This is a genomic window from Stenotrophomonas sp. YJH_SMC_54, from assembly GCF_059368435.1.
On sequence record NZ_JCAFRS010000006.1, the window covers coordinates 163,915 to 221,585 of the forward strand.

Consider the following 57,671-nt stretch of genomic DNA (forward strand, 5'->3'; position numbering starts at 1 on the left):
CGTCGTCTGCGGGTGCATACCTCCTCCCGGCGCGTCGTCACCGGACCTTGAACGGCCCCCTTTTGGGGCGCATTTCACGTTCCCCGTTCAATTCGTACTTTTCCTAGTCGAGATCCACCCGATTCCTTTTCGGTGGGAGGCAGATTTGCGGGAGCCGGTTGCAGGTGTATCGCCACGACCTGACCAGCGCCCCTCCTCTCCCCCAAAGGACGCACCAATGCAGCGCAGCATCATCTGCCCACACTGCCATACCGGCTCGAACCACGGCGTAAGCGTATGCGTGGGATGCCAGGCCGAGGTCCATTACGGCGCATCAAAGGAGGCCGTAATGCTTGTCTTTGTCGCCGCCATCATCTGCGGCGCACTTGTCGGCAGCCGATTTCAGGCCACTGCCGGCTGGCTCGCATGCGGCGCCGTACTTGCGGCGGGGATCTGGGCCATTTCCCGATTGTCTTCCGACCGGGTGGTGTTCAAACGCGTCTATCGCACGCGCTGAACCTGCGCCGTTGCACCACCCCGAGGGCAATGCCCGCGCGACCAGCGTCGCCCCAACAAAAACCCCGCCTCGCGGCGGGGTCAAAATACAGCACGGTGTTTCCAGGGAGTTTCAGTGTCCACCACCGGCGGCTGCACCCGCACCTGCGCCGAATGGCGGCTTGGCCAGCCACAGGAACGTAATGATCGCCAGGAAGATCCAGCCCAGCAGGAAGAAGATGTCGTTGAAGCCCATCTGCGATGCCTGGTGGTTGATCATGTTGTTCAGTACCGCTGCGCCGTGCTGCAGGTCGCCCTGCCCCATCGCCGTGACCTGGTCCTGCATGCCCGGCTGATAGGCCGAGATATGCTCGGTCAGGTCGGCATGGTGCACCTGGGTGCGCCGCGCCCACAGCCACGTCGTCAGCGACGCCGCGAAACTGCCACCCAGCGTACGCAGGAACGTGGCCAGGCCGGAGCCCGCCGCGATCTCGCGTCCATCCAGGTCCGACAGCAGGATCTGCAGCACCGGCATGAAGAACAGCGCGACGCCGATGCCCATGATCAGCTGTACGCCGGCCACGTGCATGTAGTCCACCTGCAGGTTGAAGTTCGATCGCAGGAAGCTGGTCATCGACAACACGATGAACGCGACCGTGGCCAGCATGCGCATATCGAAGCGCGACGCATACTTGCCCACGAACGGGGTCATGATCACCGGCAGGATGCCGATCGGCGCCGTCGCCAGGCCCGCCCAGATCGCGGTGTAGCCCATGTCACGCTGCAGCCACTGCGGGATCAGCAGCGCCACGCTGAAGAACGCCGCGTAGGCCACCACCATCGCCAGCGTACCGGCGCGGAAGTTGCGGTGCCGGAACAGCTTCAGGTCAACGATCGGATCCTTGTCGGTCAGCTCCCAGATCAGGAACACCGTCAGCGTCACCACCGCTACGCAGGCCAGCACCACGATCTTCATCGACGAGAACCAGTCCTCGTCGTTGCCCAGGTCGAGGACCAGCTGAAGCGCACCGACGCCGATCACCAGGGTGACCAGGCCGACGTAGTCCATCTTCGGCTTCTCGATCTGCTCCGGGCGCCCCTTCAGCTGGTTGCCCACCACCAGCGCAGCGAAGATGCCCAGCGGCACGTTGATCAGGAAGATCCACTCCCAGCTGTAGTTGTCGGTGATCCAGCCACCGAGGATCGGGCCACAGATCGGCGCAACCACCGTGATCATCGCCAGCAGTGCCAATGCCTGCCCGCGTTTCTCGCGCGGATAGATCGAGACCAGCAGCGACTGCGTGATCGGGTACATCGGGCCGGCAACGAACCCCTGCAGCGCACGCGACAGCACCAGCATGCCCATGCTCTGCGCCAGGCCGCACAGCAGCGAGGTGATGACGAAGGCAAGCGTGGCCCAGACGAACAGCTTGCGTTCGCCGAAACGGCGGCTGAGCCAGCCGGTCAGCGGCAGCGCGATGGCCGTGCTGACCGCGAACGAGGTGATGACCCAGGTCGCCTGCTGCGAACTGGCGCCGAGATTGCCGGCGATGGTCGGCAGCGAGACGTTGGCGATGGTGGTGTCGAGCACCTGCATGAACGAGGCCATCGCCAGGCCCACAGTGCACAGTGCGACGCTGGGCGGCAGGAACCCGGAGGCCGCACCCGGCGCCGCCGGTGCGCCCGGAGCGCCGGGCGCGGCTGGAGCTTGTGCGGACATGGCGACCTCAGCCCACCTTCGCCTGCTGCTGCGGCAGGTTGCCCTGGATGATCGTGTGGATCACCTCGTCGGCATCATGCAGCTGCTTGGCATACACGTCGGTGTCGAACACCGTGCCCTTGGCCGGAGTGCTCGGCAGCACTTCGCCCTTCTGGTCGCGCAGGCTCACTTCAGCCTTCATCGACAGGCCGATGCGCAGCGGGTGTTCGGCCAGCTGCTTGGCATCGATGGCGATGCGCACCGGCACGCGCTGCACGATCTTGATCCAGTTGCCGCTGGCGTTCTGCGCCGGCAGCAGCGAGAACGCGGAGCCGGTGCCCAGGCCAAGGCTCTGGATGCGGCCCTTGTACTTCACGTCACCGGCGTACAGGTCCGACTTCAGCTCCACTTCCTGGCCCAGGCGCATGTGGCGCAGCTGGGTTTCCTTGAAGTTGGCCTCGACCCACATCTGCTCGGTCGGCACCACGGCCATCAGGGCATTGCCCGGCTGCACGCGCTGGCCCACCTGCACCGAACGCCGGGCGACGTAGCCGGTGACCGGCGCGACGATGCCGGCGCGGGCGTTGTTGAGGAAGGCCTGGCGCAGCTGCGCGGCAGCCGCCTGCACGTCCGGCTGGGTGGCGATCACGGTGTCGTCGACCAGCGCGCGGTTGCGCTCGACGGTCTCGCGCGAGCCGGCCACGGCCGCTTCGGCGGCAGCCAGCTCGTCACGGGCATGGGCCAGTTCTTCATTGGAAATGGCGCCGGTGGCGGCCAGGTCCTTGCGGCGGGCGAAGTCTTCGCGCACGCGCTTCAGGGTCACCTGGCGGGCGTTCAAGTCCGCCTGGGCGCCTTCCACGCTGCGGTACAGACCACGGGTCTGGCGCACCGTCTTGGCCAGGTTGGCTTCGGCCTGCTGCAGTGCCACCGCGGTGTCGGACGGGTCCAGCTGGACCAGCAGCTGGCCGCGCTCCACGCGCATGCCGTCATCGGCGTTGATGGCGACCACGGTACCGGCCACCAGCGGGGTGATCTGCACCTGGTTGCCCTGCACGTAGGCATCGTCGGTCTCTTCGAACCAACGGCCGAACATGAAGTACCACAGCGCCAGTGCGGCAAGCAGCAGCACGACGATCACGAACAGGCCGCGCAGCAGGTTGCCGCGGCGGTTGGGGGCGGCCGGGGCCGCGGTGTCTTGGGTCTGGCTCATGGCGGGCGTCTTCAGGAATGCGAGGAATCGGAATGGGAGGCGATCGGTGCGCGGTCGGCGTCAGCGGGCTGGAAACCACCGCCCAGCGCCTTGCTCAGGCGCACCGAGGACTGCACCTGCTGCGACTGCAGGCCGGCCAGCTGCTGCTGCGACTGCAGCAGGGTGGACTGCGCGGTCAGCACGTCCAGGTAGCTGCCGATGCCGGCGCGGTAACGCTGCTGGGCCAGGTCGAAGGCCGAGCGTGCGGTATCGACCGCCTGCTGCTGCGAGTGCGCCTGCTGCGCCAGCGAGCGCACCGCGTTGACCTGGTCGGCGACGTCGCGCAGTGCGTCGAGCACGGCCTGGTTGTAGTTGGCCACCGCCAGGTCGTACTGCGCATCGGTGTTGGCCAGGTTGGCGCGCAGCTTGCCACCTTCGAAGATCGGCAGGCTCAGCGCCGGGCCGATGTAGGCGAAGGTGGAGCTGCTCTTCAGCAGGTCGCCCACGTTCGGGGCGACCACGCCAGCCAGCGCGGTCAGGTTGAAGCTCGGGTAGAACCTGGTCTTGGCAACCTTGATCTGCTTGTCGGCCGCTTCAACGCGCCAGCGTGCGGCCACGATGTCGGGCCGGCGGCCCAGCAGTTCGCTGGGCAGCACGCCCGGCAGCTGCAGCGCCAGCGGGTTCAGCGGCTGCGGGCGCTGGATCGACAGGCCGCGGTCCGGACCCTTGCCGACCAGCGCGGCCAGCGCGGTGCGGGCCGCGTCGATCCGCTGCTGTGCGGCCTGCACCTGCTGCTGCGCGGCCGGTACGCGGGCCTCGGCCTGGCGCACCTGCAGATCGCTGTCGATGCCGGCGCGGCGGCGCTGGCGGGTCAGTTCCAGCGACTTCTGCGAACGGGCCAGCTCTTCCTCGGCCACATCGTTGAGCTGCCACGCATAGGCGAGGTCGGCATAGGCCTGGGTGATGCCGGTGGACAGGTTCAGGCGTGCGGCCTGGGCCTCGACGGTGGCCGCATGCGCGCCATCCACGGCGGCTTCCCAGGCGGCGCGCTTGCCGCCCCACAGGTCCACGCCATAGCTGAAGTCGAAGGCGACCTGGCTGCTGCCGGCGTAATGGCCACCGATCTCGCTGCCTGCCATCGACTCAGGCAGGCGCAGCCCGGTATAGCCACCGGACACCGACAGGCTGGGCAGCTCATCGGCACGTGCGGTGCCGACCTGGGCCTGGGCCTGGCGCAGGCGCGCGTCGGCGGCGTCCAGGCTCGGGTGGCCGGCCAGGCCCTCGGCGACCAGCGCGTCCAGCTGCGCATCGCCCAGCGCCTTCCACCAGTCCTGCGCCGGGAAGCCGGTGGCGCTGAGGTCGGTGTCGGCCAGGGTGCGTTCGCTGTGCAGGCTGTCCACGTCAAGCACGTGGCCCTGCGGGTTGAGACCACGACTGCTGGCGCAGGCGGCCAGGGCCAGGGCCAGCGCTGACACCAGCAGCGCGCGCCCGGACCGGCGGAGAGTGGAATGCGGGATCGGGTTCATGGGGTCGTCAGGGAATCGCGGATTCGGGTAAGGAGGGACAGCAGCAGCGTGCGCTCGTCGGCGGAAAGATCACGCAGGGCGTAATCCATCACCGCGTCGCCACGCAGCTTCAACCGCGCCCACAATGCGCGGCCTTCATCGGTCAGCACGATCTGCAGCGCACGCCGGTCCTGCGCATGCGGTTCGCGGCGGACGCAGCCCAGTGCCTCGAGCTTGTCCAGCAGGCGGGTGACTGCGCTGGGTACCTGGTCGATGGCCTGGGCCAGTTCGTTGGCCGTGCACGGGGCCATGTGCGAGAGCACCTTCAACCCGATGTAGTGGGTGAAGCCGATCCCCAGGTCTTCTTCAGCCATGGACGCGTCGAGTTGCCGGACCAGGCCGTCGCGCACCTGGCGCAGCAGCAGCCCGAAGCTGGGGGGAGTGGTTGCAGGACAGATCATGGGGGAGCATTCTCTTCCAAAAAAAATATTTCTCAATGGAAATATTCGATCTGGCATCGAATGCTGTGTTGCAGCAGTGGGCTGGATCAATGAAGGCGCCTACCTTAATGATCTGGTCAGGTGGCCCGGTAGTACAATTCAGCCAATGGATGACACATTTCAGCCAGCGAACATGATGAACAAGGCAGAAATTCCCGCTCCCAAGCGCCTGCTCAGGGACGACGCACTGGATTGGTTCGAGCGCAACGATGGCCCACCGGTGGTCGCTTTCCGCTTCGACAGCCCGCAGGGGCTGGTCCGGGAAGTGGACTGGCACCACCACCAGCGCGCCCAGCTGATCTGTGTCGAGCGTGGCCTGCTGACCACCCGCACCTCGCACGGGACGTGGTCGCTGGCGCCGGGTTCGGCCGGCTGGATGCCGCCGCTGGAGCCGCATACGGTGACCCTGGACGGTCCGCTGCGCGGCTGGGGCATGGCGCTGGCCGCGCCGGCCTGCGCCACCCTGCCCGCCGATCCCTGCGTACTGGGCCTGTCCAAGCTGGCGCAGGCGCTGGCCGACCGCATCTGCGAATGGCCGCTGGGCTATGACACCACGCCCGAGCGCCAGCACATCATCGAGGTGCTGCTGGACGAGATCCGCACCGCGCCGCGCCAGCGCATGCACCTGCCGATGCCGCACGACCGGCGCCTGCTGAAGATCGCCTCGCAGCTGCTGGCCGACCCGTCCGACGAGCGCAGCCTGGCCGAATGGGCGCATTGGGCCGGCCTGTCGCCGCGCAGCCTGACCCGTCACTTCCGCGACGAGACCACGCTCAGCTTCGCCCAGTGGCGGCAACAGGCCCGCCTGTCCGAAGCCCTGCGCCAGCTGACCGATGGCCGCAGCGTGGCCGACATCGCCCATGCACTGGGCTTCAGCAGTGCCAGTGCCTTCGTCACCGTGTTCCGCCGCCACTTCGGGCTGCCACCGGGGCGCTATCTGGCGCGGGCCGGGCATGGCCTCGAAACCGGGCTGGACCCTGCACGTGGCTTGGCATCCCCCGCCGCATCCGGATAATCACAGGATTGCGAGCGGCGACCGCCGTCGCCGCCTCCCGACATAGGTAACAACGCCGCATGACCGAACTTGCCCGCCCCGTGTTCCACGGATTCGAACAACTGCCGCTGCGCGAGTACGCCGAACGCGCCTACCTCGACTACTCGATGTACGTGGTCCTGGACCGCGCCCTGCCGTTCATCGGCGACGGCCTGAAGCCGGTGCAGCGCCGCATCATCTATTCGATGAGCGAGCTGGGCCTGAATGCCGCGTCCAAGCCGAAGAAGTCCGCGCGCACCGTCGGTGACGTCATCGGTAAGTACCACCCGCACGGCGACAGCGCGTGCTACGAGGCGCTGGTGCTGATGGCGCAGCCGTTCTCGTACCGCTACCCGCTGATCGAGGGCCAGGGCAACTTCGGCTCCAGCGATGACCCGAAGTCGTTCGCGGCGATGCGTTACACCGAATCCAAGCTGACCCCGATCGCCGAAGTACTGCTGGGCGAACTGGGCCAGGGCACCACCGACTGGGCACCGAACTTCGACGGCACCCTGCAGGAACCGACCTGGATGCCAGCGCGGCTGCCGCACCTGCTGCTGAACGGCACCACCGGCATCGCCGTGGGCATGGCCACCGACGTGCCGCCGCACAATCTCAACGAGATCGTCAGCGCACTGCTGCACCTGCTGGACAACCCCGATGCGACCGTGCGCGACCTGTGCGAGCACGTGCAGGGCCCGGACTACCCGTCCAGCGCCGAGATCATCACCGCCGCCAACGATCTGCGGAACATCTACGAGACCGGCAACGGCAGCGTGCGTGCGCGTGCGACCTTCAACAAGGAAGCCAACAACATCGTGGTGACGGCGCTGCCGTTCCAGGTGTCGCCGTCGAAGGTGATCGAGCAGATCGCCGCGCAGATGCGCGCCAAGAAGCTGCCGTGGCTGGAAGACATCCGCGACGAATCCGACCACGCCAACCCGGTGCGCGTGGTGCTGGTGCCACGTTCCAACCGCGTCGACGCCGACCAGCTGATGGGCCACCTGTTCGCGACCACGGACCTGGAGCGCAGCTACCGCGTCAACCTCAACGTGATCGGGCTGGACGGCCGTCCGCAGGTGAAGAACCTGAAGATGCTGCTCAGCGAATGGCTGACCTTCCGCAGCAACACCGTCACCCGCCGCCTGCAGCACCGCCTGCAGAAGGTCGAGCGCCGCCTGCACCTGCTGGAAGGCCTGCTGGTCGCCTTCCTCAACCTGGACGAGGTGATCCACATCATCCGTACCGAGGACGAACCGAAGGCGGCGCTGATCGCGCGCTTCGGCCTGTCCGAGGAACAGGCCGAGTACATCCTGGAAACCAAGCTGAAGCAGCTGGCCCGCCTGGAGGAGATGAAGATCCGCGGCGAGCAGGACGAGCTGGCCAAGGAACGCGAGAAGATCCTCGGCATCCTCGACAGCAAGGCCAAGCTGAAGAAGCTGATCCGCGACGAACTGACGGCCGACGCCAAGAAGTTCGGCGACGCGCGCCGTTCGCCGCTGGTGCAGCGCCAGGCCGCGCAGGCCATCGACGAGACCGAGCTGGTGCCGAGCGAGCCGATGACCGTGGTGCTGTCGGAAAAGGGCTGGATCCGTGCCGCCAAGGGCCATGACGTCGATGCGTCCGCCCTCTCCTACCGCGACGGTGATGCCCTGCAGGGCGCGGTGCGTGCGCGCAGCACCCAGCAGGTCGCGTTCCTCGACAGCGAGGGCCGCGCCTACTCGACGCCGGTGCACACCCTGCCCTCCGCGCGTGGCAACGGTGAGCCGCTGACCGGCCGCTTCTCGCCGGCAGCGGGTACCAGCTTCGTGACCCTGGCCAGTGCCGAGCCGGATGCCCGCTTCGTGCTGGCCTCCAGCCATGGCTACGGCTTCGTCACCCGCTTCGAGAACCTGATCGGTCGCAACAAGGCCGGCAAGGCGATGCTGAACCTGTCGTCCGGCTCGTCGGTGCTCACCCCGTCGATGGTCGCCAACGTGGCCACCGACCGCATCGTGGCGGTGACCAGTTCCGGCAACCTGCTGGCGATCGCCGCCAACGACCTGCCGGAACTGGACAAGGGCAAGGGCAACAAGATCATCGAGATCCCGAAGGCCAAGCTCGCCACTGAACGCGTGGTCGCCATCGTGGCGATCAGCCCGGGGCAGACCCTGCAGGTGCGCAGCGGTCAGCGCACGATGGGGCTGAAGTTCAACGAGCTCGACGCCTACCTCGGCGCCCGCGCCACCCGCGGCCACCTGCTGCCGCGCGGCTGGCAGAAGGTGGAAGGGTTGTCGGTGGAATAAGGGCTGGGGCCCTGCCCCTGGCGGGTGTCAACCTTGGTTGACACGCCTTGCGGGAGATCAGACACGAAAAAGCCGGGGCATTCCCCGGCTTTTTCGTTGTCGGCTGGCGGGCGGTGGAGCGGCTGGCGGGCGGTGGAGCGGCTGGCTGGCGAAGGCTGGCTGGCGGTGCTCCGGTGCTGGCGGGCGACAGAACGCTGTGCTGCCGGTAGAGCCGACCGCTGGTCGGCTGCCTTTTGCTCCTGGTAGAGCCGACTGTCAGTCGGCTGCTCTACCGAAAAGCAGCCGACCAGCGGTCGGCTCTACCGGGTGGTCGCCGGGAATTGCCCGGCGCCACCTCCGGCTCAGTGCGCCGGGGCGCCGTTGCCGTCGATCTTGCTCAGCTGGTACAGCTCCAGGCCGATGCGCTTGATCAGGCCCAGCTGCTGTTCCAGCCACCAGGCGTGGTCTTCCTCCGTGTCCTTCAGCTGGGCCAACAGGATGTCGCGGCTCACGTAGTCACCCTTCTCCTCGCACAGCTTCATGCCGGCGGCGAGATTGTTCCGAACCGCGTATTCAGTGTCGAGATCCTTCTGCAGCATCTCTCCCACGGTCTTGCCCGGCTCGGTGGCATGCGGGCGCATGTCCGGGTCGCCGCCCAGGAACAGGATCCGGCGCAGCAGCGCATCGGCGTGCTGGGTTTCCTCTTCCATCTCGTGGTTCAGGCGTTCGTACAGCGCGAACAGGCCCTGGTCCTCGTAGCGGCGGGAATGGATGAAGTACTGGTCGCGGGCAGCAAGCTCGCCGCGCAGCAGTTCCTTCAGGCAGGCGATGACGTCCGGGTTGCCTTTCATGGGGGGCTCCTGTGAATCGATGCGGCATAGGGTGCCGCATTTCAAAATACGGTGATCTAATCGGAATCAGTCGCAGTTGCGCCTGCGGCTACAATCGGCCCACGAGTTCGGAAAGGACGTGCGATGCGACGTACATGGCGTTGGGTGCTGGGCGTGTTGGTCGCCATCGTGCTGGTCACCGCACTGGTCCTGTGGCTGCTGCTGCGCGGCAGCCTGGCCGACCTGGACGGCGAGCATGCGCTGCCCGGCCTGGCCAGGCCGGTCACCATCGAGCGCGATGCGCTGGGCGTGGTCACCATCACCGCCACCAGCCAGGCCGACGCGATGCGCGCATTGGGCCGCGTGCATGCGCAGGAACGCTATTTCGAGATGGACCTGATGCGCCGCAGCGCGGCCGGCGAACTGTCCGCACTGTTTGGCCCGAAGGCGATCGATGCCGACAAGCGCATGCGCGTGCATCGGCTGCGCGCGCGCACCGAGGCGAACATGCAGGCTGCGCTGGGCGACAACGTCGACGCCGTGAGCGCCTATGTCGGTGGGGTCAATGAGGGCCTGGCCGGCCTCTCCGTGCGGCCATGGGCCTACCTGCTGCTGCGGCAGTCGCCGCAACCGTGGCAGGCCAGCGACAGCGTGCTGACCGGGCTGGCCATGTACGCCGACCTGCAGGACCCCGGCAACCAGACCGAGCTTGCACTGAGCCGCATCCGCGCAGTGGTGCCGCCGGCGCTGTACGCATTGATCGCCCACGACGGCACCGAATGGGATGCACCGCTGTTCGGCGAACCCACCGGCAACGCCGCCCTGCCCGATGCCAGCCAGCTCGACCTGCGCACATTGAAGGGAAAATCCGGCACCGCGCAGGAAGAGGTCGACGCCGTCGGCAGCAACAACTTCGCGGTGGCCGGTGCGCTTACCGCGGACGGTCGCGCGATCGTCGCCGACGACATGCACCTGGGCCTGCGCGCGCCGGGCCTGTGGTTCCGCGTGCGCCTGCGCTACCCCGATCCACAGGCCGCTGGCGGCCAGGTCGACGTCACCGGCTTCTCGCTGCCTGGCCTGCCGGCGGTGATCGTCGGCAGCAATGGCCACGTCGCCTGGGGCTTCACCAACAGTTACATAGACACCGCCGATTACCGCACTGAACCAGCCAACGCCACGGTGACCGTGCATGAAGAACGCATCGCCGTGGCCGGCCAGGGCGATGTGCGGTTCCCGGTACGCGAAACCGCCTGGGGGCCGATCCTGCACACGCATGCCGATGGCAGTGGCGATGCGCTGCGTTGGGTCGCCCACCTGCCCGGCGCGGTGCGGCTGGACTTCGGTGACCTGGCGCGCGCCGGTGACCTGGACGCTGCCCTGCGCTTCGCCGACCACGCCGGCATCCCCGCACAGAACCTGGTGGTCGGCGACCGCAGCGGACGCATCGCCTGGCGCCTGATCGGCGCCCGCCCCGACCGCGGTCCGGGCTGTGCACCGGCCGGCTTCACCGCCGCCAACAACCAGGACTGCGCCCCCTGGCCGATCCGCAGCGACGCCTCGCCGGCATTGATCGACCCACCGAACCATCGCCTGTGGACCGCCAACGGCCGCGTCCTCGACGGCGAGGCACTGGCCAATGTCGGCAACGGTGGTTATGACCTTGGCGCCCGCGCGCGGCAGATCCGTGATCTGCTCGCCATCCAGGACCGTTTCGACGAGCACGACCTGCTGGCGATCCAGCTCGACGATCGCGCGGTGTTCCTGCAGCGCTGGTGGGCCCTGCTGCACGACGTCATCGAGCGCAGTGACGACCCTGCACTGAAGCGTTTGAAGGAAGTCAGTCATCAATGGGGCGGTCGTGCCGCGGCCAGTTCGGTCAGCTACCGGGTAGTACGTGAATTCCGCACCCAGGTGATGGAGACGTTGTCCGATGCACTGCTGGCACCGGCCAATGCGCAGCTGGGTGATGACTACCTCGACCCGCGACTGGCGCAGCTGGAAGGCGTGGCCTGGCCGATGCTGCAACAGCGTCCGGCCCATCTGCTGCCACCGGCCTTCGACAGCTGGGATGCGCTGCTGATCGACGCGGCACGCCGTACCGAGAGCGAGCTGGCCAAGCCGGGACCGCTGTCCAAGCGCAGCTGGGGCGAACGCAACACTGCGGCGATCTGCCACCCCATCGCACGGGCGCTGCCGGGCATCGCCAAGCGCTGGCTGTGCATGCCCGCCGACCAGCTGCCCGGCGACCGTGACATGCCACGCGTGCAGACGCCGAACTTCGGTGCTTCCGAGCGCATGGTGGTCTCGCCCGGCCACGAGGCCGACGGCATCGTGCACATGCCGGGCGGCCAGAGCGGCCATCCACTGTCACCTTACTGGGGCGCCGGCCACGAGGACTGGGTGCATGGACGGCCGACGCCGTTCCTGCCCGGCAAGGCACAGCACGTGATGACACTGGTGCCGGCGCGGTAGTGCCGGCCACTCGCCGGCATCCATGCAGGTGTGTCCAGCATCATGAGGTTGCCGGCCAGCGGCCGGCACTACCGTTCAACGCTCAAGCCCTGCGACGCTCGATCAGGTTCAGCAGCGGCCCGGTCATCGCCGTGGTCACCAGCGCCATGACCACCAGCACCGCGAACAGGCGGTCGCCGAGCAGGCCCAGCTCGTAACCCAGGTTGAGCACGATCAGCTCCATCAGGCCACGGGTGTTCATCAGCGCGCCCAACCGCCATGCCTCGCGCGTGGGCATGCCGGCACTGCGTGCAGCACTGAAGGTGCCCAGCAGCTTGCCGGCCGTGGCCACCACGATCACCACCCCGCACAACACGATGTCGCTGGCCTGCAGCGCATCGGCACGCATGCGCAGGCCGGTCATGGCGAAGAACAACGGCAGCAGCAGGGTCACCGCAAACGGTTCGACGCGGGCCATCAACAGGTCGCGCAGCTGCGCGTTGGACGATACCGCGACGCCCGCCGCGAAGGCACCGAACAGCGCGTGGATGCCCAGCATTTCGGTGATCAGGGCACTACCCAACGACAGCAGCAGGATGCCGAGCAGCCAACGCCCCTCACGGCCCGGCGCGATCTGCTGGCGGGCGAACCACGGCTTCACCAGCCCCAGCATCAGCGCCACGAAGGCGACCACGCACAGCAGGTTGAGGCTGGCCGGCAGCCATCCACTGGCCTGTGCAGCCGCGACGATCAATGCCAGCAGGCACCATGCGGTGGCATCGCCCAATGCCGCGCAGGCGATGGCGGTCTGCCCCAGCGACGTCTGCGCGATGCCGCGGTCGGCAAGGATGCGCAGCAGCACCGGGAACGCGGTGATGCTCATCGAGATGCCGACGAAAAGTGCGAAGGCAGTGAAGCCCACGCCCTGCGGGCCGTGCTGCGGATACAGCCAGATCGCCAACGCGACGCCGAGCACGAACGGCACCGCGATACCGGCATGGCTGACCGTGAAGGCGAAACGCCGGCGGCCGCGCAGTGCCGCCAGGTCCAGCTCGGCACCGGCCACCAGCAGGAACATCAGCACGCCCAGCTGGCTGAGCATGCCCAGCGGCCCCAACGAGCTGGCCGGGAACAACGCACCATGCAACTGCGGCAGCAGGCTGCCGAGCACCAGCGGGCCCATCATCAGGCCGGCCGCCATCTCGCCAATCACCGCCGGCTGGCCGAACCGCTTCAGCAATGCACCGGCGCCCTTGGCTACCAGCAACAGCACCAGCAGCTGCAGCAGGAACAGGCCCAGCGGTGACGCCAGATGCTGCGCCCAGCTGCCTTCGGCAGCAACCGTGGCACGGGCGACCATCTCGGGCGCCGCCGGCGCGGCATACCGCGCCAGCAGCACGCCGGCCAGCAACGGCACCCCGGCCCACGCCAGATAACGCCATCCCCATTTCGTGGGCGGCGCGTGGCCGCCTGCCTGTACGTCCATGAACATTCCCCAATGCGCAGGGGGCGATCATACAAAAAGGGGACGGAGGGGATTAAGTCGTTTGTGCCACTAACGACTTAATCCCCTCCGTCCCCTTTTGGGGGCTTAGGCCAGTGCCTGCTCGTGCACGCCGGCGATCGCGCGTCCGGAAGGGTCGGCAGCTGCGGCGAAGCTGGCGTCCCACGCAATGGCCGCCGGCGACGAGCAGGCGATCGACTTGCCGCCCGGCACGGTCTCCGCGGCCGCACGGCTGGGGAAGAACTGCTCGAACAGGTGGCGGTAGTAATACGCCTCCTTGGTCTGCGGCGGGTTGTGCGGGAAGCGCTTGTCGGCCGCCGCCAGCACGCGGTCACTCACCTGCGCCTCGGCATGCGCCTTCAGGCCGTCGATCCATCCATAGCCGACGCCATCGCTGAACTGCTCCTTCTGACGCCACAGGATGCTGTCCGGCAGGTAGCCGTCGAATGCCCCGCGCAGCACCGCCTTCTCGATGCGACGGCCACCGAAGCCGGCACCGACCATCTTGTGCGCAGCATCGAAGCGCATCGCCACGTCGAGGAATTCACGATCCAGGAACGGCACGCGTGGCTCCACCCCCCAGGCCATCATCGACTTGTTGGCACGCAGGCAGTCGTAGTTGTGCAGCGCGTCGAGCTTGCGCACCAGCTCCTCGTGGAATTCACGCGCATCCGGTGCCTTGTGGAAATACAGGTAGCCACCAAAGATCTCATCGCTGCCCTCGCCGGAGAGCACCATCTTCACCCCCATCGCCTTGATCCGCCGCGCCAGCAGGAACATCGGCGTGGAGGCGCGGATGGTGGTGACGTCGTAGGTTTCGATGTGGCGGATCACTTCCGGCAGCGCATCGAGGCCTTCCTCGAAGGTGTATTCGAAGCCGTGATGCACGGTGCCCAGCGCTTCGGCAGCAATGGCAGCGGCAGCCAGATCGGGCGAGCCCTTCAAGCCGATCGCGAACGAATGCAGGCGCGGCCACCAGGCTTCGGTCTGCCCGCCATCCTCGATGCGGCGACGTGCATAGCGCGCGGCTACCGCCGCCACCAGCGACGAGTCCAGGCCACCGGACAGCAGCACGCCGTACGGCACGTCGCTCATCAACTGGCGTTCCACTGCATGCTCGAAGGCCTGGCGCAGTTCGGCCAGATCGGCCTGGCGACCCTGCACGTCGGCATAGTCACGCCACGGTTGCTGGTAGTAGCGCACCAGTTCACCGCTGGCACTGTCGAAATAGTGGCCCGGCGGGAACTGCGCGACATCGGCACAGGTATCGACCAGCGCCTTCATTTCCGAGGCCACGCGCAAGCGCCCCTGGGCGTCGTGGCCCCAGTACAGCGGCACCACACCGACCGGGTCGCGCGCCACCAGCACGCGTCCACTGTCACGGTCCCACAGGGCGAAGGCGAAGATGCCGTTGAGCTGTTCCAGCCACTGCGCCGGCGCGCCGCCCTGGCGGTACAGCGCGTTGATCACCTCGCAGTCCGAGCCGGTCTGGAAGTCGTAGGTGGTGGTCAGCGCCGCCTTCAACGCCTGGTGGTTGTAGATCTCGCCGTTCACCGCCAGCGCCAGCTGGCCATCGGCCGACAGCAGCGGCTGCGAACCACCGGCCGGATCGACGATGGCCAGCCGTTCATGGACCAGCAGCGCACCTTCGTCGAGGTACACGCCGCTCCAGTCCGGGCCACGGTGGCGCTGGCGTTGCGACAGTTCCAGCGCGTGGCGGCGCAGGGTGGGAAGATCGTCACCGGCCTGCAGGCCGAAGATTCCGAAGATCGAACACATGGGGGAGCTCCTGTTGGGGAATTTCACGGGTGGGAAGGTGTTCGACCGGCCATCCAGGCCCGGGCAGGCTGCGCCCGGGCACAAAAAAACCCGCATCGGCTGATGCGGGTTTTCTGGTGTCCGGGCGTGTGTTGCTGTCTATCTACCCAGGGCGCAGTCCCGCATCGGCCGCGCACGATTATTCGCGCGCAGATTATTGCGGTTGTTGTTGTTGACGGCGGTGGCCAAGCGGATCGACATGGCATCGACCGTACCCCGGTTTCCAGCGCGGCGCAACAGTTGCGTCGGCAACCAAGGCACCGGGGCACTGGTTGCCCTGCCCTGCCTGGGCCTGGCGCCTGCCAGACCCTCACCTGCCTTCGGCCCTGCCAGCGGCGGCCGGCTTGTTCGCCAGGCCCCAGGCGCAGCGCTTCTACATGGCGCGCCAAGCTACTGGGAAAAGGCGATCATGCCGCCGTTACTCACTCGTTTCGGACCAGGGCCCGGCTGCAGTCCTGCGGAAGGTGTGCCGACCGACGATCGGCATCCACCCTCCTCACACCAGCAGCCGTTCCACCAGCCGCTGGTACAGCCCCGGCAACGCTTCCAGATCGTCCACGCGCACGTTCTCGTCCACCTGGTGGATGCTGGCATTGACCGGGCCTACTTCGATGCACTGCGCGCCCAATGGCGCGATGAAGCGTGCATCGGAGGTGCCGCCGCCGGTGCTTTCTTCTGGCGCGCGGCCGATGTGCTCGGCCAGCACCGCACGCGCGGCGGCGCGCAGCGTGCCTTCCGGGGTGTAGAACGGCTCGCCGCTGCGATGCCACTTCAGCGTGTACTGCAGGCCATGCCGTTCCAGCAGTGCGGTGATCTCCGCCTCCAGCTTCGGCGCATCCCAGTGCGGGTTGTAGCGGATGTTGAAATCCACCTCGAGCTCACCGGGAATCACGTTGTTGGCACCGGTGCCGGCGTGGATGTTGGAGATCTGCAGGCTGGTCGGCGGGAAACTCTCGTAGCCTTCGTCCCAGCGCCGCGCGCATAGTTCTGCCAGGGCCGGCGCCGCCTGGTGAATCGGGTTGCGTGCCTTTTCCGGATACGCCACGTGGCCCTGCACGCCTTGGACGCGCAGTTTGGCCGACAGGCTGCCGCGACGTCCCACGCGCAGCAGATCGCCCAGCGTCGCGGTCGACGACGGCTCACCGGTGATGCACCAGTCGATGCGCTGCCCGCGTGCGGCGAACAGGCGTGCAACGTGGCGCACGCCATCGATGGCATCGCCCTCCTCGTCGCTGGTCAGCAGTACCGCCAGCGTGCCGGGATGGTCGGGATGGTCGGCGACGAACTGCTCGGCGGCCACCGCGAACGCCGCCACGCTACCTTTCATGTCGGCGGCACCGCGCCCATACAGCACGCCATCGCGGATCTGCGGCGTGAACGGGTCGCTGGTCCAGGACTCGCGCGGGCCGGTGGGCACCACGTCAGTGTGGCCCAGCAGAACCAGCACCGGCGCGCCCTGGCCATGGGTCGCCCATAGATTGTCAACGTCGCCCAGACGCAGATGATCGCACTGGAATCCGGCCTGCTTCAGCCGCGCCGCCAACAGCGCCTGGCAACCAGCATCGTCCGGCGTTACCGAAGGTCGCGCAATCAGCTCGCAGGTCAGGTCGAGGACCGCGCTCACGCAGCACCCACGCCGAAGCGGGCCTTGAAGCCGTTGTCACTGAAACCCTGGCTGACCGTGCCGTCGGCGGTAACCACCAGCGGGCGCTTGATCAGCTGCGGATACTCGCGCAGCAGCAGCTTCCATTCGGCCTCGGAGTCCGCGGCCTTGCGATTGTCCGGCAGCTGCCGCCAGGTGGTGGAGGACTTGTTGACCATCGCCGCCAGCCCCCCCAGCTGCGCGGCCCATTCCAGCAGCATTTCCGGGCTGGGCTTGTTGTCGCGGTAGTCGACGAAGGTGTACGGCACGCCGAAGCGGTCCAGCCACTTGGTCGCCTTCTTGCAGGTATCGCAGTTCTTCAAACCGTAGACAGTGGTGCTCATGGCCATCTGTGATGCTGGAAAACAGAGGGCCAGAATCTCACAACAGGCGCTCGGACACGACCCGGAACGGCACTCTCGGCAAGCGGAAGGCCAGGCCCGATGCAAGCGCCACGCCCATCGCCTGCAGGCGCGGGCACTGCAGCTCGCGTTCCAGGCGCAGCGGCTGCAGGCTGTCGAGGTCTACCGGCAGCGCGATGCGGGTGCTGGCCCAGCGACAGTCGCAGGTGCGGGCGATGGCCTCGTCCTGGCAGGTGAGGAAACGCAGGGGGGCCTGATGGCCACCGAAGGCGGCGCCGGCATCGGCCAGCGCCGCGACAGTGCGCGGCGCAGCCGGGTCCAGCGCGGGGCGTACAGCAGGCGCGGCAGCATCCGCCCCAACAGGGTGTCGGACGGATGCCGGTAGATCGCGGACTGCGCCAGATCCTCCGGCGCAGCCACCTTCAGTCGGCCAGGCCGCGCAGCAGGTCGTTGACGCTGGTCTTGCTGCGGGTCCTGGCATCAACCTGCTTGACGATCACCGCGCAGTACAGCGAATGCGTACCGTCCTTGCTCGGCAGCGAGCCGGACACCACCACGCTGTACGGCGGGATGTAGCCGTAGGTGATCTCGCCGGTGGCACGGTTGTAGATGCGGGTGCTCTGGCTGAGGAACACGCCCATGCCGATCACGCTGTGGTGTCCGACCACCACGCCTTCCACCACTTCCGAACGCGCACCGATGAAGCAGTGGTCTTCAATGATGGTCGGGCTGGCCTGCAGGGGTTCCAGCACGCCGCCAATGCCGGCACCGCCGGACAGGTGGCAGTGCTGGCCGATCTGCGCGCACGAACCCACGGTGGCCCAGGTATCGACCATGGTGCCTTCACCGACATAGGCACCGATGTTGGTGAAGCTCGGCATCAGCACGACGTCCTTGCCGAAGTACGTACCGCGGCGGGCAATCGCGCCCGGCACCACGCGCACGCCACCACGGCGGAACTTCGCTTCGTCATAACCGGCAAAACGCGATTCGACCTTGTCCCAGAACGGCGCCGGACGTGCGTCGACCACGGCCATGTCGTTGACGCGGAAGTACAACAGCACGGCCTTCTTCAGCCACTCGTTGACCTTCCAGCCACCGTGGCCGTCCGGTTCGGCAACGCGGAATTCGCCGCTTTCCAGGCCATCGATCACACGGTTGACCAGCGGCCTGGTCGAGCCTTCCAGTTCGTGCAGGGTCAGCGTGGCGCGGCGTTCGAAGGCACTTTCGATGCCGAACTTCAGTTCTTCCACGCCCGGCGCGGCCGGCTTGCGCAGCGACTTGCGGGCGATGGTTTCGGCGCGTGCGGCTTCTGCGCTCTTGGCCGGGGCCTTCTTCGGTGCTGCCACCTTCTTCGCCGGCGCCTTCACCGCCGCGGCTTTCTTCGGCGCGGCAGCCTTCTTCGCGGCCGACACGGCGGCAGTTTTCTTGGCCGCTGCGCTCTTGGCGGTGGCAGCAGTCTTCTTAACAGGCTTGGTGGCCATCAGGCGGGGTCTCCGGCGTTTCGATCAGGGTCCAGGCAGGCCAGCATCGCGTCATGCAGCTGCTGCCGGGCAGGTTCAGTCAGGGGGAGGTCGTGTTCGTCACTGATCACGAAGGTGTCTTCGGCGCGTTCGCCGAACGTGGCAATGCGTGCATCATGCACGCGCAGGCCCTGGTTGCGCAGCACGAACGCCACGTCGGCCAGCAGGCCGGGGCGGTCGGGTGCGACCAGGGCAAAACGGGTTGCGCCCGGTTCATCGCGGAACTCGATGCGCGGCGCGAAGCGGAAATGGCGCAGCTGGCGTGGCACCACCCGACGCGACGGGCGCAGGCGCGACAGGTCACCACTGAGTGCCTCGCGCAGCGCGGCCTCCAGGTTGGCGCTGCTGCCATCGGCGAAGCTGTCGGCCGGGTTCACTTCGAAGGTATCGAAAATGGTGTCGGCCGGGCCATCCAGCACGCGCGCGCGATGGATCCCGTAGCCCTTGCGGTCCAGGGTCATCACGATGGCGGCGAACAGGCCGTCGCGGTCCGGCGAATGCACGAACACTTCCAGTGCCGGGTCATCGACACTGATGCGGCGCACCTTCACCAGCGTCTGGCCCTGCTTCACAGGTACCAGCGCGGCGGCCTGCCAGGCCAGCTGCTCCGGGCGCAGGCGAATGAAGCCCTCATCCGGCATCACGGCGAACTGGCGGTCGATGGTGGCGTCGTCGTAACCCTGCTCGCGCACCAGTGCGCGCACGCTGTCGCGCGCCTCTGCCACGCGCTCGGCCGCCGGTACCGGATGCTCGAGCCCTTCGCGCAGCGCGCGCCGGGTGGCGAAATACAGATCGGCCAGCAGGCGGTCCTTCCACGCGTTCCACAGTTTCGGGCTGGTGCCGGCGATATCAGCGCAGGTCAGCAGGTACAGATAGTCGAGGCGGTCGCGGCTGCCCACCAGGGTGGCGAAGCGATGGATTACCACCGGGTCGGCGATGTCCTGCTTCTGCGCGGTCACCGACATGCGCAGGTGCTGTTCGACCAGCCACGCCACCAGTTCGGTATCGGACGTGCTCAGCGCATGCGCCTGGCAGAACGCGCGCGCATCGACCGCGCCCAGTTCGGAATGGTCGCCGCCGCGGCCCTTGGCAATGTCATGGAACAGGCCGGCCAGCAGCAGCAGCTCCGGCTTGCGCAGGCGCGGCCAGACTTCATGGGCGATCGAGAAGCGTTCGTCGGCACGGCTGCTGGCGAACAGGCCGATGTTGCGCAGGACCATCAGCGTGTGCTGGTCGACGGTATAGACATGGAACAGGTCGAACTGCATGCGCCCGCTGACCTGGGCGAACGCGGGAATCCACTGGCCGAGCACGCCCAGCCGCGCCATGCGCGAAAGCGTATCGACCGGGCGATGACCACGCAGCAGGGTCATGAACTGCTCGCGCGCGTCGGTGTCGGCCTGGTCGTAGGCTGGCAGCAGCGGCAGCGCTTCGGCCAGCGCGCGCGCGGTCAGCGAATGCAGGCCGCGTACCTGCGGATTGTTGGCCCAGCTGGAGAACAGCGCAAACACCTGGCCGATATCGCCACGCGGCCAGTCGGCCTCGTTGGCGGCCAGGTAGCCGCGGCGCAGGGAGAAGCCCACGGTCAGCGGTTCCGGCTGCGCTTCGCCATCGAACTGTTCCTCGAAGCGCTGCAGCAGGCGGTCGCTGATCCGCCGCACCACCAGCGCGGCGCGGTAGAAGCCCTGCATCATTTTCTCGACACCGAGGTTCTCGGCGTCGTCTTCGAAGCCCAGGCGCGCGGCCAGGGTCTTCTGGTAATCGAAACGCAGGCGCCCTTCCGGGCGACGTGCTACCAGGTGCAGGCCGAAGCGCAACCGCGCCAGCACCGCACGTTCGCGCTTGAGCGCCGCGGCTTCGTCGGCACCCAGATGGCCGAGCCCGACCAGGGCTTCCAGGTCGCGCACGCCAAAGGCGCGCAGAGCCATCCAGCCCAGCGTGTTGAGATCGCGCAGGCCACCGGGGCCATCCTTCAGGTCCGGCTCCAGGTTGTCGGCGGTATCGCCGAAACGCTGGTGCCGGTTGCGCAGCTCTTCCAGCTTGGCCAGGAAGAACGCGCGTGCCGGCCACAGTTCGCGGTCGTCGATGGCCTCGCGAAGCGCGCGGCGCGCCGCATCATCAGCCAGGATCGGGCGCGCCTCGATCAGCGCGGTCAGCACGGTCTGGTCCGTCGCCGCCTCGCGGCACTGGGATGCAGAACGCACCGCATGGCTGACCGCCAGCCCGCAATCCCACAGCAGCGCAAACAGGCGCGCCAGTGCCGCTTCGTGCGCCAGCTGTGCCGGCGGGCCGCCGAACACCAGCAGGTCGATGTCCGAGCGCGGGAACAGCTCACCGCGCCCATAGCCGCCCACCGCGAACAGCGACAGGCCACTCTCGACTGGCAGGCAGCGCTGCCACGCCAGGCGGATCAGATGGTCGGCGGCACGCGCGCGCAACGCCAGCAGGCGCTCGATGTTGTCGCCCTGGTCGAAACGGCGGTACAGGCGCGCGTCAGCCTGCTGCAGCGCCTGGCGCGCGGCAGCAGCCCAGTCCGGGTCGTTGAGCGACGCGGCCGGCGTGTCCAGCAGCGAACTCGCCGGCAGCATCCTCAGGAGACCTGCGACTCGCCCGGCGACAGCGTCAGCACGTCGACGCCGGTCTCGGTGACCGCGATCATGTGCTCCCACTGCGCCGACAGCTTGCGGTCCTTGGTCACCACGGTCCAGCCATCCGGCAGCACCTTGTTGTAACGGGTGCCCTCGTTGATCATCGGTTCGATGGTGAAGGTCATGCCCGGCTGCAGCACCAGGCCCTGGCCCGGGCGGCCGTAATGCACCACCTGCGGCTCGTCGTGGTAGACCTTGCCGATGCCGTGGCCGCAGTACTCGCGCACCACGCTGAAACGCTCGCCTTCGGCATAGCTCTGGATGGCATGGCCGATGTCGCCCAGGGTTGCGCCCGGACGCACCGCACGGATGCCGCGCCACATCGCTTCGTAGGTGGTTTCCACCAGGCGGCGGGCCATCACCGACGGCGTGCCGACGAAGTACATGCGGCTGGTGTCGCCGTGCCAGCCGTCCTTGATGACGGTGACGTCGATATTGATGATGTCGCCATCCTTCAGCACCTTCCCTTCGCTGGGAATACCGTGGCAGATGACGTTGTTGACCGAGGTGCACACGGTCTTCGGGAAGCCGCGGTAGCCGACGTTGGCCGGAATCGCGCCCTGCACGTTCACGATGTGGTCGTGGCAGATGCGGTCCAGCTCCTCGGTGGTGACACCGGGCTTGACGTGGGGGGTGACGATGTCGAGCACTTCGCTGGCCAGGCGGCCGGCGATGCGCATCATCTCGATTTCCTGCGGGGTTTTCAGATTCACGCTCATGGCGCCCATTATCGCCGATCCCGCTGCAATCTGAACGAACGCCACCCAACTGGCGATCCGGGGCATGCACGGTTCCGGCAAGGAAAGTGAAAGCGTGACGATCTCCACCCTTTCGCACGCCTGTTTATCACGGATTACAGACACTTACCCGCAGAAGCTGGCCACGACCGTTGTCAAAGCGGCCCCGAACCTGCCGCCTTCGCCTTGTTCAACAGACCTTCGGGTCAGGGAGGTTGTCCATGCGATCCACGTTCCGCTCACCGCTCGCCTGGGTCCTGACCGGACTGTTGCTGGCCGGCCCCGCACTGGCCGCCGACACCACGACCTTCAACGTGACCCTGGTGGTCACCAAGGCCTGCACCATCACGGCGGCGGCGGCCACCAACGTTGACTTCGGCACGGCGGCCTCGACCACGGCGACCCCCACCCTGGGCCAGGGCACGGTGACCGCCCAATGCTCGGCCCTGACCCCGTACACGATTTCGCTGAACGCGGGCGCCAATGCCAGCACCGCCAACGACGTCACCACCCGCCGGATGAAGAACACCAACGCCGCGGTGACCGCCAACAACTTCGTTGGCTACCAGCTCTACCAGGACGCCGCACATACCCTGGTCTGGGGTGCGACCTCGGGCACCAACACCCAGGCCGGCATCGGCACTGGCCTGGCCGTGCCCTACATCGTCTACGGCCAGATCCTGAACCTGAGCACCAACAACCCGGCCACCGGCAACTACCTGGATACGGTCACCGCCACGATCACCTATTGATGGAGCACGCCCGCATGGCCGGACCCCGCCCGTGGCGCGCCACCGGCGTGGCGCTGCTCGCCCTCTCCCTGCTGGCCGCAGCCCCTGCCGGTGCCACCAGCCTCCAGGTCGCCCCCACCAGCCTGCAGCTTGAGGCCCGCCAGCGCGCCGGCGAACTGTGGCTGACCAACAGTGGCACCTCGCCGGTCAGGCTGCAGGTGCGGGTCTTCCGCTGGGTACAGCAGGATGGCCAGGAACAACTGCTGCCCACCGAGGAACTGCTGGCCACCCCTCCGATGCAGGAACTGGGCGCTGGCCAGCAGCAGCTGGTGCGGGTCATGCGCCCGAACCACGAACCGCCTGCGGCACAGCAGTACTACCGGCTGATCGTCGACGAGGTGCCTGATCTGGCGACCCGCGCCAACGGCATGCAGTTCGTGCTGCGCTATTCGATACCGGTGTTCGTGCAACCCTCGGGCGGCAAGCTGGCGCCGCGCCTGCAGGCCAGCCTGGTCCGGTTGCAGGACGGACGCAACGGCGTGGAGGTGGCCAACACCGGCAACAGCTATGCACAGATCGCCGACCTGGCGCTGGGCAGCGTCCAGCGCCCGCGCATCGTGCACCCCGGCCTGCTGGGCTATGTACTGCCCGGGCAGGTGATGCGCTGGCCGATCGAGCGCACGGCCATCGACCGCGACAACGACCAGATCACGGCCAAGCTCAATGGCGAGTCGGAACAGACGCCGCTGTCGCCGCCACCGGCTCGCTGAGGCGTTGATGGGCGCGCTGTTTGCTGCCCTGGCTCCTGCGGCGACCGAAGCCGCCGATGTGTCCGGCGTGGCTGCCGCCGGGGCTGCGGACGTCTCCGGGGTGTCGGCCGACGCGATCCTGCCCGCCCCCACGCCCCTGACCGCCAGCCAGACCCTGTACCTGGACGTCTCGCTCAACAGCACGCCCCGCGGCCTGCTGCCATTCACTGAAACCCGTGGCCGGCTGCAGGCCAGTCCGGAAGTGCTGCGCCAGCTCGGCTTCAGCGCCCGCGGCGATGCGCCGGTCTATCTGGACCAGATCAGCGGGGCCGTTGTGCGCTACGACGCGCATATGCAGACCCTGGCCCTGGACGTGCCGCTGGACCAGCTGACCCTGCCGACCACCGTGCTCAGCCAGCCGCAGACCCGGGCACCGGCCAGCACCGCCTCGCCCGGCCTGCTGCTGAACTACGACCTGTATGGCAGCCGGGTCGACATGCTCGGCAACCTCAGCCTCAGCTCGGAGCTGCGCCTGTTCGGGATCGGCAACGGCACCGTCGAGAACACAGCGATCAGCCGGCGCTACCAGCAGCCCGGCGACCGTCGCTGGCGCGGTGAGAGCGTGCGTCTGGATACGCGCTGGAGCCTGGATTTCCCCGGCAAGGCGATGACGCTGGAGGTCGGCGATTTCTACAGCGGCTTCGTCGACTGGACCCGTCCGGTGCGCCTGGGCGGCCTGCAGATCGGCCGCAACTACGGCCTGCAGCCGTATCGCGTACTCACCCCCACGCCCAGCTTCCTCGGCCAGGCGGTGGTGCCGTCCACGGTCGAGCTGTACGTCGATGGCCTGCGCCAGTACAGCGGGCAGGTGCCGGTCGGTCCGTTCCAGCTGGCCGCGCAACCCGGCATCAGCGGCACCGGCAGCGCACAGGTGGTGGTGACCGATGCATTCGGGCGCATGCAGACGCTGGATTTCAGTTTCTACGGCACCCAGCAGCTGCTGGCCAAGGGCCTGTCGGACTGGTCGGCCGGCGTTGGCCGCCTGCGTGAGGATTTCGGCCAGCGTTCCTTCGCCTACGACGATCGCACCGTGGCCAGTGCCAGCTGGCGAGGCGGTATCAGCGACACCTTTACCGGCGAAGCACATGCCGAAGGCGGCGGCGGCCTGGCCCAGGCCGGCATCGGCGGCTGGTGGCTGCTCGGCGGCGCGGGCGTGTTCAACGCCGCCTATGCGCACAGTGACTATCACGGCCTGCGGGGCGGGCAATGGGCACTGGGCTACAGCTGGAACAACCGCCGGCTCAATTTCAATCTGCGCAGCGTGCGCAGCCATGGCGATTACCGCGACCTGGGCGCACTGCAGGGCAACCTGCCGCCGAGCATCAGTGAACAGGCCACGGTCGGCGCCGATCTGCTGCGGCTGGGCACGCTCAGCGCCAGCTACCTGCGCCTGCGCTATCCCGACGGAGACGACAACCGCTACGCCAGCCTGTTCTGGTCACGCACCTGGAGCCAGCGGTGGTCGGCCTACCTGTCGGTGAACCAGAACCTGGACAAGAGCGATGACCGCAGCATCTACCTGTCGGTCACCGCCAGCCTGGGCAACAACCGCCAGGCCAGCCTCTCCAGCCAGCGCAACGGCGACAGCCAGAGCTGGGTAGCGGACGTGACCCAGCCGGTACCCGGCGACGGCAGCGCCGGCGGCGTCGGTTGGCGCGCGCAGGTGCGCCATGGCGAGGACGGCAATGGCGGCCTGGCCGAAGTCGGCATCCTCAATGACGTCGGTCGCTACTCATTCGGCGCCTCGCGCCAGGGCGGCCTGAACTATGCCTACGCCAGCGCCAGTGGCAGCCTGGTGTGGATGGGCGGGCATGCCTTCGCCACCCGCGAAGTCTCCGACGCGTTCGCAGTCATCAGCACCAACGGCGTGGGCGGCGTGCCGGTGCGGCTGGAAAACCGGCTGATCGGCGTGACCGATGATCGCGGCCTGCTGCTGGTCAGCCCACTGCTGTCCTGGCAGCGCAATCGCGTCTCCATCGACACCCTGGACCTGCCCGAGGACATGCGCGCCGATCGCATCGAAGACTGGGTGACACCCCGCCAACGCGCCGGCACCCGCGTGACCTTCGCGCTGCGTTCGCGGCCGTCGTTGAACCTGACCCTGCACGGCATGGACGGGCAACCGCTGGAGGTCGGCAGCGAGGTGCAGCTGCCGGACGGGCGACAGGCGCTGGTGGGCTATGACGGGCTGCTGTACCTGGAAGACGTGTCCGCCGGCAGCGTGCTGTACATCACCACCAGCCGCGGGCAATGCAGGGTGAAGGTACCGGACGTGCCCAAGGTGGTGGCTTCCGGCGCGCGGCCGAAGCCGGCACCGCTGGCGTGCATCCCGGAGGTAGCGCCATGAGGACGTTGCTGCTCGGCCTGCTGCTGGTCGCCGGCCTGCTGGCGGCGGCACCGGCCCGCGCCGTCGCGGTGTGCGCCGCCGTCGCCGACCCGACGCTGCCGTTTGGCAACGTCAACAGCAATGCCCCCGGCGCAACCACCGGCACGCTCAACATCACCGTGACCTGCACCACTGCCGCGCTGAGCGTGCTGGCCACTACCGGCGTGCGGGTCTGCGTGGGCATCGGCGCCGGCAGCGGCGGCGGCAGCAGCTCCAGCTGGCGGACGATGAAGACCAGCACCAGCGACAGCATGAACTTCCAGCTCTACAACACCTCCAACTTCAGCCAGGTGACCGGGTTGACCCCGCGCGGCTCGCCGCCGGCGCAGGAGCTGACCCTGACCTACAACGTGCCCCTGACCGGCGGCAGCGGCACGCAGACCACGCAGCTGTCCGCACAGATCCCCGCCAATCAGATCCTGGCGTCAGGCGCCTACAGCAGCACCTTCAACGGCGCCAACGTGGTGCTGACCTGGGCCTGGAACGAGGTCCTGCTCGGCAATGCCACGGTGCCCGCCAACTGCAACGGCGGCGCCACCGGCACCAACAGCATCAGCAACGCCTTCAGCTTCACCGCCACCGCCAACGTGCTGCCGCAGTGCGGCAGCTACGTCACCACCAACATGGACTTCGGCAACGTCACCGGCGGCATTCCCGCCAACATCGACCGGACCGCCACCTTGACCCTGACCTGCCTGAAGAACACGGCCTACCAGGTCAGCCTCAACAACGGCCAGAACAACCCCTCCGCCACCAGCACGCGGCGCATGGCCACCACCATCGGCGGCAGCACCTACTACCTCACCTACGAGCTGTACCGCAATGCCGCGCGCAGCCTGCGCTGGGGCAACACCCTCAACGTCGATACCGTTGGCGGCACCGGAAGTGGCAGCGCGCAGCAGCTGACCATCTATGGCCGGGTGCCGCCGGTCACCGGCCAGCCCCCGGCCGGCATCTACAACGATGTGGTGCAGGTGACCATCACCTATTGACCTGCATGCCGACCAACGGTCGACACCCACCGGGGTTTCGGCACATCCACGTCATGCGTGGATGCGCGCATCATTCCTGTGCCAGGAGCAGTCGACTGACAGTCGACGCTACAGATTCGGCCGATCCAGCCGATACCGCGCAGCGAGATCTTTCAGCACGGTGGTTGCCAGGTGGCTCGCGCATTTCTGATAGGGGCGATACTGTTCGCCAGCACATCGGCGTGGGCCGAACCCGGCCCCAGCAACCTGCAGATCCGCCTGACCGTGGTCGAAGCCTGCCGCGATGACCCCGGCAGCACCCACTGCCCCGCCCCCCACCAGCGCAGCGACACACCGCAACTTCCGCCCCAGGTCCGCGAGCTCGCGCCTCCCGCCGACGGCGAAGACACGACGTCCGCCGTGACCGTCATCTACTGATGCGGGCACTTCTGACCCTGCTGGCGATGCTGCTGGCGTTGCCTGCCGCGGCATTGGACCTGTTGCCGACCACACTGCAGCTGCCCGCCGAAGGTGGCCAGGGCGAACTTTGGCTCTTCAACCCCGGTCCCGGCCGCTGGCAGGGCCGGGTACAGATCCTTGCGTGGGACCAGCAGACCGACGCGGACATGCTGCGTCCCACCGACCAGGTGCTCGCCAGCCCCACCCTGCTCGACATCCCGCCCGGCGTCCGACAGCGCATCTGGCTGCTGCCACGCCAGCCGGCATCCGCTGTCGGCGAACAGGCCTATCGGGTCGTCCTGGCCCCCACTACGCCAGGCCTGCAGCGCTATTCGCTGCCGTTGTTCCGCGGGCACGCCACGCCAATGACCCAATCGCGGCTGCATGCAGGGATCGAACCCGGCCAGTCACATACCTTCCTGCGACTGAGCAACACCGGTACCCTGCACGCACGCCTGAACGATCTCGCCTACATCACCAGCGGCGGTCAGCGCACCCTGCTGCTGCCCGGCCTGGCCGGGTATCTGCTGGCCGGCCATGAGCGCCGCTGGGCCCTGCCCGCCCGCGCTGATGGCTACGCCGGCGGTCATTTCCAGGCCCGGCTGCAGGATGGCCGCGTGATCGATCTGGTCGCTCCAGGCCCGGCAATTGCAGCCAGCGCACCGAGCGGGCTATAATCGACCGGATTCCTGCCGCCTGCGTGCGCGGGAACCCGTCCACACCGGACGTCACCGGTGAATCCACACCTGCTGCCCCCATCCGTGCCGGGGTGCTCCGCAAGGAGTTCGGCCACGGAGGCAACAGGGAAGCCCAACCCCGGAACCGATCGCGCTTCCACGCGTCCCGCATACCTATCCCCGCGGGCGGAATCGCTGGTTCCATATCAGGAGTATTGCAATGCCCCAGGTCACCATGCGTCAGATGCTGGAAGCCGGCGTCCACTTCGGCCACCAGACCCGCTACTGGAACCCCAAGATGGCTCCGTACATCTTCGGCGCCCGCGGCAAGATCCACATCATCAACCTGGAAAAGACCGTCCCGCTGTTCAACGACGCGATGAACTTCATCTCGTCGGTTGCCCAGAAGCGCGGCACCGTCCTGTTCCTGGGCACCAAGCGCAGCGCCCGCGAAACCATCAAGGAAGAAGCCGAGCGTTGCGGCATGCCGTTCATGAACCAGCGCTGGCTGGGCGGCACCCTGACCAACTTCCGTACCGTCAAGCAGTCGGTTGCCCGCCTGAAGGAACTGGAAGCCGGTGAAACCGACGGCACCTTCGAGAAGCTGGTCAAGCACGAAGTGCTGGGCCTGCGTCGCGAGCGCGACAAGCTGGAAGCCTCGCTGGGCGGCATCAAGGACATGAACCGCCTGCCGGACGCCATCTTCGTGATCGACATCGGCCACGAAGACATCGCGATCAAGGAAGCCAAGAAGCTGGGCATCCCGGTCATCGCCGTGGTCGACACCAACTACAACCCGGAACTGGTGGACTACGCCATCCCGGGCAACGACGACGCCATCCGCGCTGTGCAGCTGTACGCCCGCGCCGCTGCCGACGCCGTGCTGGAAGGCAAGGCTGCTGCTCCGCACGCTGCTTCGGTGCGTGAGGAAGAGTTCGCTGAAGCCGCTGCTGAAGGCGAAGAGAAGCCGGCCCGCCGCGCTCCGGCCAAGAAGGCTGCCAAGAAGGGCGACGACGCCCAGGCCTGATCCAGGCCCGGGGTGGACGCCCGGCGTCCACCCTCCCTGCGCGCAGCCTTTGGCGCGTGACAGGACCGTGTCACACGGGCCGGCCACCATGCCGGCCCAACCCCTTTCTTTCGTGAGGTAATCCCGTGGAAATCACTGCTTCCCTGGTCAAGGAACTGCGCGAGCGCACCGGCGCCGGCATGATGGAATGCAAGAAGGCGCTCACCGAAGCCAACGGCGACATCGACGCTGCTGCTGAAGCCATGCGCAAGTCCGGCGCCGCCAAGGCCGACAAGAAGGCTGACCGCGTGGCCGCCGAAGGCCGTCTGGGCCTGGCCCAGGATGGCGGCAAGGCCGTGCTGGTCGAAGTCAACTCGGAAACCGACTTCGTCGCCAACGATGACAACTTCAAGTCCTTCGTCAATGCCGTTGCCGCTGCCGCCCTGGCATCGGGCGCCACCGACGTCGAAGCCGTGAAGGCTGCCAAGCTGGCCGATGGCCGCACCGTTGAAGAAGCCCGCGCCACCGCCGTGCAGACCCTGGGTGAGAACATCCAGATCCGTCGCATGGTGAATGTCGACACCACCGGCAACATCGGTGCGTATGTCCACACCAACGGCAAGGTCGGCGTTCTGGTCGATCTGATCGGCGGCGACGTCGAGCTGGCCCGTGGCCTGGCCATGCACGTGGCTGCGCTGAAGCCGCCGCACAACAAGGCTGCGGACGTTCCGGCCGACTTCGTCGAGAAGGAAAAGGAAATCGAGCTGGCCAAGATGTCCGAAAAGGACAAGGCCAAGCCGGCCGACATCCTGGAAAAGATCATCAGCGGCAAGATCAACAAGATCGTCAGCGACGTGACCCTGTACGGCCAGACCTACGTGCTGGGCGACACCACCGTCGAGCAGGTGGTCAAGGCCGCTGGCGCCGATGTTGCTGGCTTCAAGCTGCTGATCGTCGGCGAAGGCATCGAGAAGGTGGTGGAAGACTACGCCGCCGAAGTTGCCAAGGCGATGCAGGTCTGATTCCAGCCTTCCGGCTGTGAAGCAACCAGAAGGAGCCGCGGGAGACCGCGGCTCTTTTTTTATGCCGGCGGCCCTGTGGGGTGCGCACAGCGGCACCTTTGCGTTGCGCGCGAATCAAGCCGATACTCGGCACAGGGAATCAACAGTCATTTAGCAGGAACGAAAATCGCGGACTGTGATGCATTCCTAGGTATTCTTGTCCCAATGGAATTGAACGACCCGACATGCCTCCCGAGCTGACAGCTGCCCTGGCGCTCTGCCGCAACCTGCCCTCGCCACCCGGTATTGCCCTGCGCATCATCGAACTGGCACAGGACCCGGAAGCGGATATCGCCACCGCCGCCGACATCATCGCCATCGACATGGCGCTGAGCGCTCGCATGCTGCGCATCGCCAATTCGCCGCTGTACGCCAGCCGCCGTCGGATCGAGAACCTCGGCCAGGCACTGACCATGCTCGGCCTGAATGCCACGATCAGCCTGGCCCTCGGCTTCACCGTCACCCAGGGACTGACCGGCGGCACCGGCGCCGACCACGACCTGCGCCAACGCGCCTGGAAGCGCAGCATCCTCAGCGCGCTGGCCGCCAGCCAGCTGGGCCAGGCACGCGGCCTGCGCCGGCTGGAAGAACTGATGCTGGCCGGCCTGCTGCAGGACCTGGGCGTACTGTGCCTGGCCCAGGCCGAATCGGAGCGCTACCTGCCGCTGCTGCGCGAAGCACGCGACAACATCGATCTGGTCGCGCGCGAGCGCGACGAACTGGGCTGCAGCCACGCCGAGGTCGGCGCCTGGGTGGCCGAGCAGTGGGGCCTGCCGCGCTACCTGGTGGAGAGCATCAGCCACAGCGAAGACCTGGACGCCGCGGAGTCGCCGTTCCAGGCCTGCGTGCAGCTGTCCGGTGCCGTGGCCGACATCTGGCTGGACGATGACGCCGATGCCGCCCGCGAGCGCGCCCTGCAGCAGGTGCATGACCGCCTTGAACTGGACAGCGCCCGTTTCGACCAGGTCCTGACCCGCATCAGCGAGGCCCTGCCGGACATCGCCAGCCTGTTCGAGGCCGGCCTGAATTCCCCCTCGCGGGTGCGCGAGCTGATCGACCACGCGCAGGAGCTGGCCACCCTGCGCAACCTGCGCGAACTGCAGGATGCCGACCAGGCCCGTCGCCGCGCTGACGAATTCGAAGCCCGGGCCAAGCGCCTGGCCGACCAGGCCCATCGAGATGCCCTCACCGGCGTGCTCAACCGGCGCCAGCTGGAAGCCGTGCTGGAGCAGGAATTCCTGCGCGCCGGTCGCCAGGGCTGGCCGCTGTCGGTGGCCTTCATCGACCTGGACGACTTCAAGAAGATCAACGACGCCCATGGCCACCTGACCGGCGACGAGGTGCTGCGGGCCTTTGCCGGCAAACTGCAGGGCCAGCTGCGCCACAGCGACACCGTGGCCCGCTTCGGCGGCGAGGAGTTCGTCGCGCTGCTGCCCAACACCAGCGAAACGGTAGCACTGGACGTGATCCGCCGGGTACTGGCCAACATCGTTGCCACGCCGATGGCCGAACTGGAAGGCGGCCCGCTGTTCGTCACCTTCTCCGCCGGCGTGGCCACCCAGGGCGGCTACGAACGCTTCGCCGACGTGCAGGACCTGCTGCGCGCCGCCGACGACGTGCTGTACCGCTCCAAGAACCTCGGCCGCAACCGGGTGATCGCGCGCTCCCCCGGCGCCCTCGGCCACGACGAGCTGTCAGCGACCGCGGGCGCCGAGCTGGGCTGAACCGGAAGCCCCGGATGACCAGGGCGAACGCCAGGATTTTACGCCGCAGTGCACAAAACACTATGGCCCGACGCCGCATGCGCGTAGAATCGCCCGCGATTTCCACGCACCCGAGGTCCCCATGTCCAAGCTCGCCTATCGCCGCATCCTTCTGAAACTGTCCGGGGAGGCGCTGATGGGAGATGAGGACTACGGCATCGACCCGAAGATCATCAACCGCCTGGCCCGTGAGGTCATCGAAGCCCAGCAAGCCGGTGCCGAAGTGGCGCTGGTGATCGGCGGCGGCAACATCTTCCGCGGCGCCGGCCTGGCCGCAGGCGGCATGGACCGGGTCACCGGCGACCAGATGGGCATGCTGGCCACGGTCATCAACGCCCTGGCCATGCAGGACGCCCTGGAGAAGCTGGGCGCCAAGGCGCGCGTGATGAGCGCGATCAAGATCAACGACGTGTGCGAGGACTACATCCGCCGCCGCGCCATCCGCCACCTGGAAAAGGGCCGCCTGGTGATCTTCGCCGCCGGCGTCGGCAGCCCGTTCTTCACCACCGACTCCGGCGCCGCCCTGCGCGCGATCGAGATCGGCGCCGACCTGCTGCTGAAGGCCACCAAGGTCGATGGCGTGTACGACAAGGACCCGAACAAGCACAGCGATGCGGTCCGCTTCGACAGCCTGAGCTATGACGAAGTGATCCGCCGCGGCCTGGAAGTGATGGATACCGCCGCCTTCGCACTGGCCCGCGACAGCGACCTGCCGATGCGCGTGTTCGACATGGGCCAGCCGGGCGAGCTGCTGAAGATCCTCAACGGCGAGAACATCGGCACCCTGGTCCAGGGCCGCGATCCGGCCTGAGCCTGAGCGCGCGGCGACAACCGGGCCGATTCAGGCCCGGCAGCGTCCCGTATTCGCCTATAATCGCCCGATTCCAGATACATCCAGGACCGGGCGATGCTCAACGACATCAAGAACAACGCGCAGACGCGCATGGCCAAGAGCATCGACGCTCTGAAGCACACCCTCACCTCCATCCGGACCGGGCGTGCCACGCCGGCCCTGCTGGACCGCGTGACGGTCAATGCCTACGGCAACGCCAGCACCCCGCTGAACCAGGTTGCCTCGATCTCCAACGCCGATGCGCACTCGCTGCTGGTCACCCCGTTCGACAAGGGCATGATCAAGGAGATCGAGAAGGGTCTCTACAACGCCGAGTTCACCCCGAACACGCTGGGCACCGCGATCCGCATCAACATGCCGCCGCCGACCGAAGAGCGCCGCAAGGAGCTGGTCAAGCAGGTGCAGAAGGAAGGCGAAGGCGCCAAGATCGCGATCCGCAACATCCGTCAGGACGCGAACAAGGAAATCGCCAAGCTGGTCAAGGACAAGGCGATCAGCGAGGACGAGAAGAAGCGCGGTGAGGACGACATCCAGAAGTTGACCGACACCAACATCAAGGACGTCGACAAGGTCGTTGCCGACAAGGAAAAAGAACTGCTGTCGGTCTGAAGTCGATGCCTTCAGTCCCGCCTCCGTTGCCGGCCACCCTGCCCCGCCACGTCGCCATCATCATGGATGGCAACGGGCGCTGGGCACAGCAGCGCCGCCGCCCGCGCGTGATCGGCCATCGTGCCGGCGCGCGCGCGGTCAACCGCACCATCGAGCGCTGCCTTGAACTGGGCATTCCGGCGCTGACCCTGTTCGCGTTTTCCAGCGAGAACTGGGGCCGGCCGCAGGAAGAAGTCGACGCCCTGATGAAGCTGTTCCTCGGCGCGCTCGACCGCGAAGTGGACGAACTGCACCGACGCGGCGTGCGCGTACGCTTCATCGGCGAACGCGAGCGCTTTGGTGCCGGACTGGTCAGCCGCATGCAGCTGGCCGAGCAGCGCACCGCCGACAACACCACCCTGACCCTGTCGATCGCCGCCAGTTACGGCGGTCGCCAGGACATCGCCCGTGCCGCGCGCGCACTGGCCGCTGAAGTCGCCGCAGGACGCCTGCTGCCCGAACAGATCGACGAATCGCTGCTGGGCAGCCAGGTCGCCCTGGCCGACCTGCCGCCGCCGGATCTGTTCATCCGCACCGGTGGCGACACCCGCATCAGCAACTTCCTGCTGTGGCAACTGGCCTACACCGAGCTGTGGTTCACCGAGGCGCTGTGGCCGGACTTCGATGCCGCCCTGCTGCAGCAGGCGCTGGATGCCTATGGCAGCCGCGAGCGTCGTTTCGGCCTGACCAGCGCCCAGATCGCCGCACTGGCCACCGAGACCTCCAGCCCATGACCAAGACCCGAGTCCTCGCCGCGCTGATCATGGCGCCGCTCGCCATTGCCGCGATCCTGCTGCTGCCGACGCAATGGCTGGCCGCCGCCGCCGCCGCCGTGCTGCTGATCGGCCTGTGGGAATGGCTGAAGCTGGCCGGCATCGAAGACACCCTCGCGCGCACCGTGCTGCTGGTGCTGAACCTGCTGCTGATGGTGCTGCTGGTGTGGGCCGATGGCAGCACGCTGGTGCTGTTCCAGATCACCACACTGGCAGGTGTTGCCTGGTGGCTGGCGGCGCTGGCCTGGCTGCGCTTCTTCAACTTTGGCGCCCAGCCGACGGCCCCCTCCCGGATCGTGAAGATGCTGGCCGGCACCCTGGCCATCGTTCCTGCCTGGGCAGCGCTGGTACTGATCCACGCTGGCGGTGACCCGCCAGGCAAGCAGGGCCACCTGTGGCTGCTGGCGGCACTGGCACTGGTCTGGGCAGCCGATTCGGGCGCCTATTTCGCCGGCCGTCACTTCGGCAAGCACAAGCTGGCGCCGCGGATCAGCCCCAACAAGACCTGGGAAGGCCTGTTCGGCGGCCTGCTGGCCGGTGTCGCCGTGGCCCTCGGACTGGGCTGGCTGGCCGGCATCGACATCGCGCACCTGCCGGGCCTGCTGATCACCTCGGTGGTGGCCGTATTCGCGTCGGTGCTGGGTGACCTGTTCGAAAGCCTGATCAAGCGCCACGCCGGTGCCAAGGACTCGGGCAACCTGATTCCGGGCCATGGTGGCGTGCTCGACCGCGTCGACGGCGTCCTCGCCGCCGTGCCGGTGTTCGCGCTGGGCAAGGAAATCTTCGGGTTCTGACCATGAATGCTGTCGCAGACCTGCGCCGGGTCGCCGTATACGGCGCCACCGGCTCGATCGGTGCCTCCACGCTGGACGTCATCGCCCGCCACCCGCAGCGCTACCAGGCCACGGTGCTGGCCGCCGGCCGCCAGGTGCAGGCACTGCTGGCCCTGTGCCGCCAACACGAGCCGGCGCACGCGGTCATCGCCGACGAAGCGCTGTTCACCGAACTGCGCGACGGCCTGCGCGATGCCGGGCTGTCGACCGAGGCCCACGCCGGTCATGCCGCACTGGACCAGCTGGCAGCAAGCGATGCCTGCGACACGGTCGTCGCGGCCATTGTCGGTGCTGCAGGGCTGTCCTCGACCCTCGCCGCCGCTGCGGCCGGCAAGCGCATCCTGCTGGCCAACAAGGAATCGCTGGTACTGGCCGGCGAGCTGCTGACCCGCACCGCCGAGCGCGCCGGCGCCGAGATCATTCCGATCGACAGCGAGCACAGCGCGATCTTCCAGTGCCTGCGTTCGCGCGACGCCAGCATCGACGGCGCCGGCGTGCGCCGGATCCTGCTGACCGCGTCGGGCGGCCCGTTCCGCGGCCGCAGCCGCGCCGAGCTGGCCGAGGTCACCCCGGCCCAGGCCGTGGCTCACCCGAAGTGGTCGATGGGCCCGAAGATCTCGGTCGATTCGGCGACGTTGATGAACAAGGGCCTGGAAGTCATCGAGGCGCACCATCTGTTCTCGGTGCCCGGCGAGCGCATCGAGGTGCTGGTGCACCCGCAGAGCCTGGTCCATTCGCTGGTCGAATTCGTCGACGGCTCGACCCTGGCCCAGATGGGCCTGCCGGACATGCGCACCACCCTGGCGGTCGGCCTGGGCTGGCCGCAGCGCATCGAATCGGGCGTGGCCGGGCTGGACCTGCTGGCGCAGGGCCGGCTGGATTTCGAGGCGCCTGACACCGACGCCTTCCCCTGCCTGGCGCTGGCCTGGCAGGCCATGCAGGCCGGCGGTACTGCCCCGGCGGTGCTGAACGCCGCCAATGAAGAGGCGGTTTCAGCATTTCTTCAGGGCCGGATCGGTTTCCTGACCATCCCGGAGCTGGTTGCTAACGCTCTTTCAACACTGCCGACCCAGCCAGCCGATACACTGGAGGTCCTGTTGTCCGCCGACCAGCGCGCACGCCAGCTCACCCTGAACGCCATCGACGCCGCCTGAACGACCGCCTCGCCCAGCATGACGCCGCCGCCCCTGCCCGCCACTGTGAGCCTGCATGACTGACTTCCTCGGATCGGTCTGGTGGATGATTGTCAGCCTCGGGCTGCTGGTCACGTTCCACGAGTTCGGGCATTACTGGGTCGGCCGCCTCTGTGGGGTCAAGATCCTGCGCTTCTCGGTCGGCTTCGGCCGTCCGCTGTGGTCGCGCCGCGACAGGCACGGCACCGAGTTCGCCATTGCCGCCATCCCGCTGGGTGGCTACGTGAAGTTCCTCGACGAACGTGAGGTCGAGGTCCATCCCCACGAGCGCGGCCAGGCCTTCAACCACAAGACCGTGTGGCAGCGCATCGCCATTGTTGCTGCAGGGCCGATCGCCAATCTGCTGCTGTGCATCCTGCTGCTGTGGGCGATGTTCGTGATCGGCAAGCAGGACTACTCGCCGACGATCGGCCGGGTTGACGGCATCGCCGCCAGCGCCGGTCTGCTCAGCGGTGACCGCGTTCTGCGGGTAGATGAGCGCCAGGTCGCCACCCTGGGCGAGGCCAGCATGGCGCTGACCGCCGCCGCGATGGATCGCCGCGACGTCACGCTTCAGGTACTCGACCCTGCGGACCAGGTGCGCGTGCGCACCCTGCCGCTGTCGCAGCTGCCCGCCGGCTTCGATGAACGACGGGTACCGATCCTGGCCGGCCTGTACTGGCAATCGTGGCTGCAGCCGGCACTGGTCGACTCGCTCACCGCCGATTCGGTGGTCACCGGGCTGCTGCAGCCGGGCGACCTGATCGTGGCGATCGACGGCCAGCGCATCGACAGCGTCGACCAGGTGATCGGCGAGATCCAGGCCCTCGGCCGTGCCGGAGGCCCCGGCATGATCGAGGTCCTGCGAGGCGGTGAACGCCTTGCACTGGAAGTCACGCCCCGCCAGGGCAAGGATGGCAAGGGCAACCCGGTCTGGCAGATCGGCGTCGGCTTCCCCACCACCTACAGCCCCTCCTACGACACCCTGCTGCGCTATGGGCCGCTGGATGCAGTGACCGTCGCCGTACGTGAAACCGGCCGACTTGCCGCCGACTCGCTGGGCATGATGGCCCGCATCGTCACCGGCAAAGCCTCGCTGCAGAACGTTTCCGGGCCGGTCACCATCGCCCGCGTGGCCAATGTCTCGGCCAAACGCGGCCTCGACTGGTTCCTGCAGTTCCTTGCCCTGCTGTCACTCAGCCTGTGCATCATCAACCTGTTGCCGATCCCGATCTTGGACGGCGGGCACCTGCTGTATTACCTTATCGAGTTGGTCAAGGGCAGCCCGCTGAGCGAGCGTGCCATCGCCGCCGGCCAATACATCGGCCTGGCGTTGCTGGCCGGGCTGATGGGGTTGGCGTTCTACAACGACATCCTCGGCCTGGTCCCGCGATGAACTTTTCCACGTTGTTGCCGTCTACAGCGTCGGCATCCCGCACCAATGAAATCGACCTTCCTACCGGACGTGACATGACGCGACTCCCCAATCGCCGCCTGCTGGCCCTCGCCCTCGCCGCCGTCACCGGCGCTCCCACCCTGGCCCAGGCAGCCGAGCCCTTCACTGTCAGCGACATCCGCGTCGATGGCCTGCAGCGCATCAGCTCGGGCACGGTGTTCACCTACCTGCCGGTGGAACGGGGCGAGACGATCACCGACAACAAGGTCGGCGAGACCATCCGCGCGCTGTACAAGACCGGCTTCTTCGAAGACGTGCAGCTGGACCGCCAGGGCAGCATCCTGGTGGTGACCGTCAAGGAACGCCCGGCGATCAACAAGCTGACCGTGACCGGCAACAAGGACATCAAGTCCGAGCAGCTGCTCAAGGGCCTGTCCGACATCGGCCTGACCGAGGGCGGCACCTTCGACCGCCTGAGCCTGGACCGCGTGACCCAGGAACTGCGCCGCCAGTACAACGACCGCGGCAAGTACACCGTCGAGATCACCCCGACCGTGAGCCCGCTGGACCGCAACCGCGTGGACATCGCGATCGCCATCAAGGAAGGCAAGGCGGCCAGGATCCGCCACGTCAACCTGGTCGGCACCGAGAAGTTCGAGAGCAAGGACATCCTGGAGACCTGGGAGTCCAAGGAGCACAACTGGGCGTCGTGGTACCGCCGTGACGACCAGTACTCCAAGGAAAAGCTGTCCGGCGACCTGGAAAAGCTCAACTCGTGGTACCTGGACCGCGGCTACGTCGACTTCAGCATCGATTCCACCCAGGTCTCGATCAGCCCCGACAAGCGCGACATGTTCCTCACCGCGGGCGTGACCGAGGGTGCGCAGTACAAGATCTCCGAGATCAAGGTCAGCGGCGACACCATCCTTCCGCAGGAGGACGTCGAGCGCATGGTGATCCAGAAGCCGGGCGACACGTTCTCGCGTGCCCTGCTGGAATTCAGCTCGGACACCATCACCAACTCGCTGTCCAACATCGGCTACGCGTTCGCCAAGGTGAACCCGATCCCGACCACCAACCGTGCCGAACAGACGGTAGGGATCAACATGCAGGTCGTGCCCGGCCCGCGCGTGTCGGTGCGCCGCATCCTGTTCCGTGGCAATACCCGCACCTCCGACGAAGTGATGCGTCGCGAAATGCGCCAGTTCGAGAACAGCTGGTACTCGCAGGCCGCGATCGACCGCTCCAAGATCCGCCTGCAGCGCCTGGGCTACTTCGAGTCGGTGGACGTCGAGACCCCGGCCGTCAGCGGCAGCAACGACCAGGTCGACGTCGTCTACAACGTCAAGGAAACCACCTCCGGCAGCTTCGTGTTCGGCCTGGGCTATTCGCAGTCCTACGGCATGACCACCTCGGTGCAGCTGTCGCAGAACAACTTCCTCGGCGGCGGCAACCGCGTGTCGGTCGAGGCCTCGCGCAGCAGCTACCTGCAGCGCTACGGCTTCAGCTACACCAACCCGTACTTCACCGACGACGGCGTTTCGCTGGGCTACAACCTGTCCTGGCGTGAACTGGACTACTCCGACTTCAACACCGCGCAGTACAACAGCACCAATGGTTCTGCGCAGGTGGTATTCGGCGTGCCGCTGACCGAGACCGACACCGTCTCGCTGATGTTCGGCATCGACAGCAACCAGATCACGACCTACCGTGGCTCGACCCCGCCCTCGATCATCGATTACATCGATGCGGTCGGTTCGCGCACCTTCCATGCCTGGCGCACGGAACTGGGCTGGGCGCGCGACTCGCGCAACGACTACTTCATGCCGACCCGCGGCACCTACCAGCGCGTCGGCCTGGAAACCACCCTGCCGGGTTCGACCATCGAGTACTACAAGCTGAACTACCAGATCAGCAAGTACTGGCCGATCATGCCGTCGCTGGTGATCAACACCCGCGCCGAAGTGGGCTACGGCGATGCCTACGGCAAGGACTACACCCGTACGATCACCAATGCCGATGGCACCACCCGTACCGTCACCGCCAGCGGCCTGCCGTTCTTCGAGAACTTCTATGCCGGTGGTACCAACTCGGTACGCGGCTTCGAGGACAACACCCTCGGCCCGCGCGAAGCCACCGACGGTTACCCGGAAGGCCAGCCGCTGGGTGGTTCGCTGAAGACCGTCGGTTCGGTCGAAGCCTACTTCCCGCGCCTGTTCGACAGCCCGTCTGCACGCGTGTCGGCCTTCGTCGACTTCGGTAACGTCTACAACGGCACCAAGAACTTCAAGGCCAACGAACTGCGCGTCTCCACCGGTGTCGCCCTGCTGTGGCGCGCCCCGGTCGGCCCGATCTCGATCAGCTACGCGTTCCCGCTGAAGAAGGAAGACGGCGACAAGATCGAACGCCTGCAATTTACCTTCGGTGGTCAGTTCTAAGAACTGACCACCGAAGGTGCGCCGCGGCTTGCTGTGCAAGCAGCGGGTCCCGACCTACCTCCTATCCCCCGCGCCATTGGCGCGCCCCCCTTAACAGAAGGGGGGCTCTCCACCAGACGGGGCGCGAAGCGCCGGGCATTGCCCGGCGTTTTCGTTTAGTCCGGATGCGGGAAGCGCGCACCCCGCTTTTGATTTTTTCTGTTTTTCCGTGGCTGGCACTCGCGCCAGGCCGTCGGAGGTCGGACGGGGTGGGGCTGCGGGGGTGTGAGCCGCATGGATGCGGCGACCAAGGCTACATGGACGTACTTGCGCCGCCCCCCGCAGTCCCGCCCCGTCCGACCCAGCCCATGACACTGGCTCTGCCGGCCGCGAGGGGCCCTGCCGTTGGCTGCATATGCCCCCCGCATGACCGCAATGGCGTCACACGTTAAACTCCCGCCGTGAATACTCCCACCTACACCGCCCAGCAACTCGCCGAGCAGTTCGGCCTGCAGGTCCATGGCGACCCCGCCACCGCCATCCACGGCGTGGCCACCCTCGCCCACGCCGGTCCTGGCCAGCTGACCTTCCTCGCCAATCCACGCTACCGCGCCCAGCTGGCCGACAGCCAGGCCTCGCTGGTCGTGCTGCGCGCCGACGACGCCGAAGCCGCCCCCGGCGCCGCGCTCGTGGCCAAGGACCCGTACACCACCTTCGCCAAGATCGCCGCGCTGTTCGACATCGCGCCCACGCGCCCACCGGGCATCCACCCCAGCGCCGTCATCGATTCCAGCGCCCAGGTCGCCGCCAGCGCCCACATCGGCCCCTTCGTCTCCATCGGCGCGCGCAGCGTGGTCGGCGAGAACTGCATCATCGGCGCCGGCAGCGTGATCGGCGAAGACTGCAGCCTGGACAGCGGCTGCGAACTGATCGCCCGGGTCACCCTGGTCACCCGGGTCAAGCTCGGCAAGCGCGTGCGCGTGCACCCCGGTGCCGTGCTCGGTGCCGATGGCTTCGGCCTGGCGATGGACGCCGGCAAGTGGATCAAGGTGCCGCAGCTCGGCGGCGTGCGCATCGGCGACGATTGCGAAATCGGCGCCAACACCTGCGTCGACCGTGGTGCACTGGAAGACACCGTGCTGGACGAAGACGTGCGCCTGGACAACCTGGTACAGATCGCGCACAACGTGCAGATCGGCGCGCACTCGGCCATCGCCGGCTGCACCGGCATCGCCGGCAGCGCCAGGATCGGCCGCTACTGCCTGCTCGGCGGCCACGTCGGCGTGGTCGGCCACCTCGAGATCTGCGACAAGGTCGTGATCACCGGCAAGTCGGTGGTCCGCAATTCCATCCATGAGCCGGGCGAGTACTCGTCCGGCACCCCGTTGACCGACAACCGCACGTGGCGCAAGAACGCCGCGCGCTTCAAGCAGCTGGACGCATTGGCTCGCCGCGTCCTGGCTGCTGGCAAGGAGAAAGAATGAACGACACGCTGCAGCTTCCGATCGACGTCTGCCAGATCCAGGAACTGCTCCCGCACCGCTACCCGTTCCTGCTGGTGGACCGGGTGCTTGAGCTCGACATCGAGGCCAAGCGCATCCTGGCGCAGAAGAACGTCAGCATCAACGAGCCGTTCTTCCAGGGTCACTTCCCGGGCCGCCCGATCATGCCCGGCGTGCTGATCATCGAAGCGCTGGCCCAGGCCGGTGGCGTGATGACCCAGCTGACGCTTGGCCGCGATGCGCAGTCCAAGCTGTTCTACATGGTCAAGGTGGAAAACGCCCGCTTCAACAAGCAGGTCGTGCCCGGCGACGTGCTGATGCTGGATGTGCAGATGAAGCGCCTGATCCGCAACATGGGCTGGTACTACGGCGAGGCCAAGGTGAACGGTGAAGTCGTTGCCTCGGCCGAGGTCATGTGCGCCGGTGCCAAGGGCTGATCCACGGGAGGCAGCAATGACTGACAACGCACCACGGATCCACCCGACTGCCGTCATCGATCCGGCCGCGCGCCTGGCCGACGACGTCCAGGTCGGCGCGTTCACCCTGATCGGTGCCGATGTGGAAATCGGCGCCGGCACAGTGGTCGGCCCCCATTGCAGCATCCACGGCCCGACCAGGATCGGCCGTGACAACCGCTTCATCGGCCACGCCGCGATCGGTGGCGAGCCGCAGGACAAGAAGTTCGCTGGCGAACGCACCGAACTGGTGATCGGCGACCGCAACGTGTTCCGCGAGTTCGTCACCCTGAACCGTGGCACCGGCGGCGGCGGCGGCATCACCACGATCGGCAACGACAACTGGATGCTGGCCTACACGCACGTGGCGCACGACTGCCATGTCGGCAACTTCTGCGTGTTCTCCAACAACACCACCCTGGCCGGCCACGTGACCGTGGGCGACTACGTGATCATCAGCGGCTTCGCTGGTGCCCACCAGTTCTGCCGCATCGGTGCCCACGCCTTCCTCGGCATGGGCGCGCTGACCAACGGCGACGTTCCGCCGTTCACCATGGTCGGCACCGATTCGCTGGGCCGCCCGCGCGGCATCAACAGCGAAGGGCTGAAGCGTCGTGGCTTCGACGCCGAGCGGATCTCCGCCATCAAGCGCGCCTACCGCACCCTGTACGTGGCGGGCCTGCCGCTGGCCGAAGCCAAGGTGCAGCTGACCGAACAGGCACGCGACAGCGATGACGTGAAGGCCATGCTGGACTTCATCGAGCACGCTGAGAGGCCCTTGCTGCGATGAGCAGCACGACCGGCCAGGCGCCGGCCGGCGCCGCCGTGATTCCGCTGGCCTCGATGGCCGGCAGCGTCCCCGCGCAGCGGGTGCTCAGCGAGCGCCCGTTGCGGATCGCTCTGGTGGCCGGTGAGGCCTCCGGTGATCTGCTGGGTGCGGGCCTGGTGCGCGAGCTGAAGGCACGCTTTCCGAATGCCGAATTCGCCGGCATCGGTGGCGATGCCATGCGCAGCGCCGGCTGCCTGACCTGGCACGATGCCAGCGAGCTGGCGGTGATGGGACTGACCGAAGTGCTGCGCCACCTGCCACGCCTGCTGAAACTGCGTTCCGCGTTCCGCCAGCGTGCACTGGAATGGCAGCCGGACGTGTTCATCGGCATCGACGCGCCCGACTTCAACCTGGGCATCGAACGCTGGCTGAAGCAGCGCGGCGTGCGCACCGTGCACTACGTCAGCCCCTCGGTCTGGGCCTGGCGCGAGAAGCGCGCCGAGAAGATCGGCAGCAGTGCCGACCTGGTGCTGTGCCTGTTCCCGATGGAACCCCCGATCTATGCCAGGCACGGCATCGACGCGCGCTTCGTTGGCCATCCGATGGCCGATGACATCCCCCTGCAGGGCAACCGCGAGGAAGCGCGCGCCGCGCTTGGCCTGCCGACCTCGGCCAAGGTGCTGGCAGTGCTGCCAGGCAGCCGCCTGGGCGAAATCTCGCGCCTCGGTGAACCGTTCTTCGAGGCCGCCTGGCAGGTCTCCGAGCGCATCCCCGGCCTGCACGTGGTAGTGCCTGCCGCCAACCCGGCCTGCAAGCGCCTGATCGAAGAACAGCTGTCACGCTCGGCGCTGCCGGTAGCCTTCTCGCATGTACTCGACGGTGAGGCGCGAAACGCGATGATCGCCGCCGATGTGGTGGTGCTGGCCTCGGGTACCGCGACGCTGGAGGCGATGCTGGTCAAGCGGCCGATGGTGGTCGGTTACCGCGTCAACGAGCTGACCTACCGCCTGGTCAAGGCGCTGGGCCTGATCAAGGTCGACCGCTTTGCCCTGCCCAACATCCTGGCGGGCCAGGACCTGGCACCGGAACTGATGCAGCACGACTGCACGCCGGACAAGCTGGCGGCGGCCATCCAGCAATGGTTCGACCACCCGCAGCGGGTGACCGACCTGCAGGACACCTATGCCCGCCTGCATCAACGACTGCGCCGCAATGCCTCGGCCCGCGCGGCCGACGCTGTGGGCGAGCTGTTGATGCGCGACCAGGCCCAGGCATGAGCCGCCGCCACGCCGCAGCGGCCAGCCTGGCCCTGTTCGACGGTGCTGCCGTGGTCGAGCCGGAGCGTCTGGTCGCCGGCGTCGACGAAGCCGGCCGCGGTCCGCTGGCCGGACCGGTCGCGGTGGCGGCGGTGGTGTTCGACCCGGCACGGCCACGCATCAACGGCCTGGACGATTCCAAGCAACTCACCGCAGCCCGCCGCGAGCAACTGCATGACCGCATCATCGAACGTGCCCTGGCCTGGCACGTGGTGCTGGTGGACGTGGACACCATCGACCGCCTGAACATCTACCAGGCCACCCTGCAGGGCATGCGTGACGTCGTTGCAGCGGTCGCCCACGTGGCCGGCTTCGCCCGCATCGACGGCAACGTGGTGCCCAAGGGCCTGGTACTGCCGGCGCAGGCACTGGTCGGCGGTGATGGCATCGACCGCGCGATCATGGCCGCCTCGATCCTGGCCAAGGTCTCGCGCGACCGCTACATGCAGGACGTGCATGCCCGCCACCCGCAATACGGCTTCGAGCAGCACAAGGGCTACGGCACCCCGGCCCATCTGGCCGCCCTGCGCGAGCACGGCCCCTGCATGGAGCACCGGCGCAGCTTCGCCCCGGTGCGCGAGTGCCTGGAAAACCCGGCAGCTGTGACCGCAGACATCGCAATCGCCTGAATCGCCTGAACGGTCGCTGCACCCGGCTGCGAAAGCAGGGTCAGGCGGGGCCCGCGGTTCGCCTGCGAACCGTGGGGAGCGATAGCGCGGATGCGATATCGCATGCCGTCAAGAGCTTGTCGCGCCCTCCAGCCCTCGCTACCCTGACCGGGCACTCCAGCGCTTCCCGACCCCGGCGACGATTCCCCCGTCAGCACCCGGGGCCCGCGCGCTCCAACCTGGTCCGGCATGTCCAACTCCCGCTTCGTACATCTCCACGTCCACACCGAGTTCTCGCTGGCGGACTCCACCATCCGTGTGCCGGCCAAGCCGGACCAGGCGGACCCGAAGAAGGCCAAGCAGGCCAACCTGCTGTCACGCTCGGTCGAACTCGGCCTGCCCGCGCTGGCGGTGACCGACCTCAACAACCTGTTCGCCCTGGTCAAGTTCTACAAGGCGGCCGAAGGCGTGGGCATCAAGCCTATCGCCGGCGCCGACGTGCTGATCGCCGAGGAAGGGCAGGATCCGTGGCGGATGACCCTGCTGTGCCGCGACCGCGAGGGCTACCTGAGCCTGTCGCGGCTGCTGACCCGCGCGTGGATGGAAGGCCATCGCCCCGAAGGCGGCGTGGCCATTCATCCGGACTGGCTGAAGGCCGGCAACGCCAACCTGTTCGCGCTGGCCGGCCGGCAGAGCCTGGCCGGGCGCCTGGCGCTGGACGGCAAGCATGAACTGGCCGAGCAGCAGCTGGCCGATTGGCAGCGCGTGTTCGGCGATGGCCTGCACCTGGAGCTGACCCGCACCGGCCGCGAGGGCGAGGAAACCTTCAACCAGTTCGCGCTGATGGCCGCCGGCCAGCGTGGCCTGCCGGTGGTGGCCAGCAATGATGTGCGCTTCCTGGCGCCCACCGATTTCAGCGCGCACGAAGCGCGCGTGTGCATTTCCACCGGCCGCGTACTGGACGACCCCAAGCGCCCGCGCGAGTACAGCGACCAGCAGTACCTGAAATCGGCCGAAGAGATGTGTGCGCTGTTCGCCGACATTCCCGATGCCATCGACAACACGCTGGCGCTGGCCGAGCGCTGCAACATCGAGATGCGGCTGGGCACCTACTTCCTGCCCAATTACCCGGTGCCCGACGACGAGACCCTGGACACCTGGATCCAGAAGATGTCGCGCGACGGCCTGGAAGAGCGCCTGGAGAAGAATCCGCTGGCGCCGGGCAAGACCCGCGAAGATTATTTCGAGCGCCTGGAGTTCGAGCTCAACACCATCATCAAGATGGGTTTCCCCGGCTACTTCCTGATCGTGGCCGACTTCATCCAGTGGGGCAAGAACCAGGGCATCCCGATCGGCCCTGGCCGTGGTTCGGGTGCCGGTTCGCTGGTGGCGTGGGCGCTGAAGATCACCGATCTGGACCCACTGCCGTACAACCTGCTGTTCGAGCGCTTCCTGAACCCGGAACGCGTGTCGATGCCCGACTTCGACATCGACTTCTGCATGGACCGCCGCGACGAGGTGATCGACTACGTCGCGCGCAAGTACGGGCGCGAGCGCGTCAGCCAGATCATCACCTACGGCACCATGGCCGCCAAGGCGGTGGTGCGCGACTCCGGCCGCGTGCTCGGCTTCCCGTACGGCCTGGTCGACGGTGTTTCCAAGCTGATCCCGAACATCCTCGGCATCCACCTGAAGGATGCACTGGGCAAGGGCAAGGAAGGCCCCAGCTCGGAAATGGCGTCGCCGGAACTGATCCAGCGCTACGAGACCGAGGACGATGTCCGCGACCTGATCGACCTGGCGCTGCAGCTGGAAGACCTGACCCGCAACGCCGGCAAGCACGCCGGTGGCGTGGTGATCGGGCCCGAACCGCTGAGCGAGTTCTGCCCGCTGTACGCCGAACACGACGAGAACGGTCTCGGCAAGAACCCGGTCACCCAGTTCGACAAGAACGACGTGGAAGAAGTGGGCCTGGTGAAGTTCGACTTCCTCGGCCTGCGCACGCTGACCATCATCGACTGGGCGGTGAAGGCGATCAACAAGCGCCATGAGCGCGCCGGCATTCCGCCGGTGGACATCGCCGCGATTCCGCTGGACGACACGCCCACCTACAAGGACATCTTCGCCAACGGCAATACGGGCGCAGTGTTCCAGTTCGAATCCTCGGGCATGCGCCGCCTGCTGAAGGACGCGCGCCCCGACCGTTTCGAAGACCTGATCGCGCTGGTGTCGCTGTACCGCCCCGGCCCGATGGACCTGATTCCCTCCTTCAATGCGCGTAAGCACGGCCAGGAAGAAATCATCTATCCCGATCCGCGCACCGAAGCGATCCTGAAAGACACCTACGGCATCATGGTGTACCAGGAGCAGGTGATGCAGATGGCGCAGATCGTCGGCGGCTACTCGCTGGGCGGCGCCGACCTGCTGCGCCGTGCGATGGGCAAGAAGGTGCCGGCCGAAATGGCCAAGCACCGCGAGATCTTCCGCGAAGGCGCGGCCAAGGACGGCGTGGACGAAGCCAAGGCCGACGCGATCTTCGACCTGATGGAGAAGTTCGCCGGCTACGGCTTCAACAAGTCGCACGCCGCCGCCTACGCGCTGGTCAGTTACCAGACCGCATGGCTGAAACGCCATTACCCGGCCGAGTTCATGGCGGCCACGCTGTCGTCCGATCTGGACAACACCGACAAGGTGGTCGGCTTCCTCGACGAGGTGCGCAACCTCGGCCTGACCGTGCTGCCGCCCAAGGTGAACCAGTCGGCCTTCATGTTCGAAGCGGTGACCCCGGACACCATCCAGTACGGCCTCGGTGCGATCAAGGGCGTCGGCCAGGGTGCCTGCGAGGCGGTGGTCGAGGAGCGACTGAAGGGCGGCCCGTTCAAGGACCTGCTCGACTTCTGCACCCGCGTCGGCTCGGCCAAGCTCAACCGGCGCACGCTGGAAGCGATGATCAACTGTGGTGCGTTGGACGAGCTCGGCCGCAACCGTGCCTCGCTGATGCTGCAGCTGCCGGAGGTGATCAAGGCTACCGACCAGATGGCCCGCGAGCGCGCTTCGGGACAGAACTCGCTGTTCGGTGGCCCGGACCCGAGCGCGACCACGATCCAGCTGGACCTGCCCGAAGCCGAAGAATGGCCGCTGCTGCAGCGCCTCAACGGCGAGCGCGACACGCTGGGCTTCTATCTCAGTGGCCACCCGTTCGATCCATGGCGCGACGATGTACGCGATCTGGTCGGCAACGACCTGGGTTCGGTGGAGAAGATCTGGAGCGCCAACAGCGGTGGCGGCGGCGGCGGCGAAAAGCGCTGGCGCCCGGAAGTACAGACCGTGCTGGCCGGCCAGGTGGTCGGTGTGCGTCGCAAGGGCGAGAGCCAGATCTTCATCCAGCTGGAAGATGGCCGCGGCCGCGTCGAGTGCAGCGCGTTCTCCGACGCGATGGCCGAGTTCGGGCACCTGATGACCAAGGACCGCATCCTGGTGGTCAAGGGCGGCTTGCGCGAGGACGAGTTCAACGGCGGCTACGCACTGCGCATCCGCCAGTGCTGGGACTTCGACGAAGTCTGCGCCAACTACGCCACGCGACTGTCGCTGCGCCTGGACCTGCGCCAGCAGCGTCCGGTCTGGGAGCGCATCGATGCGCTGCTCGACCGCCATCGCCCGGGGCGCACACCGCTGCGCCTGGACCTGCTGCTGAAGGGCCCGCACGGCGGCGTCGCCGGCATGCTCGATGTGTCCGGGCAGAGCGCGGTGCGCATCGATTCCAAGTTGATGGAGGCGCTGCGCGCCGACCCCGCCGTGCGCACGCTGAAAGTGCGCTACAGCCCACCGTGGGCCAGCTGAGGTCGGCTCCTCCGTATTCCTGTTTTTCCCGTTCCAGTCATCAAGGACGATTGCCAATGAAGACCCTGCTGTTCCCGTTCGCCGCCGCGCTGGCCCTGGCCGCCTGCTCGCCCTCGAAGGTCGAGTTCCAGATCGACAACCCGACCGATGCGCCGCTGGCCCTGAGCATCGATGGCAAGGACCTGCCGGTGGCCGCACAGGGCTCGCGCCCGATCTCGCTCGCTGTCGGTGAGCACCGCCTGCACACCGACAAACTGGGCGACGTGCGCTTCATCGTCTACGTCGATGGCCGTGGCGGCCTGATCAACCCGACCCTGAGCGAGTACGTGATCGCCCGCGAGGTCTATGTCACCGACGAGAGCAAGCTGAAGAACTTCGGCGTCGGCAACAAGGGCATCGAACTTGGCGGGGTCGACTTCGAAGGCCCGTTCGAAAAGAGCCACGACCTGTTCATCGACAAAACCTGGACCTACGGCGTGCGCGAGCCCTTCCCGAAGGAAAAGGTGGTGGCCCACGTCGACGCCAGCGGTGGCCAGATCGTGGCCAAGGTGTTCACCGCGCCAGACTTCATCGCTTACGTGGAAGAAGGCATGGGCGAGCCCGGCGCGTTCAAGCGCGAGCAGCCGGCCGGCTACGTGGCCCCGGCGTTCAGCCTGGAACCGGCCCCGGCCAGCCTGCCGGCGCTGGTGCCGGCCTTCGAGGCCCACGCCGCGCCGCTGCGCGAGGTCTATGCGCGCTGGCTGAAGGCTACCACCGCCGATGAACAGAAGGCGCTGCGCAAGCAGGACTTCGCCGCGCAGATGGCCTTCACCTCGGCCACCGCCACGCTGGGCAGCGGGCTGGGCCGTGACGCCAACGAGGCCTACAACGACTTCGTTTCCCAGCGCAGCCAGCTGATGGGCCGCAGCGCCCTGGTGGTGCCCTGAGCTGACTGGCGCGCCCCGCCCGGCTGCGCTACCGTCGCCTTCCAGACGAAGGCGTACGGGTGGTTTGCGCGCATTCGGCTAGAATTCCCCTCTTCTTTACACGACGGCTTCCGATGAATCCGAACTACCTCGACTTCGAGCAACCCATCGCCGACCTGGAAGCCAAGATCCAGGAACTGCGCAACGCCAGTGCCGGGCCGGCGGTCAATGTCGAGGCGGAAGTGCACGCGCTGCAGGACAAGCTGCGCATGCGCACCGCGCAGATCTTCCGCAACCTGACCTCGTGGCAGGTGCTGCAGCTGGCACGTCATCCGTCGCGCCCTTACACCGCCGACTACCTCCGCGTCATGTTCGATGAGTTCCAGGAGCTGGCCGGCGACCGTGCCTTCGCCGACGACAAGGCGATCATGGGTGGCCTGGCCCGCATCAACGGCCGTGCAGTGATGGTGATCGGCCACCAGAAGGGCCGTGACACCAAGGAGAAGATCAAGCGCAACTTCGGCATGCCCAAGCCGGAGGGCTACCGCAAGGCCCTGCGCCTGATGAAGATGGCCGAGCGCTTCGGCCTGCCGGTGCTGACCCTGATCGACACCGCTGGCGCCTGGCCGGGCATCGACGCCGAATCGCGCGGCCAGTCCGAAGCGATCGCGCGCAACCTGATCGAGATGGCCGAACTGAAGGTGCCGATCATCTGCACCGTGATCGGCGAAGGCGGCTCCGGCGGCGCGCTGGCGCTGGGCGTGGGCGACCGCACCGTGATGCTGGAATACGCGGTGTACTCGACCATCACCCCGGAAGGCTGCGCCTCGATCCTGTGGAAGGACGCCGGCAAGGCCAAGGACGCGGCCGAACAGCTGGGCCTGACCGCCCCGCGCCTGAAGAGCCTGGGCCTGGTCGACAAGGTCGTACGCGAGCCCACCGGCGGCGCCCACCGCAACCCGACGCAGATGGCCAAGCGCCTGAAGGCGGTGCTGCTGAACGAACTGGACGCGCTGGACAAGCTGTCCACCGAACAGCTGCTGGAACAGCGCTACGCGCGCCTGCGCAGCTACGGCACGTACGAAGCAGCCTGACGTAGTGCCGGCCGCTGGCCAGCATGCAGGTAGGCCTGGTAGTGCCGGCCGCTGGCCGGCAACACGCAGGTGATTGCAGAAACGAAAGCGCCGGGCATTTGCCCGGCGCTTTCGTTTGCGCCCTGACGGCATCCACGCATGGCGTGGATCTACCGGGTGCAGATGACCCCGCCTCAGAACGGCTTGGCCAGCACCAGCCATACGATCGGAATGAAGGCCAGCAGCGGGATCTCGTTGATCCAGCGCAGCGCGCGCGACGACGGCAGCGCCCTGCCCTTGGCCACGCCCTTGAGCAGGCGGCCGATCCAGCCGAAGTACACCAGCAGCAGCACCACCAGTCCCAGCTTGGCATGCAGCCAGCCGGCGCCACCAGGCGCGACCATGGTCGGGAAATCGGGGATGACCTTGTAGCCCAGCCACAGCACCAGGCCCAGCAGGAATGCCAGGCCGAACATCGAGTGGCCGAAGCGGTACAGGCGCAGGCCCATCAGCTGCAGGCGCTCGGTCACCGCCGGCTGGCCCGCAGTCTCGGCCAGGTTCACCAGGATGCGCGGCAGGTAGAACACCGTGGCCATCCACGCCACCACGAACACGATGTGGAAAGTCTTGACCCAGTAGTAGCTCTGCATGCGCTCGCTCCGGCGGCTGGCGTAGATGGGTACCCATTGTCGCAGTAGAGCCATCCCATGGGTGGCTGCCGCGTCCAATCGCCGCAGCATGGCAGACACCCATGGCGTGGCTCTACTGCAGGTCCGCCACACCCGGGGGCGCAACACCGTACGATAGGCGCCGTTTTCCCCGATCGCGCACCGCCCCATGGACAAGACCTACGACGCCGCCTATTTCCAACGCTGGTACCGCCGTGCCGACATCGGCGGCAGCGCCCGCCTGGCGCGAAAGGTCGCCCTGGCCGTGGCCAGTGCCGAGTACTACCTGGAACGACCGATCCGCAGCGTGCTGGACATCGGCTGCGGCGAAGGCGCCTGGCGCGCACCGCTGCTGAAGCTGCGTCCGAAGGTCGAATACCTCGGCTTCGACAGCAGCGAGTACGCTGTGCGCCGCTACGGCAGGACCCGCAACCTGCACATGGCCCGCTTCGGCGATTTCGCCTGGCTGCGGCCCTGTGCCCCGGTCGACCTGCTGGTCTGCTCGGACGTGATGCACTACGTGCCCGACCGCGAGCTGCGCGCCGGACTGGCCGGCGTGGCAGAGCTGACGGGCGGCGTGGCCTTCCTGGAGACCTTCGCCGCCGAGGACGCGTTCGAAGGCGACCACGACGGCTTCCAGGCGCGCCCAGCGCGTTGGTACCGCCGCACGCTGGCCCGGCATGGCCTGCAGCCGGTGGGGTCGCACTGCTGGCTCGGCCCCGCCCTGGCAGGCGATGCGGCCGCGCTGGAACGGATGTGAATCCAGATTCATTATTTTCAGCCGACTTAACCTGCGGGACACCCGGATGGGATATGCTGCGCGGCAACATATGACCATACATATTCGGTCGTCATGCTCTATCAACTGCACGAACTGACCCGCAACCTGCTCGCCCCCTGGGTGCACCAGGCCCAGGCCAACGCCAGGTTCTTCGCCAACCAGGGCCACTGGTGGTCGCAGATGCCCGGCGCTGATCGCCTGGCGGCGGTCAATGAACTCTTCCACCGCATCGGCAAGGATTACGAGAAGCCCGAGTGGGGCATCAACGAAATCGACGTCGATGGCGAACGCGTGCCGATCGTCGTGCACGAAGAAGTAAGCAAGCCGTTCTGCAAGCTGCTGCGCTTCAAGCGCCACAGCAATGAAGCCGACCAGCTGCACACCATGCTCAACCAGCCGTTCGTGCTGGTGGTAGCGCCGCTGTCAGGCCACCATGCCACGCTGCTGCGCGATACCGTGCGCACGCTGCTGCGCGACCACCGCGTGTACGTCACCGACTGGGTGGACGCGCGCATGGTGCCGGCCAGCGAAGGCGAATTCGGCCTGGACGACTACATCGCCTACATCCAGGAATTCATCCGCCACCTCGGCGTGGAGCGCCTGCACGTGGTGAGCGTGTGCCAGCCGACCGTACCGGTGCTGGCCGCGGTTTCGCTGATGGCCAGCCGTGGCGAACCGACGCCGCGCACGCTGGTGATGATGGGTGGCCCGATCGATGCGCGATGCAGCCCGACCGCAGTGAACAACCTGGCCACGCAGAACCCGCTGTCGTGGTTCGAGAACAACGTCATCCACACCGTGCCGGCCAGCTATCCCGGCGCCGGTCGCCGCGTGTACCCGGGCTTCCTGCAGCACGCCGGCTTCCTGTCGATGAACCCGAGCCGCCACTTCAGTTCGCACTGGGATTTCTATACCGACCTGGTCAAGGGCGACCTGGAAGACGCCGACGCGCACCGTCGTTTCTACGACGAGTACAACGCGGTGCTCGACATGCCGGCCAGGTACTACCTGGATACGATCCGCGTGGTGTTCCAGGACTTCCTGCTGCCGCGTGGTGAGTGGGTGGTCAACGGCGAGAAGGTCGATCCGTCGGCGATCCGCGATACCGCGCTGCTGAGCATCGAGGGCGAGCTGGACGATATCGCCGGCCTCGGCCAGACCGAAGCCGCACAGGCGCTGTGCACCGGCATCACTGCGGACCGCCGTGAGCATTTCATCGTCGAAGGTGCCGGCCACTACGGCATCTTCAGCGGCCGTCGCTGGCGCGAAGTGGTGTATCCGAAGGTGCGCGACTTCTTCGCCGCGCATGCCGAAGCACCGGCGGCGAAGGCCACGAAGAAGAAGAGCAACGTCACCCCGTTGCGGCGAAAGGCGGGCTGATTCCCGGCAGGGGTCGGATCCCTTTCCAGCGGAAAGGGCTCTGACCCCAGCATGATGGGATCCGGGGTCAGAGCCCTGTTCTGCGAACAGGGATCCGACCCCTGGCCTGTTACAACCGCACCAGCAGGTTCTTGGCAATCAGCCCGTGCAGCTTGCCGATGCCGCGTGCCAGATGCATCGTCAGCAGTAGCAGCAGCGCGCCCGCCGCAGCAACCGTGATCGCCACCAGCGGCGATGCAGCCATCGGCAGTACGTTCACGCCATCGACGTACACGCCCGGAATGTCGCCACTGAAGATCGCCGCGACCGGCGCCCAGATCAGGCTCAGCGACAGCGACAGCAGCGTCACCGCGAGGGTGAAGTAGATGACGCCCAGCGGCAGCATCAGCACGAAGTACAGCAGGGTCAGCCAGGTGCGGCCATCGGTGAACATGTCGCCGATGCGCTGCAGCCAGGTGCGGCTGCGATCGGTGTAACGCGGACGGCGCGGCATGCGCTCGCCCAGCAGCGCTTCCACCAGCCGCCCTTCCAGCAGCGCCAGCCCGCGCACCGAGCCGAAGAACAGCACGGTCAGCGGAATGCCCACGATCAGGATCAGCAGGCCCAGCGACAGCGACAGGCCGGTCACCACCCAGGTGAAGAAGAAGATGCCGGTAGCCAGCGACAGCAGCATGTAGAACAGCGCACCGTAGGTGTGCGGATCGGTCACCACACCGAAGAAGCGCGCCAGCAGCGAGCGCTGCACTGGCGCCGGCGGCGGTGCGGCCGGCTCGACGCCACTGGCTTCCGCCGCCGCGCGCAGCACCGGCGCGGTATCTGCACGTGGCGTACGCAGCGCGCGGTTCACCGTCACTTCGGTCTCGCGATAGATCTCGGCCACTTCGTCCGGGGCGCCATAGCTGCCAGCGACGTCGGCGATCACCTCGGCCTCGCTGCGGCCGGGCTGCGCCGCCAGCTCCGAGCGCAGGTATTCCTCGGCGTCGTACAGCGCGTCCTGCACCATCGCCGGGTCGGCACCTTCCAGCGCCACACGCAGCTGCGCCAGGTACTGCGGGATGGTCGTGGGCAGGGCTCGGCCTGCCAGGCTCGGGTCGTTCATTGCGGTACCCCCTCCAACACGGAATCGACGGAATCGCGGGTGGCCTGCCAGGCGTGGCGCCACTGCGCCAGCACCTCGCGGCCACGTTCATTGATGCGGTAGTAGCGCCGCGGCGGACCGCTGCTGGACGGCTCCACGTGGCTTTCCAGCAGACCGGCAGCCTCCAGGTTGCGCAGCACCGGGTACAGCGCGCTCTGCTTGCCGCTCAGCACGCCCTCGCCCACCCGCTCCAGCTCCTTGGCAATGAGGTAGCCGTACAGCGGCTCCCCGGCCCGGGCCAGCACCGCCAGCAGGGCCAGCGACACCGTTCCGGCGCTGAGCTCCTTCTGGAACTTCTTCAGCTGGACATCGTCCTCGGACATGACCGGCCCTCCACTACGTTGAAGTCCACAGTAGTGCGAAGTTCGGTATAGCGAATGTGTCGTTAGTCATCGTGCCGGTTGGCGTGGCCGGGCTGCTCGCGCAGAATCGAAGCCTCGTTCACGTTCCGGGGATCCCATGCCGCACCTTCGTCGCCTTGCCCTGACCGCCATCGCCCTGTCCTGCCTGCTGCCCGCCATGGCCAGTTCGGCCACGCCCTACCGCAGCCCGCAGCAGATCCTCGACGCATCGGCGGCCAGCGAATGGCGCACCCCGGACCCGGCCAACCTGCTGTACATGGACCTGCCGGCCGGTCGGGTCATCATCGAGCTGGCGCCGCAGTTCGCCCCGCGCCATGTCGCCAACATCCAGACCTTCGCCCATGAGCACTTCTGGGACGGCACCAGCATCTACCGCTCACAGGACAACTTCGTGGTGCAGTTCGGCGATGCAGACGCCGATGACGCAGCCAAGGCCAAGCCGTTCGGCAGCGCCGCGCGCAAGCTGCCGGCCGAGTTCGAACGCGCCAGCGCCGGCCTGAAGGTCAGCGTGCTGCCGGATCGCGATGGCTGGGCCGCGCAGACCGGTTTCGTCGACGGCTTCCCGGTGGGCCAGGACCCGCAGGCCGGCAAGACCTGGCTGGCGCACTGCTACGGCATGCTCGGTGCCGGCCGCAGCAACGAGGAAGACAGCAGCATCGGCGCCGAACTGTACGTGGTGACCGGCCAGTCACCGCGCCAGTTGGACCGCAACATCACGCTGGTCGGTCGCGTGCTGAAGGGCATGGAACTGCTCAGCGCAACGCCGCGCGGACCGGCACCGATGGGCTTCTACACCGACCCGAAGCTGCGTACGCCGATCGTGTCGATCCGCCGCGCCAGCGACGTGCCAGCGGCCGAGCGCACGCCGATCCAGGTGCTGCGTACCGATTCGAAGACCTTCGCCGATACGGTGGAGGCACGGCGTAATCGCGTGGATGATTTCTACAAGCGCCCGGCGGGGCATATCGATCTCTGCAATATTCCGGTGCCGGTGCGCTGATGGTTTCCTGCGCGTGACGCGTGCTGAAGGTGCTTCACTGTTCATGGGCGTCACTTTTCTTTTCGCGCGAAAAGAAAAGTAACCAAAAGAAACGCGCCGCCAGGTCGCGAGCCGCCGTGCTTCGCACGTCGGTCCCCTGCGCTTCTCGGTGAATCAGGGGACGGTGCCGAACTCGCTGCGCTCAGACATCGGCACCTCTTCGCCCCTGATTCCCCTGCGATGCTCGGCTCACTCAAGGCGGACCCAAGGTCAAGAGCCACAGCTGCACGACGATGCATGGTAGTGCCGGGCCGGGCCCGGCGAGCGAAGCGACCGCTTCTGCCTTTGATCTTGGATCCGCCTTGAGCGAGCCGAGCACCGCAGGTCCGGCGAGGGCGAAGAGGCGCGGGTGTCTGAGCGCAGCGAGTTCCCGCGCCGTCCCTCGACGGGCCGAGGAGCGCAGGGCACCGGTGCGCAGCACCGGCTCGCGGCCGGCGGAACGTTTCTTTTGGTTACTTTTCTTTGCGTACAAAGAAAAGTAACGCCCATGAACAGTGAAGCACCTTCAGCACGCGCAACGCGCAAAACGCCAATTCCTCAGCCCTTCTGACTCACCGCCACGCTACCCAGAATCAACACACCCGCAATCAGCATCTGCACGGTCACCGCCTCACCCAGGAACAACCACGCAAACGCCGCGCCGAACAGCGGAATCAGGTAGGTCACCGTCGACGCCCGTGACGGGCCGATACGGCCGATCAGGCGGTAGAACATCAGGAACGCCAGCCCGGTGCAGGCCACGCCCAGTGCGACGGCCGCGCCCCAGGCCTTCAGCGGAATCGCCGCCTGCGGCCAGTGGCTCACCGCCATCGGCAGCATCCACAGCGAGGCACACGACAGCGTTGCCGCCGCCGCGGCCGCCGACGGCAGGCCGGTCATGTGCCGCTTCACCAGGTTCACGCCCAGGCCGTACAGCAGCGAAGCCGCCGCACCGGCCAGCACCGCGGTGCCGATACTCAGGCCGGAAACCTTGGCGGTGGCCAGCACCACTACGCCAGCGAAGCCAACCAGCAAGGCACCGGCGCGGCGCAAGCCGATCTTCTCGCCGAAGAACAGGAAGGCGATCAGCGCGGCGAACAGCACGGTCATCGCATTGCAGATCGCGCCGATCGCCGCCGGCGCCTGTTCCGCTGCATAGGCGAACAGCACGAACGGCAACGCCGAGTTGATCAGGCCGATCGGTGCCAGCCACAGCCAGCGCCGCGGCGGGAACTGCGCGCGGGCGCGCCACAGGAACGGCAGCAGCACCAGCGCACCCAGCACCAGCCGCACTTCGACCAGCGCGAACGGGCCGAACGACGGCACCGCCACCCGCATGAACAGGAACGAGCAGCCCCAGATGGCGCCCAGCAGGGTCAATTCCAGCGGCGTGCGCCAATCGCGCTCGGCCGCCTGTGGGACCGCATTCATGCCTTGCCTCCGTACATCGTCAATTCCTCGCCAAGGCGGACAGGATCAGGCGCAGACGCCCGCCGCACAAGCGCGTAGTATCGCTGCCAGCCACAAATATGGTTTGAGGCTCGACATGCTGCTACGCCCTTCCCTGCTACCCGCACTGGCCGTGTTCGCGGTCGCCGCGCGCCACCAGAACTTCGCCCAGGCCGCCCAGGAGCTGCACCTGACCGCCAGCGCGGTCAGCCACCACGTCCGCCGCCTGGAAGAAGTGCTGGAAGTACGGCTGTTCCTACGCCACGCCCGCGG

47 protein-coding genes and 1 pseudogene (1 of these 48 running past the window's edge) are annotated in these 57,671 nt (G+C 67.2%); 31 read left to right on the top strand and 17 right to left on the bottom strand.

Translation table 11 applies throughout. The features are described 5' to 3' along the window. Window positions 1–217: 217 nt before the first annotated feature. On the top strand, window positions 218–496 hold the full coding sequence (locus AC5P5S_RS09405) for a hypothetical protein (RefSeq protein WP_049395927.1): 279 nt from the start codon (window positions 218–220) through the stop codon (window positions 494–496). 111 nt (window positions 497–607) lie between these two features. Here the strand turns inward: AC5P5S_RS09405 and emrB are convergent, their stop codons facing one another. Genes emrB through emrR form a run of 4 tightly spaced genes read right to left on the bottom strand, consistent with a single transcriptional unit; the run spans window position 608 to window position 5,328 of the window. After that, window positions 608–2,194 carry a multidrug efflux MFS transporter permease subunit EmrB gene (gene emrB, locus AC5P5S_RS09410; RefSeq protein ID WP_005408769.1) on the bottom strand — a complete coding sequence of 529 codons (1,587 nt, stop codon included), beginning with the start codon at window positions 2,192–2,194 and terminating at the stop codon, window positions 608–610. Between the two features lie 7 nt (window positions 2,195–2,201). Next, window positions 2,202–3,383: a multidrug efflux MFS transporter periplasmic adaptor subunit EmrA gene (emrA, locus tag AC5P5S_RS09415; RefSeq protein WP_005408768.1), complete on the bottom strand. Its 1,182-nt coding sequence runs from the start codon at window positions 3,381–3,383 to the stop codon at window positions 2,202–2,204. A gap of 11 nt (window positions 3,384–3,394) precedes the next feature. Then, window positions 3,395–4,888, bottom strand: a complete 1,494-nt coding sequence (emrC, locus tag AC5P5S_RS09420) for a multidrug efflux transporter outer membrane subunit EmrC (protein WP_062607513.1) — start codon at window positions 4,886–4,888, stop codon at window positions 3,395–3,397. After that, entirely contained in the window at window positions 4,885–5,328 is a 444-nt protein-coding gene (gene emrR, locus AC5P5S_RS09425; RefSeq protein ID WP_005408766.1) for a multidrug efflux system transcriptional regulator EmrR, read from the bottom strand. Before emrR ends, emrC begins: the two co-directional genes overlap by 4 nt. Before the next feature lie 172 nt (window positions 5,329–5,500). Here emrR and AC5P5S_RS09430 point away from each other — a divergent pair, with 172 nt between their 5' ends. Further along, window positions 5,501–6,382: a helix-turn-helix domain-containing protein gene (locus AC5P5S_RS09430; protein ID WP_005408765.1), complete on the top strand. Its 882-nt coding sequence runs from the start codon at window positions 5,501–5,503 to the stop codon at window positions 6,380–6,382. A 59-nt stretch (window positions 6,383–6,441) separates the two neighbouring features. After that, window positions 6,442–8,685: a DNA topoisomerase IV subunit A gene (parC, locus tag AC5P5S_RS09435; RefSeq protein ID WP_005408764.1), complete on the top strand. Its 2,244-nt coding sequence runs from the start codon at window positions 6,442–6,444 to the stop codon at window positions 8,683–8,685. Between the two features lie 341 nt (window positions 8,686–9,026). Here parC and bfr read toward each other — a convergent pair whose 3' ends face one another. After that, on the bottom strand, window positions 9,027–9,515 hold the full coding sequence (gene bfr / locus AC5P5S_RS09440) for a bacterioferritin (protein WP_062607511.1): 489 nt from the start codon (window positions 9,513–9,515) through the stop codon (window positions 9,027–9,029). 123 nt (window positions 9,516–9,638) lie between these two features. On the opposite strand from bfr, the gene AC5P5S_RS09445 reads away from it, so the two are divergent. Continuing rightward, the gene (locus AC5P5S_RS09445) at window positions 9,639–11,966 is read left to right on the top strand and encodes a penicillin acylase family protein (RefSeq protein ID WP_062607509.1); all 2,328 of its coding nucleotides are present in this window, start codon (window positions 9,639–9,641) and stop codon (window positions 11,964–11,966) included. Between the two features lie 82 nt (window positions 11,967–12,048). Here AC5P5S_RS09445 and AC5P5S_RS09450 read toward each other — a convergent pair whose 3' ends face one another. The 8 genes and pseudogenes from AC5P5S_RS09450 to map form a co-directional block, all read right to left on the bottom strand. Further along, on the bottom strand, window positions 12,049–13,437 hold the full coding sequence (locus AC5P5S_RS09450; protein ID WP_062607507.1) for a cation:proton antiporter domain-containing protein: 1,389 nt from the start codon (window positions 13,435–13,437) through the stop codon (window positions 12,049–12,051). A gap of 99 nt (window positions 13,438–13,536) precedes the next feature. Further along, window positions 13,537–15,228: an asparagine synthase B gene (gene asnB, locus AC5P5S_RS09455; protein WP_062607505.1), complete on the bottom strand. Its 1,692-nt coding sequence runs from the start codon at window positions 15,226–15,228 to the stop codon at window positions 13,537–13,539. Window positions 15,229–15,763: 535 nt separating this feature from the next. Further along, on the bottom strand, window positions 15,764–16,891 hold the full coding sequence (dapE, locus tag AC5P5S_RS09460; protein ID WP_062607503.1) for a succinyl-diaminopimelate desuccinylase: 1,128 nt from the start codon (window positions 16,889–16,891) through the stop codon (window positions 15,764–15,766). After that, window positions 16,888–17,259, bottom strand: coding sequence for an arsenate reductase (locus tag AC5P5S_RS09465; RefSeq protein WP_172711779.1), 372 nt, complete (start codon window positions 17,257–17,259; stop codon window positions 16,888–16,890). Before AC5P5S_RS09465 ends, dapE begins: the two co-directional genes overlap by 4 nt. Window positions 17,260–17,290: 31 nt before the next feature. Next, window positions 17,291–17,557: pseudogene (locus AC5P5S_RS09470) on the bottom strand (hypothetical protein); the annotation flags it as partial. Between the two features lie 136 nt (window positions 17,558–17,693). Beyond that, a complete protein-coding gene (dapD, locus tag AC5P5S_RS09475) occupies window positions 17,694–18,755 on the bottom strand; it encodes a 2,3,4,5-tetrahydropyridine-2,6-dicarboxylate N-succinyltransferase (RefSeq protein WP_495276310.1) in 1,062 nt (353 codons plus the stop codon). Continuing rightward, window positions 18,755–21,364, bottom strand: a complete 2,610-nt coding sequence (locus tag AC5P5S_RS09480) for a [protein-PII] uridylyltransferase (protein WP_447610366.1) — start codon at window positions 21,362–21,364, stop codon at window positions 18,755–18,757. The genes dapD and AC5P5S_RS09480 overlap by 1 nt, the downstream gene beginning before the upstream one ends. A 20-nt stretch (window positions 21,365–21,384) precedes the next feature. Next, window positions 21,385–22,227, bottom strand: coding sequence for a type I methionyl aminopeptidase (gene map / locus AC5P5S_RS09485; protein ID WP_005408754.1), 843 nt, complete (start codon window positions 22,225–22,227; stop codon window positions 21,385–21,387). Window positions 22,228–22,400: 173 nt separating this feature from the next. Here map and AC5P5S_RS09490 point away from each other — a divergent pair, with 173 nt between their 5' ends. The 23 genes from AC5P5S_RS09490 to AC5P5S_RS09600 all read left to right on the top strand — a co-directional run bounded on the left by AC5P5S_RS09490 (window position 22,401) and on the right by AC5P5S_RS09600 (window position 50,623). Beyond that, window positions 22,401–22,931 (top strand): Csu type fimbrial protein, encoded by a 531-nt coding sequence (locus tag AC5P5S_RS09490; RefSeq protein WP_005412747.1) that lies wholly within the window; start codon window positions 22,401–22,403, stop codon window positions 22,929–22,931. Beyond that, on the top strand, window positions 22,931–23,680 hold the full coding sequence (locus AC5P5S_RS09495) for a fimbrial biogenesis chaperone (RefSeq protein ID WP_005412746.1): 750 nt from the start codon (window positions 22,931–22,933) through the stop codon (window positions 23,678–23,680). The genes AC5P5S_RS09490 and AC5P5S_RS09495 overlap by 1 nt, the downstream gene beginning before the upstream one ends. A 7-nt stretch (window positions 23,681–23,687) precedes the next feature. Next, the gene (locus tag AC5P5S_RS09500; protein ID WP_062607494.1) at window positions 23,688–26,066 is read left to right on the top strand and encodes a fimbria/pilus outer membrane usher protein; all 2,379 of its coding nucleotides are present in this window, start codon (window positions 23,688–23,690) and stop codon (window positions 26,064–26,066) included. Beyond that, entirely contained in the window at window positions 26,063–27,097 is a 1,035-nt protein-coding gene (locus tag AC5P5S_RS09505; protein ID WP_005408750.1) for a Csu type fimbrial protein, read from the top strand. The genes AC5P5S_RS09500 and AC5P5S_RS09505 overlap by 4 nt, the downstream gene beginning before the upstream one ends. A 416-nt stretch (window positions 27,098–27,513) precedes the next feature. Further along, entirely contained in the window at window positions 27,514–28,212 is a 699-nt protein-coding gene (locus AC5P5S_RS09510; RefSeq protein ID WP_062607492.1) for a fimbrial biogenesis chaperone, read from the top strand. A gap of 220 nt (window positions 28,213–28,432) precedes the next feature. Then, complete coding sequence (rpsB, locus tag AC5P5S_RS09515; protein WP_005408748.1) at window positions 28,433–29,239, top strand: 30S ribosomal protein S2; 807 nt, start codon at window positions 28,433–28,435, stop codon at window positions 29,237–29,239. 125 nt (window positions 29,240–29,364) lie between these two features. Continuing rightward, the gene (gene tsf / locus AC5P5S_RS09520; protein WP_005408747.1) at window positions 29,365–30,240 is read left to right on the top strand and encodes a translation elongation factor Ts; all 876 of its coding nucleotides are present in this window, start codon (window positions 29,365–29,367) and stop codon (window positions 30,238–30,240) included. A 224-nt stretch (window positions 30,241–30,464) separates the two neighbouring features. Then, window positions 30,465–32,003 (top strand): GGDEF domain-containing protein, encoded by a 1,539-nt coding sequence (locus AC5P5S_RS09525; RefSeq protein WP_005412741.1) that lies wholly within the window; start codon window positions 30,465–30,467, stop codon window positions 32,001–32,003. A 121-nt stretch (window positions 32,004–32,124) separates the two neighbouring features. After that, a complete protein-coding gene (gene pyrH / locus AC5P5S_RS09530; protein ID WP_005408745.1) occupies window positions 32,125–32,853 on the top strand; it encodes a UMP kinase in 729 nt (242 codons plus the stop codon). A 96-nt stretch (window positions 32,854–32,949) separates the two neighbouring features. Beyond that, window positions 32,950–33,504, top strand: coding sequence for a ribosome recycling factor (gene frr, locus AC5P5S_RS09535; RefSeq protein ID WP_005408744.1), 555 nt, complete (start codon window positions 32,950–32,952; stop codon window positions 33,502–33,504). A 5-nt stretch (window positions 33,505–33,509) separates the two neighbouring features. Further along, the gene (gene uppS, locus AC5P5S_RS09540; protein ID WP_005408743.1) at window positions 33,510–34,277 is read left to right on the top strand and encodes a polyprenyl diphosphate synthase; all 768 of its coding nucleotides are present in this window, start codon (window positions 33,510–33,512) and stop codon (window positions 34,275–34,277) included. Continuing rightward, the gene (locus AC5P5S_RS09545) at window positions 34,274–35,110 is read left to right on the top strand and encodes a phosphatidate cytidylyltransferase (protein ID WP_005408742.1); all 837 of its coding nucleotides are present in this window, start codon (window positions 34,274–34,276) and stop codon (window positions 35,108–35,110) included. Before uppS ends, AC5P5S_RS09545 begins: the two co-directional genes overlap by 4 nt. 2 nt (window positions 35,111–35,112) lie before the next feature. After that, window positions 35,113–36,303: a 1-deoxy-D-xylulose-5-phosphate reductoisomerase gene (locus tag AC5P5S_RS09550; RefSeq protein WP_062607490.1), complete on the top strand. Its 1,191-nt coding sequence runs from the start codon at window positions 35,113–35,115 to the stop codon at window positions 36,301–36,303. Between the two features lie 55 nt (window positions 36,304–36,358). Beyond that, a complete protein-coding gene (gene rseP / locus AC5P5S_RS09555; RefSeq protein ID WP_062607488.1) occupies window positions 36,359–37,717 on the top strand; it encodes an RIP metalloprotease RseP in 1,359 nt (452 codons plus the stop codon). 74 nt (window positions 37,718–37,791) lie between these two features. Beyond that, window positions 37,792–40,155 carry an outer membrane protein assembly factor BamA gene (gene bamA, locus AC5P5S_RS09560; protein WP_062607486.1) on the top strand — a complete coding sequence of 788 codons (2,364 nt, stop codon included), beginning with the start codon at window positions 37,792–37,794 and terminating at the stop codon, window positions 40,153–40,155. 440 nt (window positions 40,156–40,595) lie between these two features. Further along, window positions 40,596–41,618, top strand: a complete 1,023-nt coding sequence (gene lpxD, locus AC5P5S_RS09565) for a UDP-3-O-(3-hydroxymyristoyl)glucosamine N-acyltransferase (RefSeq protein ID WP_049460090.1) — start codon at window positions 40,596–40,598, stop codon at window positions 41,616–41,618. Then, the gene (gene fabZ / locus AC5P5S_RS09570) at window positions 41,615–42,073 is read left to right on the top strand and encodes a 3-hydroxyacyl-ACP dehydratase FabZ (protein ID WP_012479607.1); all 459 of its coding nucleotides are present in this window, start codon (window positions 41,615–41,617) and stop codon (window positions 42,071–42,073) included. Before lpxD ends, fabZ begins: the two co-directional genes overlap by 4 nt. A 16-nt stretch (window positions 42,074–42,089) precedes the next feature. Continuing rightward, window positions 42,090–42,881: an acyl-ACP--UDP-N-acetylglucosamine O-acyltransferase gene (lpxA, locus tag AC5P5S_RS09575; protein ID WP_005412736.1), complete on the top strand. Its 792-nt coding sequence runs from the start codon at window positions 42,090–42,092 to the stop codon at window positions 42,879–42,881. A 53-nt stretch (window positions 42,882–42,934) separates the two neighbouring features. Further along, complete coding sequence (gene lpxB, locus AC5P5S_RS09580; protein WP_043034888.1) at window positions 42,935–44,137, top strand: lipid-A-disaccharide synthase; 1,203 nt, start codon at window positions 42,935–42,937, stop codon at window positions 44,135–44,137. Further along, window positions 44,134–44,805, top strand: coding sequence for a ribonuclease HII (rnhB, locus tag AC5P5S_RS09585; RefSeq protein ID WP_005412735.1), 672 nt, complete (start codon window positions 44,134–44,136; stop codon window positions 44,803–44,805). Before lpxB ends, rnhB begins: the two co-directional genes overlap by 4 nt. A gap of 228 nt (window positions 44,806–45,033) precedes the next feature. Next, window positions 45,034–48,624, top strand: coding sequence for a DNA polymerase III subunit alpha (dnaE, locus tag AC5P5S_RS09590; RefSeq protein WP_043034852.1), 3,591 nt, complete (start codon window positions 45,034–45,036; stop codon window positions 48,622–48,624). 56 nt (window positions 48,625–48,680) lie between these two features. Beyond that, window positions 48,681–49,550 carry a hypothetical protein gene (locus AC5P5S_RS09595; RefSeq protein ID WP_059033803.1) on the top strand — a complete coding sequence of 290 codons (870 nt, stop codon included), beginning with the start codon at window positions 48,681–48,683 and terminating at the stop codon, window positions 49,548–49,550. 113 nt (window positions 49,551–49,663) lie between these two features. Next, a complete protein-coding gene (locus AC5P5S_RS09600; protein ID WP_005408731.1) occupies window positions 49,664–50,623 on the top strand; it encodes an acetyl-CoA carboxylase carboxyltransferase subunit alpha in 960 nt (319 codons plus the stop codon). Between the two features lie 173 nt (window positions 50,624–50,796). Here the strand turns inward: AC5P5S_RS09600 and AC5P5S_RS09605 are convergent, their stop codons facing one another. Then, the gene (locus AC5P5S_RS09605; protein WP_005408730.1) at window positions 50,797–51,252 is read right to left on the bottom strand and encodes a CopD family protein; all 456 of its coding nucleotides are present in this window, start codon (window positions 51,250–51,252) and stop codon (window positions 50,797–50,799) included. A gap of 187 nt (window positions 51,253–51,439) precedes the next feature. Here AC5P5S_RS09605 and AC5P5S_RS09610 point away from each other — a divergent pair, with 187 nt between their 5' ends. Next, window positions 51,440–52,030 carry a class I SAM-dependent DNA methyltransferase gene (locus tag AC5P5S_RS09610; protein ID WP_005408729.1) on the top strand — a complete coding sequence of 197 codons (591 nt, stop codon included), beginning with the start codon at window positions 51,440–51,442 and terminating at the stop codon, window positions 52,028–52,030. Window positions 52,031–52,123: 93 nt separating this feature from the next. Beyond that, window positions 52,124–53,431, top strand: a complete 1,308-nt coding sequence (locus AC5P5S_RS09615) for a polyhydroxyalkanoate depolymerase (RefSeq protein WP_005408728.1) — start codon at window positions 52,124–52,126, stop codon at window positions 53,429–53,431. A 109-nt stretch (window positions 53,432–53,540) separates the two neighbouring features. Here the strand turns inward: AC5P5S_RS09615 and AC5P5S_RS09620 are convergent, their stop codons facing one another. Together AC5P5S_RS09620 and AC5P5S_RS09625 are read right to left on the bottom strand one after the other, a co-directional pair. Continuing rightward, complete coding sequence (locus AC5P5S_RS09620; RefSeq protein WP_049395934.1) at window positions 53,541–54,530, bottom strand: sensor domain-containing protein; 990 nt, start codon at window positions 54,528–54,530, stop codon at window positions 53,541–53,543. Next, complete coding sequence (locus tag AC5P5S_RS09625) at window positions 54,527–54,892, bottom strand: PadR family transcriptional regulator (protein ID WP_005408726.1); 366 nt, start codon at window positions 54,890–54,892, stop codon at window positions 54,527–54,529. The genes AC5P5S_RS09620 and AC5P5S_RS09625 overlap by 4 nt, the downstream gene beginning before the upstream one ends. Window positions 54,893–55,028: 136 nt before the next feature. Between AC5P5S_RS09625 and AC5P5S_RS09630 the strand changes: the two genes are divergently transcribed. Beyond that, the gene (locus AC5P5S_RS09630) at window positions 55,029–55,931 is read left to right on the top strand and encodes a peptidylprolyl isomerase (RefSeq protein WP_062607484.1); all 903 of its coding nucleotides are present in this window, start codon (window positions 55,029–55,031) and stop codon (window positions 55,929–55,931) included. A 576-nt stretch (window positions 55,932–56,507) separates the two neighbouring features. Here the strand turns inward: AC5P5S_RS09630 and AC5P5S_RS09635 are convergent. Next, on the bottom strand, window positions 56,508–57,380 hold the full coding sequence (locus AC5P5S_RS09635) for a DMT family transporter (RefSeq protein ID WP_043034843.1): 873 nt from the start codon (window positions 57,378–57,380) through the stop codon (window positions 56,508–56,510). Window positions 57,381–57,495: 115 nt separating this feature from the next. Here AC5P5S_RS09635 and AC5P5S_RS09640 point away from each other — a divergent pair, with 115 nt between their 5' ends. Beyond that, window positions 57,496–57,671, top strand: partial view of a LysR substrate-binding domain-containing protein gene (locus tag AC5P5S_RS09640; protein WP_005408722.1) — the 5' end (the start) only. It continues 769 nt past the right edge of the window; only the first 176 of its 945 coding nucleotides appear in the window; its start codon is at window positions 57,496–57,498; the stop codon falls past the right edge of the window.

Coding starts and splice junctions, on each gene's coding strand:
- AC5P5S_RS09405 (WP_049395927.1), top strand. CDS start 218: ATGCAGCGCAGCATCATCTGCCCACACTGCCATACCGGCTCGAACCAC.
- emrB (WP_005408769.1), bottom strand. CDS start 2,194: ATGTCCGCACAAGCTCCAGCCGCGCCCGGCGCTCCGGGCGCACCGGCG.
- emrA (WP_005408768.1), bottom strand. CDS start 3,383: ATGAGCCAGACCCAAGACACCGCGGCCCCGGCCGCCCCCAACCGCCGC.
- emrC (WP_062607513.1), bottom strand. CDS start 4,888: ATGAACCCGATCCCGCATTCCACTCTCCGCCGGTCCGGGCGCGCGCTG.
- emrR (WP_005408766.1), bottom strand. CDS start 5,328: ATGATCTGTCCTGCAACCACTCCCCCCAGCTTCGGGCTGCTGCTGCGC.
- AC5P5S_RS09430 (WP_005408765.1), top strand. CDS start 5,501: ATGATGAACAAGGCAGAAATTCCCGCTCCCAAGCGCCTGCTCAGGGAC.
- parC (WP_005408764.1), top strand. CDS start 6,442: ATGACCGAACTTGCCCGCCCCGTGTTCCACGGATTCGAACAACTGCCG.
- bfr (WP_062607511.1), bottom strand. CDS start 9,515: ATGAAAGGCAACCCGGACGTCATCGCCTGCCTGAAGGAACTGCTGCGC.
- AC5P5S_RS09445 (WP_062607509.1), top strand. CDS start 9,639: ATGCGACGTACATGGCGTTGGGTGCTGGGCGTGTTGGTCGCCATCGTG.
- AC5P5S_RS09450 (WP_062607507.1), bottom strand. CDS start 13,437: ATGTTCATGGACGTACAGGCAGGCGGCCACGCGCCGCCCACGAAATGG.
- asnB (WP_062607505.1), bottom strand. CDS start 15,228: ATGTGTTCGATCTTCGGAATCTTCGGCCTGCAGGCCGGTGACGATCTT.
- AC5P5S_RS09465 (WP_172711779.1), bottom strand. CDS start 17,259: ATGGCCATGAGCACCACTGTCTACGGTTTGAAGAACTGCGATACCTGC.
- dapD (WP_495276310.1), bottom strand. CDS start 18,755: ATGGCCACCAAGCCTGTTAAGAAGACTGCTGCCACCGCCAAGAGCGCA.
- map (WP_005408754.1), bottom strand. CDS start 22,227: ATGCCCCGGATCGCCAGTTGGGTGGCGTTCGTTCAGATTGCAGCGGGA.
- AC5P5S_RS09490 (WP_005412747.1), top strand. CDS start 22,401: ATGCGATCCACGTTCCGCTCACCGCTCGCCTGGGTCCTGACCGGACTG.
- AC5P5S_RS09495 (WP_005412746.1), top strand. CDS start 22,931: ATGGAGCACGCCCGCATGGCCGGACCCCGCCCGTGGCGCGCCACCGGC.
- AC5P5S_RS09500 (WP_062607494.1), top strand. CDS start 23,688: ATGGGCGCGCTGTTTGCTGCCCTGGCTCCTGCGGCGACCGAAGCCGCC.
- AC5P5S_RS09505 (WP_005408750.1), top strand. CDS start 26,063: ATGAGGACGTTGCTGCTCGGCCTGCTGCTGGTCGCCGGCCTGCTGGCG.
- AC5P5S_RS09510 (WP_062607492.1), top strand. CDS start 27,514: ATGCGGGCACTTCTGACCCTGCTGGCGATGCTGCTGGCGTTGCCTGCC.
- rpsB (WP_005408748.1), top strand. CDS start 28,433: ATGCCCCAGGTCACCATGCGTCAGATGCTGGAAGCCGGCGTCCACTTC.
- AC5P5S_RS09525 (WP_005412741.1), top strand. CDS start 30,465: ATGCCTCCCGAGCTGACAGCTGCCCTGGCGCTCTGCCGCAACCTGCCC.
- pyrH (WP_005408745.1), top strand. CDS start 32,125: ATGTCCAAGCTCGCCTATCGCCGCATCCTTCTGAAACTGTCCGGGGAG.
- frr (WP_005408744.1), top strand. CDS start 32,950: ATGCTCAACGACATCAAGAACAACGCGCAGACGCGCATGGCCAAGAGC.
- uppS (WP_005408743.1), top strand. CDS start 33,510: ATGCCTTCAGTCCCGCCTCCGTTGCCGGCCACCCTGCCCCGCCACGTC.
- AC5P5S_RS09545 (WP_005408742.1), top strand. CDS start 34,274: ATGACCAAGACCCGAGTCCTCGCCGCGCTGATCATGGCGCCGCTCGCC.
- AC5P5S_RS09550 (WP_062607490.1), top strand. CDS start 35,113: ATGAATGCTGTCGCAGACCTGCGCCGGGTCGCCGTATACGGCGCCACC.
- rseP (WP_062607488.1), top strand. CDS start 36,359: ATGACTGACTTCCTCGGATCGGTCTGGTGGATGATTGTCAGCCTCGGG.
- bamA (WP_062607486.1), top strand. CDS start 37,792: ATGACGCGACTCCCCAATCGCCGCCTGCTGGCCCTCGCCCTCGCCGCC.
- fabZ (WP_012479607.1), top strand. CDS start 41,615: ATGAACGACACGCTGCAGCTTCCGATCGACGTCTGCCAGATCCAGGAA.
- lpxA (WP_005412736.1), top strand. CDS start 42,090: ATGACTGACAACGCACCACGGATCCACCCGACTGCCGTCATCGATCCG.
- lpxB (WP_043034888.1), top strand. CDS start 42,935: ATGGCCGGCAGCGTCCCCGCGCAGCGGGTGCTCAGCGAGCGCCCGTTG.
- rnhB (WP_005412735.1), top strand. CDS start 44,134: ATGAGCCGCCGCCACGCCGCAGCGGCCAGCCTGGCCCTGTTCGACGGT.
- dnaE (WP_043034852.1), top strand. CDS start 45,034: ATGTCCAACTCCCGCTTCGTACATCTCCACGTCCACACCGAGTTCTCG.
- AC5P5S_RS09595 (WP_059033803.1), top strand. CDS start 48,681: ATGAAGACCCTGCTGTTCCCGTTCGCCGCCGCGCTGGCCCTGGCCGCC.
- AC5P5S_RS09600 (WP_005408731.1), top strand. CDS start 49,664: ATGAATCCGAACTACCTCGACTTCGAGCAACCCATCGCCGACCTGGAA.
- AC5P5S_RS09605 (WP_005408730.1), bottom strand. CDS start 51,252: ATGCAGAGCTACTACTGGGTCAAGACTTTCCACATCGTGTTCGTGGTG.
- AC5P5S_RS09610 (WP_005408729.1), top strand. CDS start 51,440: ATGGACAAGACCTACGACGCCGCCTATTTCCAACGCTGGTACCGCCGT.
- AC5P5S_RS09615 (WP_005408728.1), top strand. CDS start 52,124: ATGCTCTATCAACTGCACGAACTGACCCGCAACCTGCTCGCCCCCTGG.
- AC5P5S_RS09620 (WP_049395934.1), bottom strand. CDS start 54,530: ATGAACGACCCGAGCCTGGCAGGCCGAGCCCTGCCCACGACCATCCCG.
- AC5P5S_RS09625 (WP_005408726.1), bottom strand. CDS start 54,892: ATGTCCGAGGACGATGTCCAGCTGAAGAAGTTCCAGAAGGAGCTCAGC.
- AC5P5S_RS09630 (WP_062607484.1), top strand. CDS start 55,029: ATGCCGCACCTTCGTCGCCTTGCCCTGACCGCCATCGCCCTGTCCTGC.
- AC5P5S_RS09635 (WP_043034843.1), bottom strand. CDS start 57,380: ATGAATGCGGTCCCACAGGCGGCCGAGCGCGATTGGCGCACGCCGCTG.